The following is a 55717-nucleotide window of genomic DNA, read 5'->3' as shown; positions in this document are numbered from 1 at the left end:
GGTGGCCTCAAGCAGCAGGGTGTCGCCGATCCGCCAGCGTTCACCGACCCGTACGTCGTTCACGTCCAGGCCCGAGGTGGTCAGGTTCTCGCCGAAGACGCCATTGGTGAGCGGGCGGTCCAGCTCGGCGGCCCACTGGTCCAGGTCCTCCCTGGCATAGGCGTACACCGCCTGGTCGTCACCGCCGTGGTGCCGGAGATCGCCGATCGCGTCACCGTCGAGGCCACTGCCCCCGATGCCCTTCGGGCCCGGGGCACGCACCGCGACGGGTCCTTCGGTGGGCCGCTTGTCGATGCCGGTGAGGCCCCCCGGCGCGTCCGTCTTGGCGGCGGCCGCGGCCCGGCCCAGGTTGACGCTCAGCAGTATCCGTGACATATCGGCACCCTAGCCGGGCGCTTCGACCTCCGGCACACGGAATTCCCCGGGCCGCCGCCCCGCTCGGCCAACGCCGCCGCGCCTTCGGGGAGTTCGGCCCCGTCGCCGCCCCAGCCGCTGCCGAAGCCGGTGCCGATGTCAACGCCGGTGCCGATGCCGGTGCCCGAGGCGGGCCCGGCGGGGTGGCCGGAAGCCGTGCCCCGCCGGAGGTGCCCGCCGGGTGTTATTCCTCGACCATCAGCCCGCGCCGCAGCTTCCGTAGCGTTCTGGCCAGCAGCCGGGAGACATGCATCTGGGAGATGCCCAGTTCCTCACCGATCTCGGACTGCGTCATGTTCGCGACGAAACGGAGCGAGAGAATCTTGCGATCGCGCGGTGTGAGTTCCGCGATCAGCGGCTTGAGGGACTCGATGTACTCGATGCCCTCCAGGCCGTGGTCCTCGTAGCCGATCCGGTCGGCCAGCGCGCCCTCCGCGTCGTCCTCTTCCGGCTGGGCGTCCAGGGAGCTGGCGGTGTAGGCGTTGGACGCCGCCATGCCTTCCACGATCTCGTCCTCGGAGAGGCCGAGTCGGGTGGCCAGCTCGGCCACGGTCGGTGAGCGGTCCAGCTTCTGCGCCAACTCGTCGCCGGCCTTGGCCAGGTCGAGGCGCAGTTCCTGGAGGCGGCGGGGCACCCGGACCGACCAGGAGGTGTCCCGGAAGAAACGCTTGATCTCGCCGACGATGGTCGGCATCGCGAAGGTGGGAAACTCCACGCCTCGGTCGGCCTCGAAGCGGTCGATCGCCTTGATCAGACCAATGGTGCCGACCTGGATGATGTCTTCCATGGGTTCGCTGCGGGAGCGGAACCGGGCGGCGGCGAACTTCACCAGCGCCAGGTTGAGTTCCACCAGCGTGTTGCGCACATACGCGTACTCGTGGGTGCCCTCTTCGAGGTCTTCCATCCGGGCGAAGAGGCTCTTGGACAGCTCACGCGCGTCCCTGGGGGCCACCTCGTCGAAGGGCGGGATCTCGGGCAGGGACGCGAGTACGTCCTCGGGGGCCGGAGAGGCGGCGGCCGAGGGGGCGGCGTCCTTCGCGGGAGCGCCGGTATGCGGTTCGTGGGTACGAGGGGCCGGTGACATGGTGTGTCCTCCGTAGTCTCTCGGCATATGGCTGCCGAAGCCATGACGTGCACTGCGAGTGCGGCGCCTCCAAAGCCGTCTTGAAAATGCTGTGTCCTTATACCCCTATCGGTCGTCCGGCGACCATGGCAAGTCTGCTCCGCCCGAATTGCGAGCATTGTCGAGCCTGTTGGGGTGCCGCGCCGGCCTTCCAGAGGCTAAGGTTTCGAACTTAGCCAGCTACGCGCTCCAATGAGAAGGGGGCTGCATGGACCGTGGTCTGCCGGGCGAGACATACCGGCGTCAGTTGACGGTCGATGTTCGGCAAGTGGGCGCAGGGGCCGTTGTCGCCCCCGCTGGTGAGTTGGATCACCATTCCGCGGAGCGGCTTCAGTCGGCGTTGCGTGAGTGTGTCACGGCTGGTCGTGCCCGGATTGTCATTGATTGTTCCGGTCTGGAGTTCTGTGATTCCACCGGGCTCAATGTGCTTCTCACCACACGTATCGAGGCGGAGGCGGAGGGCGGCTCGGTTCACCTGGCCGAAATGCCGCCGATTGTCGCCCGAGTTCTGGAGATAACGGGCGCCGGCGCGGTCTTCACCGTGCACGAGACGCTCGCCGAGGCGGTGGCCGCCCTCCCGGCCGACTGAGCCCCGGGAAACGGCCGCTGTACGGCGTTCCGTTCGCGGGTCACACTACTGCTGGAATCTCTGCTTGGTGGATTGCCACGAAGGGGCGGGTGTGCGTACCGCCCGGCCGGGCAGGAGACCACTCAATGCCGGACCGAACGGACCCGGCGCTCGGCTGGTTCGAGGAAACGGCTGCCCAGGGACGGGGCGCGGAGTAGGCCTAAGGGAGGGCGTGCATGGGGACGACTCGACCGCGCCCGGCGGGTGATCATGGCGCGGAGCCCCAGGTCACCGCCGAGGAGCCAGTCCGACAGGTGCGCAGGCTGCGGCTGATCGGCACGACTGGAGTGGTCTCCCGGGCCCGTGAGTTCACCCGCCAGGCGCTGCACGACTGGGGCTGGCTGCCGGCGGCCGACGACGATCAGTACGCCGCCGCCGAGGATGTGCTGCTGGTCGTCTCCGAACTGGTCACTAACGCCTGTCTGCACGCCGGCGGCCCCGAGGAGCTGCGGATCGGGCGGGGCGTCAAGCTGATCCGGGTCGAGGTCCTCGACCGGGGCGCCGGCACGCCCGCGCTGCGCACCACCCGCCGGCCCGGCCGGCCGGGCGGCCATGGGATGTTCATCGTGCAACGGCTCTGCCTGGACTGGGGCGTGGTCCGCGAGCCCAACGCGGCGGGCAAGACGGTCTGGGCCGAGCTGGGCACGCCCGACCCGAGCTGAGCCCCACGCCACAAGGACGCCGGGACGCCGCAAGGCCGGGAGGCCCCAGGTCCGGGACGCGGCAGGTCCGGGACGCCCGGACGCCCCAGGGCCGGGACGTTTCCGGGCCGATCGGCCGGTTCCGGCCCCTTCCCACGGGAGTTCCTATGGGAGCTGCCGGTGGCGCGGGCGCCCGGGCGTCTACCATCAGCGCATGACCCGTGTGCTGCTCGCCGAGGACGACGCATCCATCTCGGAGCCACTGGCCCGTGCCCTGCGTCGCGAGGGATACGAGGTGGAGGTGCGCGAGGACGGCCCCGAGGCGCTGCGGGCCGGCCTGCGCGGCGATGTCGATCTGGTGGTCCTGGATCTGGGCCTGCCGGGCATGGACGGACTTGAGGTCTGTCGCCGGCTGCGGAACGAGGGTCTCGGCCTCCCCGTGCTGGTGCTGACCGCGCGCGCCGACGAGGTGGACACCGTGGTGGGCCTGGACGCCGGCGCGGACGACTATGTCACCAAGCCCTTCCGGCTGGCCGAGCTGCTGGCCCGGGTGCGGGCGTTGCTGCGCCGGGGCAACACCGAGTCGGGCCCGGCGCCCGCGGTGCACGGCATCAGGATCGACGTGGAGTCCCACCGCGCCTGGATGGGCGACGACGAGCTGCATCTGACGGCGAAGGAGTTCGACCTGCTGCGGGTGCTGGTGCGGGACGCGGGTCGGGTGGTCACCAGGGAGCAGCTGATGCGCGAGGTCTGGGACACCACCTGGTGGTCCTCCACCAAGACGCTGGACATGCACATCTCCTGGCTCCGTAAGAAACTCGGCGACGACGCGGGTAACCCGCGCTATATCGCGACCGTCCGGGGAGTGGGATTCCGCTTCGAGAAGAGCTGACGAGGGCCTGTCCGTGCGCCGTCGTCTGATCAACTCCACGCTGTCGGTGGTCCTGGTGGTGATCGCCGTCTTCGGTGTCTCCCTGTTCTTCGTGGAGACCAGGACCATCGAGTCGAGCGCCCGGGATCGGCTGGAGGCAGAGGCGGCGCGGCTGCTCGCCGATGTGGAGAGCCGGCTGGCCTCGGGGCAGCCGGTCACGGCGGAGGACATGCGCGCCTCGGCACCGGCGGACCGGCATGTGGTGATCGAGCTGGTGGGGCGGCCCGCCATCCGGCTCGGGGAGCCGGCCGGCGAGGCGCCGATGGAGACGTCACAGACCGGGACACACGGCGAGACGGTGACCGTGCAGCAGCCCAGGAGCGTGGTCAGCGACGAGATCGCCCGGATGCTGATGATCATCCTGGTGGTCTCGCTGTTGGCGGTCGCGGCGGCCGCGCTGTTGGCGGTGCGCCAGGCGCGGCGGGTCTCGGCGCCGTTGACCGATCTGGCGGAGACCGCCGAACGTCTCGGCTCCGGCGACCCCCGCCCGCGCCATCGGAGATACGGCGTCACGGAGCTGGACCGGGTGGCCGATGTGCTGGACACCAGCGCGGAGCGCATCGCCCGGATGCTGACGGCCGAGCGTCGGCTGGCGGCCGATGCCTCGCATCAGCTGCGCACGCCGCTGACCGCGCTCTCCATGCGGCTTGAGGAGATCGTCGCCACCGAGGACCGGGAGATCGTCAAGGAGGAGGCGACCGTCGCCCTGGCCCAGGTGGAACGGCTCACCGATGTCGTGCAGCGGCTGCTGACCAACTCAAGGGACGCGCTGCTCGGCTCGGCGATCGGGTTCGATCTGGACGAGGTGGTGGCCCAGCAGATGGAGGAGTGGCGGCCGGCCTACCGCAGCGCCGGCCGCGCCCTGGTGCGCTCGGGCAAGCAGGGCCAACGCGCGGTCGGCACGCCGGGCGCGGTCGCCCAGGTGTTGGCGACGCTGGTGGAGAACTCGTTGATGCACGGGGCGGGAACGGTCGCGCTGCGCGTCCGGGTCACGGGCAACCAGGTGGTGGTCGAGGTGACGGACGAGGGTCCTGGGGTGCCGTCGGAGTTGGGCGCGCGGGTCTTCGAGCGCACGGTGAGCGGCCGGAACTCCACCGGGCTCGGGCTGGCCGTGGCGCGGGATCTGGCCGAGGCGGACGGCGGCCGTCTTGAGCTGTTGGGGCAACATCCGCCGGTCTTCGCGCTGTTCCTCAGCCGCGAGTTCGAACGCGAGGACGGGAACCGGTCCTGAGCCGTCTGGCCGAGGGCCCCTTCAGCGGAGCGGCGAGCCGACGGGCACCGGATCGGGCGGCGGGGTCGGGGCCGGCTCGTGCCGTCGGAAGACCCAGGTGCGGTAGGACCAGAAGCGGAACAGCGAGCCGATGCCGAGGCCGATCACGTTCTTCGCCAGATTGTCGGCCAGCGGCGAGGTGAGGCCGAGGCCGTAGTGGGAGAGCGCCAGCACGCCGTTCTCGATGACCATGCCGACGGCGGAGAAGAGCAGGAACAGCGCGATCTCCCGGCGGCGCCCGGACTTGTCCCGATGACGGTAGGTCCAGTAGCGGTTGCCCAGGTAGTTGGTGCAGATGGCCGCCGAGGTGGCGATCACCCCGGAGCGCACCGGCGCCAGTCCGGCGGCCTGTCCGCAGAGGTTGAACACGACCACGTTGACCAGGAACCCGAAGGCGCCGACCGTGCCGAACTTCGCCGCCTCTCTGGCGAGCCCCCGCAGCCGGGCCCGGAAGCGAAGCTCCTCGCGCATACGCGCCATGCTAGCCACGGCCGTCGTGGGCGGCCCCTGGCCATGGTCGGCGTGCTTCATCCGGCCGCAGCACCCACCGTGACCTCGAAGGCCAGCGCGTCGCCGATGGCGTCGTCGCCTCGGGAACGTTGGAGGACGATCTCGGTCTCCCCGTCGCCCACCGCGTCGAAGTGCAGATAGCGCGTGCCGCCGGCGCCGTCCAGCTCGGGGGCGTCGGGCTCGAACCGGTCGCCCGCCGGGGCCGCCACGGCCGGGTCCGGCGCCGGCTCCAGGATCTCCCAGACGTAACCGGTGGACGGGTTCTCCTCCAGGACGAGGGTGAACGTTTCGCCTTCCGTCACCTCGACCGGCTGGTCCGGATCGGTGAACTCCGTTCCGGCGGGCTCGGAGCCGCCGTTCGGGCCGCTCGGCTCCTGGCAGGCGGTCAGCCCGCCGAGCGCCAGCACGGCCACCGCGCCCCACCGGGCCAACCCGGTGCGGCGGCAGCTCCCGGCCCGGGCGGCTCTCCGTTCCTTCTCCACGGCTCTCTTCCCATGTCTCGCTGTCGGGAGGAATGACGTGCCGGTGGCGGCGCTTGGTTCCTGGCCGGCGGATCGGCTGTCAGTGCGGACGGATACGCTGGAGGCGTGACATTTCCCGTGGTCGGCATGGTCGGAGGCGGTCAGCTCGCCCGTATGACCCATGAGGCGGGCATCCCGCTCGGCATCAGGTTCAAGCTGCTCAGTGACACTCCGCAGGACTCCGCCGCGCAGGTGGTGAACGATGTGGTGGTGGGCGACTACCACGATCTGACCACCCTGCGAGCCTTTGCGAAGGGCTGCGATGTGATCACTTTTGATCACGAGCATGTGCCCACCGAACACCTCCGGGCACTGGAGGCGGACGGTATTCCGGTGCGTCCCGGCCCGGCGGCCCTGGTCCACGCGCAGGACAAGGGCGTGATGCGCGCCCGGCTCTCCGAGCTGGGGGTGCCCTGCCCACGCCATCGGATCGTGGCCGATCCGGCGGATGTGGCGCGGTTCGCGGCCGAGGGCGACGGCTTCCCCGTGGTGCTCAAGACGGTGCGCGGCGGCTATGACGGCAAGGGCGTCTGGCTGGTGCGCTCCCCGGCCGAGGCGGAGGACGCCTTCCGCGCCGGCGTTCCGGTGCTGGCCGAGGAGCGGGTGGCGTTCACCCGCGAGCTGGCCGCCAACGTGGTGCGCTCGCCGCACGGCCAGGCGGTCGCCTATCCGGTGGTCGAGTCCGTGCAGGTGGACGGCGTCTGCGACACGGTGATCGCCCCGGCGCCCGCGCTCGACGACGAACTGGGCCTGGAGGCTCAGCGGATGGCGCTGCGGATCGCCAAGGAGCTGGACGTGGTGGGCCATCTCGCCGTGGAGCTGTTCGAGACGGCGGACGGTCGGGTGCTGGTCAACGAGCTGGCGATGCGCCCGCACAACTCGGGGCACTGGACGCAGGACGGCGCGGTCACCTCGCAGTTCGCCAACCATCTGCGGGCGGTGCTCGATCTGCCGCTGGGGGACCCCCGTCCCCGCGCGCCCTGGACGGTGATGGCCAACGTCCTCGGCGGCGACTACCCGGACATGTATCCCGCCTATCTGCACTGCATGGCGCGGGATCCGGGCCTGAAGATCCATATGTACGGCAAGGACGTCAAGCCGGGGCGCAAGGTCGGGCATGTCACCACCTGTGGCGCGGATCTGGCCGAGGTGCGGGAGCGTGCCCGGCATGCCGCCGACTATCTGCGCGGGGTCATCGACGAGTGACCACCGGCTCCGGCCCGCCCGCCCCGGGCGCGGAAGTGACAGCAGCGACAGCAGCGACAGACAAAGGTGACGCATGAGCAGCACCCCGCCCCCGCCCCCGGTGCCGCTGGTCGGCATCGTGATGGGCTCCGACTCCGACTGGCCGGTGATGCGGGCCGCCGCCGAGGCGCTCGACGAGTTCGATGTGCCCTACGAGGCGAACGTGGTCTCCGCCCATCGGATGCCGCACGAGATGCTGCGCTACGGGGAGGAGGCGGCCGGCCGTGGTCTGGCCGCGATCATCGCCGGCGCCGGTGGCGCCGCCCATCTGCCCGGCATGCTCGCGTCGTTGACGCCGCTGCCGGTCATCGGGGTGCCGGTGCCGCTCAAGCATCTGGACGGGATGGATTCGCTGCTCTCCATCGTCCAGATGCCCGCCGGGGTGCCGGTGGCCACGGTCTCGGTCGCCGGCGCCAGGAACGCGGGGCTGCTCGCGGTCCGGGTGCTGGCCGCGGCGGATCCGGTGGTGCGGGAGCGGATGAGCGCCTTCCAGGTCCGGCTGCGGGAGCAGGCGGAGGAGAAGGGCCGCCGGCTCCGCGAGTCGTTGGCCGGACGCCCGGTGCTCCCCGAGGAGCCGGTCCGGCAGCGAGCCCTGCGGGATATCCAGGACAACACTCCGGAGAACGGGACGAATCGATGACGGAGGCCGCTGTGACGGACGGGACGGGCGCGGCGCGGCTGGCCGAGGCGAGGTCGCTGTTGGCCACGCATCCCCTGGTCGACGGACACAACGACCTGCCGTGGGCGCTGCGCGAGACCGTGGGCTACGACCTGGACCGGGCGGACATCGGCGGCGATCTGACCGGCCGGCTCCACACCGATCTGCGGCGGCTGCGGTCCGGCGGGGTGGGCGCGCAGTTCTGGTCGGTCTATGTGCCGGCTGAGCTGGCGGGGGACGCGGCGGTCAGCGCCTGCCTCGAACAGATCGATGTGGTGGGGCAGTTGCTGGACCGCTATCCGGCGGATCTGGCCAGGGCGCTCACCGCCGACGATATGGTCGCGGCCCGGGCGCAGGGGCGCATCGCCTCGCTGATGGGGGCCGAGGGCGGCCATTCCATCAACAACTCGCTGGCCACGCTGCGCGCTTTCCACCGCCTGGGCGTGCGCTATATGACGCTGACCCACAACTCCACGATCGACTGGGCCGATTCCGCCACCGACGAGGCCAGGCACGGTGGTTTGACGGCCTTTGGCGAGGAGGTCGTGCGGGAGATGAATCGCATCGGCATGCTCGTCGATCTTTCGCATGTGTCGGCGGATGTGATGCGGGACGCGCTTCGGGTTTCCGAGGCTCCGGTGCTTTTCTCGCATTCCTCCGCGCGGGCGATCTGTGATCACCCGAGGAACATTCCCGACGATGTGTTGGCCGCGTTGCCGGCGAACGGTGGGGTCGCGATGGCGACCTTTGTGCCGAAGTTCGTGTTGCCGGCGGCCATCGAGTGGACGCGCCGGGCCGACGAGAACATGCGGGCCAACGGCTTCCATCCGTTGGATACCACGGAGCCGGCGATGCGGGTGCAGCACGCGTTCACCGAGGCCGATCCGCGCCCGGTGGCCACGCCCGCCACCGTGGCCGACCATCTGGACCATATGCGCGAGGTGGCCGGCATCGACCATCTGGGCATCGGCGGCGACTACGACGGCACGGCGTTCCTGCCGCAGGGTCTCGAAGACGTCTCCGGCTACCCGCTGCTGGTCGCCGAACTGCTCGACCGCCGCTGGTCCCATGCGGATCTGGCCAAGCTGACCTGGGAGAACGCGGTGCGGGTGGTGCGGGACGCGGAGACCGTGGCCGCCGATCTCTCGGCTCGACGCGGGCCCTCCATCGCCACCCTGGAGCGGCTGGACGGCTGAGCCCACCCCCGTTGAATCGGGCATTTCGGCCTTAGGGGTTGATACCTCCGCCCGGCTCTCGCCCCGTGACCGAGTTCACTCGCGGTCGCGGGGCAGGAGCGGCGCCCGTGTCGTCGTCCTCCCGGCGCGCTCGATAAGTCGCGCGCTTTCCCGGAGAGTTGACCGACCGCCCGGAAACAGCATCGATAACGGTATGGATAACGATCAGCGCGCGGCGTGATATCCCGGGCGCTTCCGGCGCGTTGATCATGGTGCGCGGAATGCCGTTTTCTTGTCCTGCGGAATTCGCGGGTTTAACGTTCGATTCGCGTCGCATTCGCGGCGAACCGCTCCGGGCGCCGAATCCTGTCACCGGCAGCGGAAACGCAGCAATTCCGTCTGACAGGAGCGGGGGACCCACTTTCCGCCGGACGGTGTTCCGTTCCGGCTCGGGGTGAAGCCATGGCCCGGGCGGGCGTTCGCGCCCAGCACCGAGGCGATGGCCGGGCGACCTCGGCCCGAACCCGACAGCTCACCTCGCAGGCGCCCGAGAGGAGAACGCCCATGTCCGCACGCGGACGTCATCGCCGTCAGGGTTCCCGTCAGCTGTCCCGGCGCGCCCGGATATCCCTGCTGATCACCGCCGGCGCCGCCGGCCTCGCCCTGCCGCTCGCCGCGGCCGGCCCCGCCAGCGCCGCCCCCGCCAGCTACACCGTCGAGAGCGGCGACACGCTCTACCGGATCGCCGTCGAGCATGATGTCGAGGGCGGCTGGCAGCAGCTCTTCGACGCCAACCGCGACGTGATCGGCGACGACCCCTCGCGCATCACCCCCGGCATCCAGCTCGTGCTCGACGCGGAGGCGCCGGCCGCCGAGGCCCCGGCGGACGCCCCGGCCGCCGACGTCCAGGAGTCCGGCTATGTCGCCCCGGTCGCCGGCGTCAGCGGTGGCGGCTACGGCAACGCCGGCGCGCTGTGGTCCTCCGGCTACCACACCGGCGCCGACTTCCCGGTCGGCACCGGCACCCCGGTGGTGGCCATCACCGCCGGCGAGGTCGTGACCGCCGGCAGCGGTGGGTCCTACGGCAACGAGGTGGTCGTCCGGCACGCCGACGGTCACTACAGCCAGTACGCCCACCTCTCGTCGATCTCGGTCGCCGTCGGCCAGTCGGTCGGCGCGGGCGAGCAGCTGGGCCTCTCCGGCGCCACGGGCAATGTGACCGGCCCGCATCTGCACTTCGAGGTGCGCACCGGACCGTCCTACGGATCCGACATCGACCCGATGGCCTATCTGCGCGCGCACGGCGTCAGCATCTGACAGCCGCGCCCGGCGCCAGCCGGCCCCGCCGACGGACCCCCCTCCGTCGGCGGGGCCGGCTCCTTCTCAGTCGGTCAGCCGCTGGTAGCGCCGCACCGCCAGCGGGGCGAACACCGCGATCAGCACCACGGGCCAGAGCACCGCGAGCAGCAGGGCGTTGTCCGTCGGCCAGGAACCGCCGCTGAGCCCGGGGTTGCCGAACAGCTCCCTGATCGCCGCCACGGTGGCGGACAGCGGGTTCCACTCCGCGACCGCCCCCAGCCAGCCGGGCATCAGATCCGGTTCGACGAAGATGCTGGAGAGCGCCGTCAGCGGGAAGGCCAGCGGGAAGATCACCGTCCCGACCGAGTCCGGATTGGGCAGCAGCAGGCCGATATAGATGCCGATCCAGGACATCGCCACCCGCAACAGCAACACCAGGGCCACCGCCAGCAGCGCGAGCCCCACCCCCCGGTGCCACTGCCAGCCCACCAGCAGTCCGCAGACCACCAGCACCGTCATCTCCAGCAGCGCGCGCAGCAGATCGGCCAGGCACCTGCCGACCAGCAGCGCCGACCTGGCCATCGGCATGGACCGGAAACGGTCCACCACGCCACGGCTCACATCGAAGGCCAGCGCGGTGCCGGTGGCGCCCATGCCGTAGAGCATGGTCATGGCGAAGACGCCCGGCAGCAGGAACTCGCGGTAGCCGCCCCCGTCGGGCACCTGCATCCCGCTGCCGAAGACATAGCCGAAGACCAGCACGAAGAGGATCGGCAGACTGAAGTAGAGCGAGATCTCCTCGGGGCTGCGCACCAGTTGGGCCATGTTGCGCTGGGTCATCACCAGGCCGTCGGCGACCGCCACCCCCGGCCCCCTGGCCACCCGGCTTCGGGCCGTCGACACCTCGGCGCCGGTCGTGCCGATCCCGCTCATGCGGCCGCACCTTCCTGGGAGGCCGCCGGGGCCCCGCCCCGGCCGGTCAGATGGAGGAACACCTCGTCGAGGGTGGGCCGTCGGGTGCCGAGGTCCGCCACGTCGAGCCCGGCGTCGCGCAGCTCCCTGGCCACCTCGGTGAGCGCCAGGACCCGGTCGGCGACCCGCACGACCAACCGGCGTTCGTCCTCGTCGATCTCGGCCGGTACCCCGCACACCCGGTGCATGATGGCGGCCGCCCGCGCCAGCTCGGCGCCGTGCCGTACCACCACCTCGACCCGATCCCCGCCGAGCCGTGACTTCAGCTGGTCGGCGGTGCCCCCGGCGACCACCCGGCCGGCGTCCACCACGGAGATCAGATCGGCCAACTGGTCGGCCTCCTCCAGATACTGCGTGGTCAACAGCACGGTGGTGCCCCCGGCCACCAGCGAACGGACCGCATCCCACACCTGGTTGCGGCTGCGCGGGTCGAGCCCCGTGGTGGGCTCGTCCAGAAACAGCACCTCGGGCACGACCACCATGCTCGCCGCCAGGTCGAGCCGGCGCCGCATGCCTCCCGAGTAGCCGTTGACGCTGCGTCCGGCCGCCTCGCTGAGGCCGAACTGGGCCAGCAGCTCATCCGCCCTGCGCCGCGCCATCGGGGCCCGCAGCCGGAACAACCGGCCGAACATCACCAGGTTCTGACGGCCGCTCAACTGCTCGTCCACGGCGGCGTACTGGCCGGTGAGCCCGATTCTGGCGCGCACCTCGTCCGGCTGGCGTGCCACGTCGAAGCCGCTCACCCACGCCCGCCCGGCGTCGATGCGCGCCAGCGTGGTGAGGGAGCGCACCGCCGTGGTCTTGCCGGCGCCGTTGGGACCGAGCACGGCGTGCACGGTGCCCCTGGCGACGGTCAGATGGAAGTCGTCCAGGGCCTGGGTGTCCCCGTACCGCTTGCGTATCCCCTCGGCGACGATCGCCTCTCCTGCCATCAGCCCCACCCCTTCGGTGCCAGGACCGCAAAACTGTATGCGGCGTATACTTACTGTCGACACTGTACATAGTTTTACGATGTCGGCAACACTGATCCGGAGCCTGATCGAATCGAGGAGCGGCGATATGGCGGCTGCGGAGGGCAACCGCGGGCGGGATCCGGAGTATCTGCTCGACCTGCTCTGGCGCACGCACACGCCGGGCACGCGTGGGCCACGGGGCAGCCTCAGCGTGGACGAGGTCGTCCGGGTCGCGGTCGAGATCGCGGACGCGGAGGGGATCGCGGGAGTCTCCCTGCGCCGGATCGCACAGGAACTCGGCGTCACCAGCATGACGCTCTACCGCTATGTGCCCAGCAAGGACGATCTGCTGGACCTGATGTTCGAGATGGCCAGCGGCCAACCGGACACCAGCGGTTGGCCGACGGACTGGCGCGGCGGGGCGAGGGCGTGGTGTCACGCCATGCGCGAGGTGCTGCTGGGCAGCCCCTGGCTGTTCGACATCCCGATCGGCGCGCCCCCGATGGGGCCCAACAACCTCGCCTGGATGGAGGCCGCCCTCAGCGCCCTGGACGGGGTGTCGCTCACCGACGACGACATGGTGGGCGTGTTGATGATCCTCACCGGCTTCGTCTACGGCGAGGCCCGGCAGGAGGTGACGATGACCTCGGCCACGGCCCGCACCAGCGTCAGCTACCAGGACTGGGGGCACGTCTACGCCAAGATGCTCGGCCGCGTCCTCACCGGCGACCGCTACCCGACCGTCGCGCGGGTGGTCCAGGCGGGAGTCTTCGACAGCGGGGCCAGCGCCGAGGAGGACTTCGACTACGGCCTCGACTTCCTCCTCGACAGCGTGGCCGCGCTGATCCGCCGCCGGGAGGACGAGGAGGCCCGGGGCTGAACCGCCGGCCCGGCACGGCGCCCGGCCGCCCCGGGCCGGACGGCCTCACATGCGCTCGACGAAGCGCTCCCGCCAGGCCGGCACCGGATCGGAGCCGTACTCCGTCCAGTACTCCCGGCCGGCGGTGATCAGCCCGTCCCGCACCGTCCAGAACGAGGCCACCCGATGTATTCCGGACTCCACATGCGGCACCTCGACCTCGGAGACCACCACATCGCCCTCCTCGACCAGCCGCAGCACCCTGATCGACCAGCCCTCGGGATACTCCGCGTTCAGACCGACGTAGTTCTCCCGGCCGACGATCCGCTCCCCGCTGGCCGGCCACTCCACCACCACATCGGACGCCAGCACCTCCCGCACGCCGGCCCAGTCCCGCGCCTGCATGCGGTCCCACAGGGCCCGCACCACGCTCCGCGCCCCGCTCTCCCGACCTGCCTGACTCTCCGTCTGCTCCATGGCCACAGCCTCACACGTGGCACTGACAATCCGGCGTGCGAGGCTGTGACCAGCGGTCGGCTCAGGGCAGGTTGCGCGCCATCACGATGCGCTGCACCTGGTTGGTGCCCTCGTAGATCTGTGTGATCTTGGCGTCCCGCATCATCCGCTCCACCGGATAGTCCCGGGTGAAGCCGTAGCCGCCGAGCAGCTGCACGGCGTCCGTGGTGATCTCCATCGCCGCGTCCGAGGCGTAGCACTTGGCCGCCGCACCATAGAAGGTGAGGTCGTCGTCCTCCCGCTCGGACCTGGCCGCGGCCGCATAGGTGAGCTGCCGGGCCGCGGCCAGCTTCATCGCCATGTCGGCCAGCATGAACTGGATGCCCTGGAAGTCACCCACCGGCCTGCCGAACTGCTTGCGTTCGCGCACATACCCCTGGGCGTAGTCCAGCGCGCCCTGGGCAATGCCCAACGCCTGCGCGGCGATGGTGATCCGGGTGTGGTCCAACGTGCGCATCGCGGTCGCGAATCCGGTGCCCTCGGCCCCGATCATCCGGCTCGCCGGGATCCGCACGTTGTCCAGATACACCTCGCGGGTCGGCGACCCCTTGATCCCCAGCTTGCGCTCGGGGGCGCCGAACGAGACGCCCTCGTCGCTCTTCTCGACCACAAAGGCCGAGATCCCGCCCCTGGTCCGCTTCTCCGGATCGGTGACGGCCATGACCGTGTAGTACTCGGAGGTGCCCGCGTTGGTGATCCACCGCTTGACGCCGTTCAGGACGTAGTGGTCGCCGTCGCGCACCGCCCGTGTCTTCATCCCCCCGGCGTCCGAGCCGGCGTCCGGTTCGGAGAGCGCGTAGGAGAACAGCGCGTCGCCCTTGGCCAGCGGCGTCAGATAGCGGGCCTGCAGCTCCTTCGAACCGGCCAGCATCACCGGCAGCGAGCCCAGCTTGTTCACCGCCGGGATCAGCGAGGACGACGCACAGACCCGGGCGACCTCCTCCACCACGATCACCGTGGCCAGCGCGTCGGCGCCGGCGCCACCGAACTCCTCCGGTACGTGCACGGCGTGCAGGTCGTTGGCGACCAGCGCGTCCAAAGCCTCCTGCGGGAAGCGCGCCGACTCATCCACATCCGCCGCATGCGGCGCGATCTTCGCCTCGGCCAGCGCTCGAACCGACGCGCGGAGCATCTCGTGCTCCTCCGCCGGCCGGTAGAGGTCGAAGTCCCCGGCTCCTGCCACCTGTCTCACTCCCTGCGAACGAAGAGGCCGAATCGGCCGAACCGGCGGACGCCCCGGCGCCGACCGCGCTTCCTGCCGGACCGCGCGTCGATGTGAACCGTCCTGCTGGTTCATGACCGTTAAGTAACTTGATCCTAGGGTTACCCGGGGCCTGTGGATAGGTGAGCTTGCCGACAGGGGCATCCGTCTATGCTCGGGTCCATGCCTCAGAAGATCTCGGTGATCGGTACCGGCTATCTCGGCGCCACACACGCCGCGGCCATGGCGGAGTTGGGGTTCGAGGTGATCGGCCTCGATGTCGTCCCCGCCAAGGTCGAGCTGCTGTCCCAGGGCGTCGCGCCGATGTACGAGCCCGGCCTGGAGGAGATCCTGCGCCGGCATGTGGTGGGCCTCCCCGGCTCATCGGGCCGCCTCTCCTTCACCACCTCCTTCGCCGAGGTCGCCGCCTTCGGCGATGTGCACTTCATCTGCGTCAACACCCCCCAGCGCGCCGGCGAGTACGGCTGTGACATGACGCACTTCGACAGCGCCGTCGAATCGCTCGCCCCCCATCTGGACCGGCCGACGCTGGTGGTCGGCAAGTCCACGGTCCCGGTCGGCTCCGCCGCGCGGCTGGCCCGCCGGATCGCCGAGCTGGCGCCCGCCGGCGAGGGCGCCGAGCTGGCCTGGAACCCCGAGTTCCTGCAGGAGGGCTTCGCGGTCCGGGACACCCTGCACCCAGACCGGATCGTCGTCGGCACCACCAGCGAACGCGCCGAGACCCTGCTCCGCGAGGTGTACGCGGTGCCGATCGCCGAGGGCACCCCGTTCATCGTCACCGACCTGCCCACCTCCGAGCTGGTCAAGACGGCGGCCAACGCCTTCCTCGCCACCAAGATCTCCTTCATCAACGCGATGGCCGAGATCTGCGAGGTCGCGGACGGAGACGTGGTCAAGCTCGCCGAATCCCTCGGGCACGACGAACGCATCGGGCCCAAGTTCCTCCGCTCCGGCATCGGCTTCGGCGGCGGCTGCCTCCCCAAGGACCTCCGCGCCTTCGTCGCCAGGGCGGGCGAGCTGGGAGCCTCGGAGGCCCTGCAGTTCCTGCGGGAGATCGACTCCCTGAACGTCCGGCGCCGCGCCTCGATGGTCGAGCTGGCCCGCGAGGCGCTGGACGGCTCGCTGCTGGGCAAGCGGATCGCCGTGCTGGGCGCCGCCTTCAAACCGGACACCGACGATGTGCGCGACTCCCCGGCGCTCAACATCGCCGGCCAACTCCACCTCCAGGGCGCCGAGGTGACGGTCTACGACCCCAAGGCCATGGCCAACGCCCGCGCCGTCTTCCCCACCCTGCGGTACGCCGACTCCGCGATAGAGGCCGCGCGGGGCGCGCATGTGCTGCTGCATCTCACGGAGTGGCGGGAGTTCCAGGAGCTTGACCCGGAGACCCTGGGCGAGGTCGTCTCCCGCCGCCACATCCTGGACGGCCGCAACACCCTCGACGCCACGCTCTGGCGCAAATCCGACTGGACCCTCCGCGCCCTCGGCCGCCCCCGAGCCTGACCACTGCGCGCTCCGCTGCGCGGCGCCCAGCCACGGGCCGGCGTACGGTGCCCGGTGCCTCGCGCGACGGCCGTCGCGCGAGGCACCGGGCCGAAAGCCCGGGATCTACTTCGCCCTACGACCACACCAACGACAAGGAACCGCCGAACCGGCGAACCGGCGGCCCTAAGCCCAGGTCGGAAAGCGTATGCCCCGCGCGAGCGGGGGTGTTCCGTGCTCCCGGTCCTCGTTGATCGCGGCCCGGAGTATGCCCCGCGCGAGCGGGGGTGTTCCTCCGGTCTCGCGGCGCAGCGCCTCGTCGGAGAGGTCTTCCCCGCGCGAGTGGGGGTGTTCCGGTGCCCGCCGGGCTGCGGGCCCAGGGCGACAACTCTTCCCTGCGCGAGCGGGAGTACGGCCTCGCGCACGGCCGGGCGGCAGGTGACGGCCTCTTCCTCGCGCGAGTGGGGTGTCCCGCCGATGTCCGGGTGGCCGGCTATCAGTTGGCGCTCTTCCCCGCAGGAGCGGGGCACCCGGGTGTATTCGTGATCATGGATCTGGACGAGAACTCCCGTAGCCGCTTGCCCGCGCGATCGGGGGTGCTGCGGGGGCCCGGTCATAGCGCCGGTCCCGTCTTCGTTCTCCTCCCCGCAGGAGTGGGGTATCCCGCAGGCGCGAGTCCCGCCTCGGAGGTATGGATCCCTCTTCCGTTGGCGGTGCGGGCAGGCGGGGGCCTGACGGAAGAACCCGCCGGGTGGTGGGTGCCACGTGGCGCCCGCGCGCCTACGCCCGGCGCCCGTCCGCCTGCGGCGTGGGCCGTCCCGGGCCCAACCGGGCAACTCGCCGGGCTGCGGTCGCAGCCGCAGGCGCGGTGCGGCCCCCGCGCGCAAAGCCGGCGTGCCGCGCGCCGTCGCCGCACCCCGCGCGGAGCGCGGCCGCGCTCCCCCCGCATGGGCCAGCCGGGGCGCCGGCCTTGTTCGACAGTATTCGACGCGACCTCTTGCCAGTGGAAGAAGATGCGCATAGTGTCCGCCGGGCATATTTGGGAGCGCTCCCATGGACAAACCCCCCACGTTTCCCCACGGAGGAGCACCATGGCATCTCGAAAGCGCCTGCTCGCGACCGCGATTCCCGCCGCCATCGGCATGGCTGCGGCGATGCTGACCCTGTCGCCCGGTACCGCGCAGGCGGACGAGCTGATCTGTGACCAGTACGGCACCACCGTCATCCAGGGGCGCTATATCGCGCAGAACAACCGTTGGGGCACCAACGAGCAGCAGTGCATCAACGTCACCGACAGCGGGTTCCAGCTGGTCCAGGCGGACGGCAGCGTGCCGACCAACGGGGCGCCCAAGTCGTACCCGTCCGTCTTCGACGGCTGCCACTACGGCACCTGTGCGCCCGGCACCCGGTTGCCGTTGCGGGTGGGTGAGATCAACAGCGCGCCCAGCAGCGTCTCCTACACCTATGTGGACAACGCGTCCTACAACGCCTCCTACGACATCTGGCTGGACCCGGAGCCGCAGACCACCGGGGTGAGCGAGACCGAGATCATGATCTGGCTCAACCGCGTGGGACCGATCCAGCCCATCGGCAGCCAGACCGGGACCGCGCAGGTGGCCGGTCAGCAGTGGGAGGTCTGGACGGGGCACAACGGCGGCAACGACGTGATCTCGTTTGTCGCCCCGTCGGCGCTGAACAGCCTCCAGTTCGACGTGCTGGACTTCGTCGACGTGACGGTCGCCCATGGGCTGGCCGATCCGTCCTGGTACATCACCAGCGTCCAGGCCGGTTTCGAGCCGTGGGAGAACGGCGCCGGGCTGGCGTTGAACTCCTTCTCGTCCTCGTTCAACTGAGCGGACGCCGACGCCGAGGCCGACGCTGACGCTGACGCCGAGGCCCCGGCCGCCCGCACCGGTGGAAATGCCGGTGCGGGCGGTCCTTCGCCCCGCACAGAATGGGGCATGTTGCTGGATCACTGGCCCCTGGCGGGCCTACGACTGCGTACTCCCAGGTTGGAGCTGCGGCTGCCGGACCCGGAGGAGTTGGCCGGGTTGGCCGAGCTGGCGGCGGACGGTGTGCACGATCCGTCCGTGATGCCGTTCAACGTGCCGTGGACGGACACCCCCGTGGCGGAGCAGCCGCGGTCCGTCATCCAGTACAACTGGTCGCGGTGGGCCGCCTTCTCCCCGGAGAGCTGGGAGTTGGGGTTCTCGGTCTTCGAGGACGGCCGGCAGGTGGGGCAACAGGCGTTGGGGGGCGAGCGGTTCCCGGTGTTGCGGCAGGCGAGCAGCGGCTCCTGGCTGGGCCTGGCGCACCAGGGGCGCGGGCTCGGCACCGAGATGCGGGCGGCCGTGCTGGAGTTGGCCTTTGTCGGCCTGAACGCCAGCGAAGCGGTCACCAGCGCCATGGAGGACAACGTCGCCTCGTTGGCCGTCTCCGCCAAGCTCGGCTACGAGGAGGACGGGATCGCGCGTCTGGTGGTGCGTGGCGGGCCGGTGACGCAACGCCGGTTGCGGCTGTCCAGGGAGCGGTGGGCGGCGCATCGCCGCGTCCCCGTGGAGATCGTCGGGCTGGCACCCTGTCTGCCGCTCTTCGGCCTCGCGCCGGCGGACGGCGCCGGCTCAGAGGCCGGGTAGCGGGTCCTGGTCCACGGGCCGTTCCGGGGGCGGTGGCGCGGTGCGCAGCGCCAGCTTGGCGCGGCATTCGGGCCCGAGGCCCCAGGTCCTGGCCTCCCGGTCGCGCAGTGGCCGTCCGCAGAGGCGGCAGTGCACCGGCGGCCGGCGCCGCTCCTCCGGGTCGGGGAGCAGCGCCGGCTGGTCGTCCTCGGTGTTCGGTGCCACCGTTCAGGTGTACCACCACCGGGGCCGGGCGCCGGTCACTGGCCGACGCGCCCCGGGCTCAGCGTCTTGCTGAACAGCACGCCGCCGCCGACCTCGCGCAGTCGCACGGTCAGTTCGCCGCCGTCGCCGTCGATGGCGACCTCGCCGAAGAACTGGTAGCCCTCGGCGGGGGAGACGTTGGCCGTCTCGGGGGCCTTGACGAAGACGCGGTCGGGGCCGAACGTGCCGTCCAGCGCGTTGGCCGGGAAGGAACCGGCGTTCAGGGGGCCGGTGACGAACTCCCAGAACGGCGCGAAGTCGCCGAAGGCGGCCAGTTCGGGGCGGTAGTGCTGGGCCGAGGTGTAGTGCACGTCGGCGGTCAGCCAGACGGTGCCGGTGATCCGCTGCCGTTTCACGAAGCGCAGCAGCTCGGCGATCTGCAGTTCGCGGCCGAGCGGGGCGCCCGGGTCGCCGTTGGCGATGGCCTCGAAGTCGGTGTCGCCGTCCGGGACCACGAGTCCGATGGGCATGTCGGCGGCTATCACCTTCCAGACGGCACGGGACCTGGCCAACTCCCGTTTGAGCCAGGTGAGCTGTTCGCGCCCCAGGATGCCCTGGACGTTCTCCGGCTGCCGGTTCGGCGAGTTGGCGTCGCGGTGGGTGCGCATGTCGAGGACGAAGACGTCCAGCAGCGGCCCGTGGTGGACCACCCGGTGCACCCGCTGTTCGCGCTCGCCGGGGCGCAGGGTGCCGATGGGGAAGTACTCGCCGAACGCCCGGCGGGCGCGGGCGGCGAGCCGGTCGACGGACTTCTCGGTGTAGCGGTCGTCCGCCAGCAGCTCGCCCGGGTACCAGTTGTTGGTGACCTCGTGGTCGTCCCACTGGACGATCGACGGTACCTGGGCGTTGAACCGGCGAAGGTTCTCGTCCTGGAGGTTGTAGCGGAAGTTGCCCCGGTACTCGGCCAGGGTCTCGGCGACCTTGGCCTTCTCCGGGGTGGTGATATTGCGCCAGGTCCGGCCGTCGGGCAGGGCGACCCGCGCGGTGAGCGGTCCGTCGGCGTAGACGGTGTCGCCGCTGAAGAGGAAGAAGTCCGGGTCGAGCGCGCGCATCTCGGCGAAGGCGAGGTAGCCGCCGATGTCCGGGTTGATGCCCCAGCCCTGGCCGGCCAGATCGCCGGACCAGACGAAACGGACCCCGTCCCGGCGTCGTTCCGACGCGGTGCGGAAGGTGCCGCTGACCGGGCGGCCGGTGCGGCGGTGGTCGTCCGGGTCGGCGAGCAGCACCCGGTAGTGGATCTGCTGGCCGGATTCGAGGCCGCGCAGCCGGGTGGTGCCGGTGAAGTCGGTGTCGGGGCCGATCAGCGGCCCGGCGAAGCGGCGCGGGTCGCGGAAGGACTCGGTGGCCGAGGTCTCGACGATCATGCGGGCCGGTCGGTCGGAGCGGACCCAGACCAGCCCGGACGAGGTGCCCACGTCGCCCACCTGGACTCCCCAGTTCGCGGCCGGCCGGCCGCCGAGCGCCTGGGCGGGGGCCGCGCCGAACAGCGTCGCCCCCGTCGGCAGCGCCAGCGCCGCCGACGCGGTGGCCGCGCCGCGCAGCAGGGCGCGTCGGCCCATCGCTACACCGTTGTCCCTGTCGCCTGCTCGCGTCATCCTCGGGCACCTCCCATGGCCGGAAATCGACTCGACGGGCGGCAGTATCGTTCGCGGGCCTGGCGGTGCGGACGCCGTGTGTCCCAACTCTGGTTGAACAGTTGGTCGCCGCGACGGCGGCGCCAGGGCCCGTTCAGCGCGGGCGGTGCACGGAGAGCTGGAAGGAGGCGGTGACGGTCCCGGCGGCCGGGGGAGCCGTCGTGGTGTGGTGCGCGTTGGGGCCCATGGCCACCAGGGCGGACGCCTCTTCCGTCGTGAGCCGCAGGGGGAACTCCAGGGATGCGACGTGCCGTTGCTCGAAGTGCTCCGCCAGGGTGCGGCGGAGCCGTTCGTCCTTGTCCTGGTCGATGGACAACAGGCCCTGTGCCGCGCGGAGTTCGGCCAGGTGGCGGGGCCCGGGTGTGACCACCAGCAGGGCGCCGCCCGGGGCGAGGACCCGCCGGAACTCGGGGCCGTTGCGCGGCGCGAACACATTGAGCAGCAGATCGACCGCGCCGTCGCGCACCGGCAGCCCGCGCCAGATGTCGCCGGTCGCCGCGCCCATCCTGGGGTGCGCCCTGGCGGCCCGGCGCAGCGCGTGCTTGGAGAGGTCGAGGGTGATCCCGAGCGCGTCGGGCAGCGCGTCGAGCGACCGCGCGAGATGGTGGCCGGTGCCACCGCCCGCGTCCAGCAACGTGGCCCCGGGCGGGGCGAGTTCGCCGGCCAGCCGGGCCAGCGCCGAGGACAGCGGCGCGTAGTGGCCGGCCTCCAGGAAGGCGGCGCGGGCGGCCACCATCGGCGCGCTGTCCGCGTTGGCGCCGGGCGCGGCGCCGGTGGTGAGGCTGAGATAGCCCTGCCGGGCCACGTCGAAGCTGTGCCCCGAGGGACAGCACACCGAGCGTTCGCCCGGCGCCAACGCCGCCTGGCAGAGCGGGCAGCGCAGCACCCCCAGCAGCCGCGCCAGCCGGGCGCCCCGCCCCTCCGTGCCCTCCATACGGGCGGATGCTACCCGAGGGGTCCGACAGCGCCTCCCGTCACTACGCCATCGACGCCAGGGCACGCTCCAGGATCGACATCAGCTCGTCCTCCGACATCGGTTCGCTCACACCGCCGACATCGACGTAACCCGTGATGCCGATGCCGACGAACGTGCCGTCGAGCAGATAGCCGGCGTCCAGTTCGGCGGGACCCTCGGTGGGCGCCGCGTACTGCGCGTAGCCGGAGACACCGGCCGGCACCTCGTAGAGCGGTCCGGCGGCCCAGTCGGTCTTCGAGCCGTAAGCGAGTTCCAACACCGTGGTCCTGAGGGCCAGGGTCAGTGCCTCGTGGGGCGTGCTCGGGGAGGCGTGCTCGGGGTTCTCCGGCTCCACCACCACCTGGACCCGCAGGGAGTACCGCTCGCGCTGGCCGGAGCCATAGGTGTAGTCACACCTCGGCATGTCGCCATTGGCGGCGGTGCTGTCCCGCCGCATGCCCAGCTCGGCGGCGAGTGAGTCGAGACCCGCGCAACGCTCCGCGACGCCGCCCTCCGTAGGGAGCGTCGGCTCGCCCACGTCCGACAGCGCGGGGTGGGTCTCCAGGCTCGCCGGAACGATCCCCGGCTCGTTGGCCGTCTCGTCCCCGCCCAGCGCCTTCGCGATGCCGACGACCTCCGCCTTCGCCACCTCGACCGGCAGCGCGAGCTCCAGCTCGACGTGGTCGAACACCGAGCCCTCGACGTTGATGGTGAACGTGTCGTCGCCCGATCGGAAGGCCGCCGCCGCCGAGTTGCGCAGGCTCATGGTGGTGACGGCGAGGAAGCCGTCCTCACCGAGTGGGAAGTCGTGCAGGGCGCCGACGGTCGTCCAGTCGTCGGAGTACGTCTCCCAGAAGTTCCGAATGCCGTCATGGAACTCGTCGTAGGCCGCCGGCGCCTCCGCGCCGCGCGTCAACGAGACGGTGGAGGTCAGATCGTTGCTGCCGTTCTCGATCGCCGAGGTGCCGGGGGTGCGGAACTCGCAGCTGACGCCGCGGCCCTCGGCCGAGCTGCTGGAGAGGAAATAGCCGCGGGTGGCCATCACCTCGCCGATCGCCGCGCAGCTCGCCTCCGCGCCCTGCTCGTAGGCGAACGCCCCGGCGTCGGGGAAGTGGCCCTCCCCGGTGAACTCCGCGTCCAGCTCCGGGTCGGCCGTGAGACCGCCCCCGCCGCTCGCGTCGTCCCCGCCGCCGAGGAGCAGGAACCCGCCCACGCCGGCCACGAGCACCGCCAGCCCGATCCCGATGGCCAGCGGCGTTCTGGAGCGCGGCTCGGCCGGCGGCAGTAAGCCCCCGGCGGGCGCCGGCCCCCCGGGCGGTGGCCCGTACGGCTGCCCATACGGCGGAGGGTACGGCTGCTGGTAGGGCTGTTGCACAGGCGGGTACGGCTGCGGGGGCGGGTACTGCGGACCCGACCCGGAATATGGGTTCTCGGACATGCCCGGACGCTAGGCAGCCCTTGTTTCACCCAACTTTCCCCGCCGCCCGGCCCGGTGGGCTCACGGCCGCCTGGGCTCGTCGACCGCGCAGAGGCAGAACGGATGCCCCGCCGGATCGGCGTAGACGCGCCAGTCGCGGGTTCCGTGGTCGCTCTCCAGCAGTGTGGCGCCCAGCTCCAGCGCCCGCCGCTCGGCCGCGTCCCACTCGGCCCTGGGCACATCGAGGTCGAGATGGAACTGCTGGGGGTGCTCGGTGCCCGGCCAACTCGGCGGCTGGTAGCCCTCGGAGCGCTGGAAGGCCAGCACATGGCTGCCGGCGCCGACGATCTCGACCCAGTCGCCCGCGCCGTCGTCGTCCAACTCCCCGCCCAGCAGGGTGGCGTAGAACGCGGCCAACTCCCTGGGCTCGGGACAGTCCAGCACGGTGGTTGCCAACTTGGCGATGGCCATGGGGCCCACTCTCCTTCGACCTGAACACGAACACGCGCGTTGCCGCGTTACCGGAAAACGTGCTTATCCGGTAACGCGTGACTACATCATGCCCGGCATCCGGTAACGTCGCAACCATGGCGGAGCGACCGATCCCCGAGGGCATGGCGTTGATCGTGCGGCTGGTCAACACCCTGGACGTGGAACGGGATCGGGACACGCTGGCCACCGAGGAGGGGCTTGCCGCGTTCGAGAGCGAGTTCGAGGGCGGTCCGGCGCTGGGCCCCGGCGAGCTGCCCGGGCTGCGTCGGCTGCGCGAGGCGCTGCGCGCCGCCGCACTGGTGCACCATGTCGAATCGGCCCCGCCGCCCGCCGAGTTGACCGCGCTGTTCGCGGCCGCGCCGCTGGTCGCCCGGGTCGACGAACGGGGCACGGCGACGCTGGTGCCCGCGCCCGGGCTCGCGGGGCTGGCCGAGTTCACCGCCCGGATCGCGGCCGTCGTGGCGGTCGCCGAGGCCACGGGGGAGTGGCGGCGGCTCAAGGCATGCGAGGCGAGCGACTGCCTCTGGGCCTACTACGACCACAGCCCGGCCGGGCGCCGCCGCTGGTGCTCGATGCGCTCCTGCGGCTCACGCGCCAAGATGCGCGCCTACCGCGCGAAACAGCGCGCGGGCGCGTCCGAGGACGCGCCCGCGCGGAAGAAGTGAGGACGTCACTCCACGCCGACGGTGACCTTCTCGTCGTTGCGCAGCTGCTCCATCAGCAGCTCCGTCTGCTCCATGTCCCAGAGCACCGCCGAGCCCTTGTCCGTCGCGAAGCCCGGGTCGGAGACCGGGATGTTCATCCGGTGGGCACCGCGCATCGCCCAGAACATGGACCGCAGGTCCCACAGGCTCATGTCCTCGTCCACGATCAGCGCGTCCAGGACGGCGCCCATCGTCGGATAGAGCTTGAAGGGGTTGACCAGGGTGGACGGCGAGGCCGCCTGGTCGGCCAGGGTGCCGAGGAACTCCTGCTGGTTCCTGGTGCGGCCCAGATCGCCCTCGGCCTCCTGGTAGCGCTGCCGGTTGAAGGCCAGCGACTCGGCGCCGTTCAGCCGGTGACAGCCCTCCTCGAAGTCCGCGCCCGAGTTCTCGTCCTGGACCGGCTCGTCGAAACACATCTCGACGCCGCCCAGCGCGTCCACCACGTTGGCGAAACCGCCGAAGCCGATCTCCACATAGTGGTCGATCCGGATGTCCAGGTTGTACTCGATGGTCCTGGCCAGCAGCCAGGGGCCCTCGATGGCGAAGGCCGCGTTCAGCTTCTGCTGCTGCTCCGGGATGCGGTTGCCCGACTCGGAGCCGGTGAACTCGGGGATGGTCACCCAGGAGTCCCGCGGCAGGCTGACCATGGTGTTCCCGTTGGAGCCCACGTGCAGGATCATGATCGTGTCGGTGCGGCTGCCGGAGGCGTTGCCCGTGCTCAGCTCGCGCCGCTGCTCCTCGCTGAGCCCCTCCCTGCTGTCGGAGCCGACGATCAGGTAGTTGGTGCCGTCCCCCTTCTCCGGGCGGTCCTCAAGCGCGGCCAGATCCACCTCGCGCTTGAGCTTGCCGTCCGCCCAGAAGTAGGTGGCCGTCGCCACGATCACCAGCACCAGCAGCAGCGACAGCGCCCCGATGCCTATTCGCTTTCCCCAGCGCGGCCGCGGCTTGGGCTGGCCCTGCGGGGGCGGGTCCGCCGGCCCGGCGGGCGGGGGCGGGCCCTGCCGGCCGGTGCCCCGGTAGACCTGGCCCTCGTTGTAGCCGGAGTCGTAGGGCGCGGGCTGCTGCTGCCCCGCGCCGTAGGCGTCGTGCCCGGGGGAACGCTGCCTGGGCGGTCTCGGTACGTGCGGCATGACCCGGGCGCTCTCCGGGGTCGCGCTGCCGCGCCCCTGGCCGTAACGGCTCCGGTCCTGGTCGTCGTCGGTCCACCCGTCGGGCCAGTCGCTCATAACGTGCCAGTGTGCCGTGGGATGGCCGCCGGGGGAAACGAGGGTCACCAACTGTGGCAGAGCTGATGCAGAAACGACCGGGCAACGCCCCGGGAACGCGGTTCCGATGAGATGTCTACGCTGGTCTTATGACCGATCTGCCCGCTCCCCCATCGACCGACGAACCGACCGACGAACCGACCGAGGGACCCGGCGAGGGACCGACCGCCGTCCCCGGCGGCACCGCCGACCCCGTCGGCAAGCCCACCGCGGCCTCCCGCACCACGCTCTCCAAGATCATGAGCCAGAACGACGTCAACCTGCTGGGCACCGTGCACGGCGGCGTGATCATGAAGCTGGTGGACGACGCGGCCGGCGCGGTCGCCGGGCGCCATTCCGGCGGCCCGGCCGTCACCGCCTCCATGGACGAGATGGTCTTTCTGGAGCCGGTCAAGATCGGCGATCTGGTGCATGTGCACGCCCAGGTCAACTGGACGGGCCGCAGCTCGATGGAGATCGGCGTCAAGGTGCTGGCCGAGCGGTGGAACGAGTCGACGCCGGCGACCCGGGTCGGCACCGCCTATCTCGTCTTCGCCGCCGTCGACGAGAACGGCAAACCGCGCCCCGTGCCGCCGGTGCTGCCGGAGACCGAGCTCGACCTGCGCCGCTACGAGGAGGCCCAGATCCGACGCACCCACCGGCTGGCCAGGCGCCGCGAGATCCTGGAGCTGCGCGCCAGGGGCGGCGGCGCCTGAACCACGCGGGACGCGCCCGTCACAGATGGGCGATGCGCGCGTGCCGCTGCCGGGGCGCCCGACGGGCCGGCGCGACCCCGGTGAGCAGCACATAACGGGCCGCCCGGTGGCGCTGGCCCGGGTAGTCGGCCAGCAGCTCCAACATCCGGGCGTCGTCCGCGTCCCGCTCGCCGGCCAGCGCGTGGCCGATGATCCCCGGCAGATGCAGATCGCCGACCGTGATCGCGTCCGGTGCCCCGTTGCTGCGCTGCAGCGTCTCGGCCGCCGTCCACGGGCCGACGCCCGGCACCGCCTGGAGGCGGGCCAGCGCCCGGGGCAGCTCCATCCCGGCGGCCTCCTCCATCCGCCGCGCCACCCGCAGCACCCGCATGATGGTCGCCGAACGGGAGCCGTCCACATTGGCCCGGTGCCAGTCCCAGGACGGCACGCGGGCCAGCGCGCGCGGCTCGGGCAGCACCCACAGGTCCACCTCCGGGCCCGGCCCGGGGGCCGGCTCGCCGAACCAGCGCAGCAGCCGGCGCCAGGAGCGGTAGGCGTCCTCCGTGGTGACCCGCTGCTCCAGGATGGAGGGGATCAGCGACTCCAACACCAGTCCGCTGCGGATCAGTCGGAGCCCGCCGTGCCGCCGCCTGGACTCGGCGATCAGCCGGTGGCGCGGGGTGAACTCCTCCGGCCGGTCGTCGGCGCCCAGCAGCGCGGGAAGTCGGTCGAGCACCCACTCGGCGCCGGGCCCCCACGCGGTGGCCGCGATCCGCGCGCCGGGCCGCAGCCGCAGCGTCGCCGGGCCGAGCGGGGTGCGGGTGCCCCGCCAGACGGTGCCGTCCGGCTCCTCGCGGAACGCCGGATCGTAGGGGCCGCGCCGCAGCACACGGAGGCTGCGGCGCAGGTCGTAGGGCTCGGGCGGGGTCCACTCACGGTCGGGCATGGCCCCGCAAGGCTAACGGCGCCCCCGGCCGGTGCTGCCGGCCGGGGGCGCCGGACGGTCAACGGCCCTGCAGTCTGGTCGCGGTGGAGCGGACCGTCCCCAGCGCCTTGTACAGCTCCTCGCCAGGGCATTCGGTGGCGAAGCCGTCCCGGTGCCCCGAGATGTTGTTCATCCGCACGGTCGTGCCCTTGGCGTACTTGCCGCCGCCCTGCGAGGTGCGGTTCGCCGAGCCGCCCGCGTTGACGTCGAAGAGGCCCAGCTTCCAGGCGGTCAGCAGCGACAGCGCGTCGGTGATGTCCCGGTTGGGCTTGGTGCCGGTGTAGGTGCCGATCACCGCGACGCCCATGCTGTTGTGGTTGAAGCCCGCCGTGTGCGCACCCTGCACGGGCTCGATCACCCCGCCGGCCCGGCCCTCGTAGATGGTGCCGCAGCGGTCCACGAAGAAGTTGTAGCCGACGTCCCGCCAGCCCTGACTCACCACGTGGTAGCGGTAGATGGCGCGGATCATCGCCGGCGCCTCGGAGCAGCTGTAGTTGTTGGTGTCGGCGGTGTGGTGGACGAAGGCCGTCTTCACGGTGTCGGTGTAGACGAAGCCGCTCTCCCGCAGGCTCTCGTCGGCGCCCCAGCCGGAGCGGATGACGATGCCGGGACGGGGGCCCACATGGTCGCCGGCGGCCGGCACCTCCTGTGGCCGGGGCGCCGGGGCGTCGGCCGCCAGCTCGCCCGGGTTGATCAGCTCAAGGCTGAGCCCGTCGGGCAGGGACTCGGCCGCGGCGTCGGCGGCCGGGGCGACCCGTGCCTCCACCGCGTCCGCCGCGCCGACCCAACGGGGCGCGGTGCCGCCGCGCAGCTCGCGTCCCTCCGCCTTGGCGGAGGCGGGGTCCGGGGCGTGTTCTGGGTGCGCGTCCAGTTCGAGCCAGTCGGACCAGTCACCGGTCCCGCTGTCCCTGATGCGGACCTCGACCTGTCCTTCGATGTGTTCGGTGGGGTCCTCCCAGACGACGCCCAGCAGTGAGAACGGCTCGGTGTCGGTGGGCGGGAGGCCCTGCCCGGCGAGCGAGAGGGTGGGGCCCGACGTGTCGTCGGTGCCCTCCTCGTCGCTGCTGCCGGCGAGCGGGGTGAGCGGGCTGAGGGGAAGGGACTGGGTGGCCGCCGCCATCCGCGGCGCGGCACCCCTCGCACTGTCCACCGCCTGCGCCGCCCCACCCAGGGGCAGGGCCAGCGGGACGAGCAGGGCGGCGGTGCACGAACCGATCAGGGGGAGGGAACGGAGGGAGAGAGTTCGGAATGCACGCATGGTTCTGATGTTGGTCATATGCCACCAAACCTGTCCATTCCTGAGGGTTCGTGACCTGACGTCCCGTGAGAATGCGCCGGCCGCCGGGGTCGCGCGGACGGCCCAGCGTCCCGGCGTAACCTGGCGACGATGAACACCGCCGATCGCACCCCCGCCGACCTGCTGCGTTCCGCGCTCGCCGGAGACGCCAGCCGTCCGCTGATCACCTTCTACGACGACGCCACCGGCGAGCGGGTGGAACTCTCCACGGCCACCCTCGCCAATTGGGTGGCCAAGACCGCCAATCTGCTCCAGGACGAGCTGGCCGCGGCCAGGGGCGAACGGCTCGCCCTGCTGCTGCCCGCCCACTGGCAGACCGCCGTCTGGCTGCTCGCCGCCTCCGCGACCGGGGTGGTCGCGGAGGTGGAGGGGGATCCGGCGGACACCGATCTGGTGGTGGCCGGGCCCGACCGGCTGGAGGCGGCGCTGGCCTGCTCCGGCGAACGCGTCGCGCTGGCCCTGCGCCCGCTGGGCGGCCGGTTCCCCACGACGCCGGACGGATTCCTCGACTACGCGGTGGCGGCGCCAGGACAGGGCGATGTGTTCGCCGCCCTCGACCCGCCGGGCCCCGACGATCTCGCGCTGGTCGTCGAGGGGCGCGAGCTGACAGGCAGCCAACTCCTCGATCTGGCCCGCGCGGACGCCGCCGAACGGGGCCTCGCGCCCGGCTCCCGGATCATGTCCACGCTGGGCTACGACCGGCTGCCCGGGCTGCTGGCCGGCCTCTTCGCGCCGCTGGTCGCCGGCGGCTCGGTGGTGCTGTGCCGCAACGCCGACCGGCTGGACGGCGCGGCGCGGGCCGCACGCCAGGAGAGTGAGCGCGTCACCCACTTCGCCGACTGACGGTGGCCGGCCCCCCGCGGCCCGCGCAGGATCGGCGGTATGAGGGTGCCGCGACAGCCCGCCTACTACCGGCTCACCGAGCCGGCGGACGAGCCCGAGGACCTGGCGGACCGGCCGCCGGTCCGCAGGGGGTGGCCGCGCTGGGTCGCCCTGGTGGTGGCGGCCGCCGTGCTGGTCACCGCCGCGCTGGGCTGGACCACCCGCCGGACCGCCCCACCGCCGCCGCCCCCCACCCCGACCGCCGAGGTCGACGAGGGGCCCCAGGGGGGCGAGGGGCCGGACAGGGGAGCGGTTTCACCCGTCGGGCCGCCCCCTTCCGTCCGCCCGCCGAGTAACGGATCGCGGAACGCAAGACCATGAATGAGTAAAGAGCAACGCGATAAAAGCGAAAAAAGGGGCACCAACCCGGATAATCCGCTCGCCGCTCGCGGGTGGAATAGGTCACCGACCTCGTTCGGCGCGGAACCCTGGGGCTAGTGTGTGCCGTCTGATCCTCTAGGGCAGGCAGACGGAGGGCACACGAACACGTGGACGCGCAGGGACGTGGGGGCGCGGACGGCGTCGATCCCGCTGATCAGTGGGTGTTCAACCCGGACACCGGCAACTACGAACTGCGGCTGACCGGCGGCCAACGCACCAGAGACGCCGGGCAGCCGGGGCGGCCGCGGGCCGCCTCCGAGGGTGGGCCCGCCTCCCGTAACACTCCGCCACGCCAGCGTCGCGCCCCGTCCACCGAGGAGGAGGACACGGCCTCGCCCGCCGCGGGCGACCGTCCGCTGCCCGGGCAACGCGACCGCCGCGCGCAGCGGGGCAGCCGCCGCAGGGGCAAGGAGCCCAAGGGCCGCGCCAAGAAGAAGCGGGGCCGCGGCAAGCGGGTCCTGATGTGGACCGGCGGCACGCTCGCCTTCCTCCTGGTGGTCGGCGCCGCCGGAGCCTGGTGGGTGATCAACCGGCTCAACAACAACATCACCAAGTACGACGTCGGCATCGAGAACGACTTCAGCTCCGACGAGCCGGTGAACCTGCTCTTCATCGGCACCGACACCAGGACGGGCGCCGGCAACGAGTCCTACGGCGGCGACGCCAGCGAGGGCGCCGACACCACCATCCTCATGCACTTCTCCGAGGACCGCAGCCATGCCACCGGGCTCAGCATCCCGCGCGACCTGATCGTCGACATCCCGGAGTGCGAGGTGCGGAACGAGAACGGTGGCACCGACGTCATCCCGCCGTCCGAGAACGTCAGGTTCAACACCAGCATGGGCACCAACGGCCGCGATCCCGGCTGCGTCTGGCGCACGGTCGAGGAGCTGACCGGAGTGTCCATCAACCACTTCATGATGGCCGACTTCAACGCGGTCAAGGACCTCTCCAGCGCGGTCGGCGGCGTGCCGGTCTGCATCAACGAGCCCATCGACGACCCCAAGTCGGGTCTGCGGCTCGACGCCGGCGACCACACCCTGGAGGGTGAGGACGCGCTGGCCTTCGTGCGGACCCGCTACTCCGTCGGCACCGGCAGCGACCTCAGCCGGATCGAGCTGCAGCAGCAGTTCGTGGCGTCCATGGCCCGGCAGATCACCGAGGGCGGGATGCTCACCGACCCCGGCAAGCTGTGGGACCTCGCGGACACGGCCACCAAGTCGCTCTCCGTCGACACCGGGATAGGCAGCATCCAGAAGCTCCGCGATCTGGCCTCGACGCTGGGGCGGGTCCCCATGTCGGATCTGAACTTCGTGACGCTTCCGGTGGTGGACAACCCGGACGAGCCGGAGGACGCCAGGGCGACCGTGGTGCTGGACGAGGCCAGGGCCGCCCCGCTGCTGGAGATGATCAGGCAGGACATCTCGCCGCAGGAACGGGAGCGCGCCGAGGAGGAGGACGAGGGGGCCGACGCCGTCGAGCCGGTGCCGGCCGCGGAGGTCAGGGTCGACGTCTACAACGGCGGCGGGGTGATCGGGGCCGCCCAGGAGACGTTGGACTGGCTGCAGAACGTGCAGGGCGTGCCGCTGTCGACCAACGTCGGCAACGCCCCGTCGCCGCAGGAGACCACGACCCTGGAGTACGGTCCCGACCAGGCGGGCCAGGCCGCCACCCTGGCGGAAATGATGGGCCTGCCGGCCGACGCGCTCCAGGAACAGCCGGCCGAGGCGGGGGACCAGCCGATGGTGCTGATCCTCGGTGACGACTTCAGGGGCGCCGGCCAACCCATCGAGATCACGCCGGAGATGCCGGACGACGTGAACAGCATTACGGCGGACGACGAGACCGTCTGCGCCGCCTGACGGTTCGACACCGCGCGGCGTGGCGCGGGCGTAGCTTACGGAAGACACGAGCGGGGGGCCCCGTGCGGAGGACCGGTATACCCGGTGAGGACGACAAGGGTGCGTCCGGCGCCGGTGACAACGCGTCGGACCTGGGATGGGACGACTCGCTCTACGAGGGACGGCCCGGCGTCCCCGGCCCACGGAAGGCCGAGGACGCCCCCGGGCCCCGGGGCGCGGGGGAGCCGCCCAGGCGCGGCCACCGCGCCGCGCGCCGTAAGCGCAAGCCCATGTGGCGCCGGGTGCTGTTCTGGACGTCCGCCTCGCTCGCCGTGGTGGTGGCGGGCGTGGCGGTGGCCGGCTTCCTCTATATCCGGCACCTCAACGACAACATCACCAAGAAGCCGCGCACCCTGGGCAGCGAGGAGCTGGAGAAGCCCCCGCCCAACGCCGACGGCCAGAGCCCGCTGAACATCCTGCTGCTGGGCTCCGACTCCCGGGAGGGAGAGGAGAACCAACGCCTGGGCGGCGCCCGCGATCTGGCCGGCGGCCCGGTCCGCGCCGATGTGCAGATGCTGCTGCACGCCTCGGCCGACCGCAGCAACATGACGCTGATCAGCATCCCGCGCGACACCCAGGTCGCCATCCCCGAGTGCACCGACCCGGACACCGGCGAGGTCTACTCGGGCTCCGAGTCGGCGTCCATCAACACCGCGCTCAGCAACGGCGGCCCCGGCTGTGTGCTGGCCACCTGGGAGGAGCTGACCGGCCTCTATATCGACCACTTCATGATGGTGGACTTCGAAGGCGTGGTCGAGATGGCGGACGCGGTCGGCGGGGTGCCGGTCTGTGTCGAGGAGAACGTCGCCGACGACAAGTCCGGGCTGCGGCTTGAGGCGGGGGAGAGCGTGCTGGAGGGCGAGGGGGCGCTCCAGTGGCTGCGCACCCGCAAGGCGTTCGGCGACGGCAGCGACATCGGCCGCACCAGGGCGCAGCAGATGTATCTCTCCAACATGGTGGACGAGCTGCAGTCCAGCGCCTCGCTGACCAACACCGGCGAGCTGATGGACCTCGCGGAGGCGGCGACCAGCGCGCTGACCGTGGACCACGAACTGGGCTCCGTGCAGGCCCTCTACGATCTGGGCGAGGATCTGCGCCGGGTGCCCAACGACCGTTTCAACATGGTCACCCTGCCCTGGCTCCCCGACCCCGCCGACCCCGAGGTGACCATCATCCCGGACCCGCAGCGGGCCGAGGAGCTGTTCGCGCTGGTGCGCGGCGACATACCGCTGGACGACCAGGACGCGGTCCCCGCCGAGCCGTCGCCCGAGGAGACGAGCGAGAACCCGGGCGGCGACGCGAACGATCCCGACCCGGTCGAGTCGGTGCGGGTGGCCGTCCGCAACGCGACGGGCTCCGATATGACGGCGCCGGTGAACGGCCGCGCCGGGGTGATCACCGACGAGCTGGTCGGCCTCGGCTACGCCCTCGCCGGCACCGACACCTCGATCACCGAACTCGCCGCGAAGAGCGAGGTGCGCTACGCGGAACCGGAGGACCGGGCGAACGCCGAGGCGCTGGCCGAGGCGCTGGGGATGCCGGCGGACCGGGTGATGGTCTCTCCGAGCGCGACCGATGTCACGCTCGTCATCGGCGAGGACTGGCGGGAGGGCACCACCTTCCCCGAGCCGGTCGAGGAGCCCGAGGAGACCAGGAGCGACGATCCGGCCGTCACCGAGGACGAGATCATCTCCGGATCCGGCGGAGTGGACTGCATGCCGGTGAACCCCCTCTACACCTGGTAGTCGGGGGGGCTCACCCGGATCGGCCCCCGGCCGGGTCAGCGGGATCGTTCGGCCGTCGGGGGCCGGGCCGCGACAACCTTCTTGGCCAGGCTCGGCGGGCTGGTCAGAAAGCCCCAGCCCCACGACATGTGCATGGTGGCCAGCGCCAGCGGGATCCTGATCCGCGCGCCGAGGGGAAGCCCCCGCCCGGCCGGCACCGAGCCCAGCGTGATCGCGGCCAGATAGCCGCCGGGCACCAGCAGCGCCCACGGCGTGATCGTCACGCCCGCCAGCAGCGCGAGGATGATCGCCACCACCGCGGTCGGCGGCGCCAGATAGCGCGGGTTGATCGAGCCGGCGTGGTAGCGCGCAACCACATGCCGCCAACGCCCGTAGTTGCGGTACTGCTTGGCCAGCGCGCGCACCGAGGGCCTGGGCCGGTAGGACACCAGCAGCTCGGGCGAGAACCAGATCAGCCCGCCGCCCTGCCGGATGCGGTAGTTCAGCTCCCAGTCCTGGGCCCGGATGAACTCCACGTTGTAGCCGCCGAGTCGTTCCAGCACCTCGCGGCGGAAGACCCCCAGATAGACCGTCTCCGCCTCGCCGGCCTGACCGCCGGTGTGGAAGGCGGCGTTGCCCACGCCGATCCGCGCGGTCATGGCGGCGGCGACCGCCCGTTCCCAGTTGTTCTCGCCCTCGGCGTGCATGATGCCGCCCACGTTGGCGGCGCCCGTCTCGTCGAGCAGCCGCACGGCGGTGGCGATGTAGTCGGGCGAGAGCATCCCGTGCCCGTCGACCCGCACCACCACGGGGTGCCGGGAGGCGCCGATGGCCGCGTTGAGGCCGGCCGGGGTGCGGCCCGTCGGGTTGGGCACCGTGCGCACCCGGGCGTCCTCGGCCACCAGCTCGGCGGCGATCTCGTCGGTGCGGTCCGTGGAGGGGCCCAGGGCGATCACCACCTCAAGCTCGCCCGGATAGTCCTGTTCGAGGATATGCCGCACGGAGTTCCGTAGATGCCGCTCCTCGTTGAGCACCGGCATGATCACGGACACGGCTGGAGTCGGCTCGCTGGTCACCGGCTCACGTTACCGCGAACGGGGGACACCGGCGCGCGCCGCCTCAAAGCCCAAGATCGTATCTGCGTACTGTTGCCGGGCCGTCTCCGACAGAGCGGGAGTGCCCAGCCCATGCCAGCCAGACGCCGCCGTTGGGGTATCCGCCTCGCCAGCACCCTCTCCGCGCTGGTCCTGACCGCGAGCGGCGTCGGCCACTCCGTGGTCGCCTCGGTCACCGACGGGGTGGGCAGGGTAGACGCCTTCGGCGGACTCCGCGACCGCCCCGACGCCGGCTCGGGGCTCAACATCCTGCTGATCGGCACCGACAGCAGGGACGGACTGAGCGCCGAGGAACGCGCCCGCTACCACGTGGGCGACGCCTCCTGCCACTGCGCCGACGCCATCCTCCTGCTGCACATCTCCCAGGACCGCGAACGGGTCAGCATGGTCAGCCTGCCCCGCGACTCCCTCGCCACCCTGCCCGAACACACCATCCCCGGCACCGGCGAGCGGCACGACACCCACGACGACAAGCTCAACTCGGCCCTCTCGCACGGCGGCCCCCAACTGATGGTCAGCGCCGTCGAGGACCTCACCTCGGTCCGGATCGACCACTATCTGGAGGTGAGCTTCGTCAGCTTCATGCGGGCCGTCGACGAACTCGGCGGCGTCGAGGTCTGCACCACCGAGCCGCTGCGGGACGCCTACGCCGGGCTCGACCTCCCCGCCGGCACCAGCACCCTGGACGGCCCCGGCGCGCTGGCCTATGTCCGCGCCCGACACCTGGACGGCGCCTCCGACTTCGGCCGGATGCAGCGGCAACAGCGTTTCCTCGCCGCCTTCGTGGACCGCGCGGTCAGCGGCGGGGTGCTCCTCAACCCCGGCAAGGTGGCCTCCCTCGCCGGGACCCTGCTGGAGTCGGTCCGCGCCGACGAGGGCTTCGGCTCCGAACAGATCCTCGAACTGGCCGGGCTGATGCGGTACTTCACCACCTCGTCCGCCGAGTTCGCCTCGGTGCCCGTGGCCGACAGGGAACGGGACGTGCCGGGCCTCGGCTCCACCGTGATCTGGGACGAGGACGAGGCGGACCGGCTCTTCGCCGCGCTCCGCGACGACCAACCGCTGCCCAGCCCCAGCCAGGAACAGGCCGAACAGCCACACGCCACCCCGGCGGGCGGCGAGGAACACGGCACCACCACGGCCGACCAGATCGTCTGCTGAACCCGCCCGCCCGAACGACGCCCCGTCAGCGCACCGTGAGGAACCCCGCCGGATCGCGCTCGGGCCGCTGGCGCGGCGGCGCGGCGGCCTGCCCCACGGCGACCGCGCCCATCGGATCCCAGTCGGCCGGCAACCCCAGCGTCGCGCGCACCACATCGCGGCAGAACATGGTGGACGAGACCCAGGCCGAGCCCAACCCCTCGCCGGCCAGCGCCACCAGGAGGTTCTGCACCCCGGCGCCCATCGCCACCACGAACATCTCGCGCTCGGCACCCGCCCGGCGCTCGTCCGGATAGGCGTGCGCCCCCTCGGTCACCAGACAGGGCACCACCAGATAGGGCGCCCGGCGCAGCACCTCGCCACGGCGCAGCCGCCTGGCCACACTCTCCTCCGACTTCCCGTCGGCCCGCAGATCGGCCGCCCACGCATCGCGCATCGCGTCCAGCAGCGCCGTCCTGGCCTCGGCCGACTCCACCAGCACAAACCGCCAGGGCGTGGTGTGATGCGGGGCCGGCGCCGTCAGCGCGACGGCCACGGCACGCCGCACCGACTCCGGATCGACCGGCGCGTCGGTGAACTCGCGCACCGTCCGACGCAGCGTCATGGCCTCCCTGACGGCCTCCGACGTGCCGAGCCGGAACATGTCCAGCGCCGAGTCGCGCACCAGCTCCCTGGCCGTCGCTTCGCCGCCCGTGCGGTGCGGCAGACCCCGGAGCACCGCCACCGGCAGCCCGTCGGCCTTGCCCTTCACCAGCTCGCCGGCCGCCGCCAACTCGTCGGCCACGGCGGTGACCGTGACCCCCAGCGGGTTGCCATGGCTGTCGCTGCCACCGCGCAGATCGTCCAGCACCGTGACGCCGGCCGCGCCGATCGCCACATCCGTCTGCCCCTCGCGCCACGGCCGCCCGAAGGTGTCCGTGATCACCACGCCGACGTCGACGCCCAGCAGCTCCCGCAGGCCGCGCCGGATGCCGGCCGCCGAGGCGTCCGGATCCTCCGGCAGCAACAGCACCGTGCCGGGCGGGGTGTTGGACGCGTCGACCCCGGCCGCCGCCATCACAAAGCCGTGCCGGGACTCCACGATCCTGGCCGGCCCCCGGGTGGCCACCACCCGGACCGTCTCCTCCTCGATGGCGTCCCGCCGGTCGTCGGCCTGCCGCACCCGGCCCTCGGCCTTGCTGACGATCTTCGAGGTGACGATGACGATATCGCCGTCCGCGAGCCCCGGCAGCCCCTCGGCGGCGGCCGCCTCGGCGACCAGCTTGGCCACCTCGTCCCCCGGCCGCACCTCGGGAATGCCGGGCAGGGCCCAGACCTGGAACGCGGGCGTGGTCATACGGCGGTGACCTCCTCGGCGAGGCTGAGCGCAGCCCTGGCCATCTCGGCGGTGGCATCGGTGTCGGTCATCAGCAACGGCACCGCGCGGCAGCGAATTCCCGCCTCCTCGACGGCCGTTACCGCGCCCGCGTCCACCGTGTCGACCAACCAGGCGTCCAGCAGGCCCGATCCGTAGTGCGAGGCGACGGCGGCGGCCGTGGCCTCCACCCCGACGGCGGCCAGCACCTTGTCGGCCATCCCGCGCACCGGGGCGTCGCCCACGATGGGGGAGAGCCCGACCACCGGCACCCCTGCCTCGGCGATGCCCTCCCTGATCCCCGGCACCGCCAGGATGGTGCCCACACTGACCACCGGGTTGGACGGCGGAAAGACGATCACATCGGCCTCGGCGAGCGCCTCCAGCACACCGGGCGCCGGCTTGGCCTGGTCGGCGCCGACCGGCACCACGGCCCGCGCCGGCACCGAGGCGCGCAGCCGCACCCAGTACTCCTGGAAGTGCACCGCCCGCCGCTCGCCGCTCTCCTCGTCGTCGATCAGCACATGCGTCTCGACCCGGTCGTCCGTCATCGGCAGCAGCCGGACGCCCGGCTGCCACCGCTGACACAGCGCCTCGGTGACGGCGCTCAACGGATAGCCGGCGGCCATCATCTGGGTGCGGACGATATGGGTGGCGAAGTCCCGGTCGCCCAGGCCGAACCACTCGGGACCCACCCCGTACGCCGCCAACTCCTCCTTGACGGCGAACGTCTCGTCCGTCCGCCCCCAGCCCTGCTCCTCGTGGATGCCGCCGCCGAGGGTGTACATCACGGTATCGAGGTCGGGACAGACCTTGAGGCCGAAGAGATGGATGTCGTCACCGGTGTTGCCGATGACCGTGACCTCGGCCTCCGGGGCCGCTTGGAGCAGGCCGCGCAGGAACCTGGCCCCACCGATACCGCCGGACAAAACCACGATGCGTCGCATGACGCCCAGTCTGTCAGCAGGCGCTGACACCCCGGGGTCGGGGTGTGAGCTTCCCCGCCACGGCGGTCCTGGGCCGCATCGGCATCTCGGTCAGCCCCGGGAAGTAGACATGCAGGCTGACGGCCGGCGTCAGCGCCGCGTTGACCACCTCGTGCACATAGCCCGGCGCGAAGACCCGCAGCGAACCCGGCGTCAGCACCCGGCTCCCGCGCCCGTCGGCCGCCTCGGTGAGCGCGCCCTCCAGCACCGTGTACACCCCGCTCGACGGGCCGTGGTCATGCCGACCGCTGCCCTGGCCCGGCACCCAGCTCAACAGCCAGACCTCGTACCCGGGGCCGACCCGCAGCCGGTGGTACCAACGGCTGGCCGCGTCGTACCGCACCAGGGGAGCCCAACACTCCCGATCGCCCGCCAGCGCGAGGGCCAGGCCGGCGAATCCCGCGACGGTGTGCGGGTGCGCGGGCACGGGGGGCAGCAGATGCGGGATCGCCAGCGGGTCGCCGGCGATCGCGTTGTCGTTGTCCATGGAGTGCGGTATGCCTCGAATGGGTTGGGATCGTCCGGTCGAATCCCTCAGCCGAAGGAGTGTCAACCGGACGGGCGGTCCCCGGCATTGTTTCACCAGATCCGGGCCTGTGGCGCCGCTGAAAGGTTTATGCGCCCCGTTTCAGGGACAGGCGCGTCATCATCCACGGGACGCCCGTGGGCGTTGCGCTTCCGTGATCCCGCTGTGATCTGTGTCGCTGCCTTCGAGGGCTTGCAACATTTCCGCGCTCTCGTTCGTCTCTCGGAAGAGAGAGCGGAATCCGGTGGGGATCGGCGTCGGGTTGGCCGGCGATCCGCCGGGGATCCACCGGATTGCGTGACGGATGACCAAGGGAACGAGCAGTGTTTGTACCGATTTGAACACTTTCTGTGCGAGTGTGGTGCCACAGGGTGAATCATCGGGTGAATGGCAGATCGTGGCTTGACTGCCGCCGAGCGCCCCACTTGTAATTTCACTCATGTCGTTCGACCGGTACGGATAACGACGGCATCACGGGGACGCAAAGAAGACGAGGGGCGCGCATATGACCGAGCTGTTCGAACAACTGCTGGTCGAGGAAGCCGACGAAGAGCTTGGCTGGCAGGAGCGCGCGCTCTGCGCGCAGACCGACCCCGAGTCCTTCTTCCCCGAGAAGGGCGGATCCACTCGCGAGGCCAAGAAGGTCTGCCTGGCCTGCGAGGTTCGGTCCGAATGTCTTGAATACGCCCTCGCCAACGACGAACGATTCGGAATCTGGGGTGGATTGTCCGAACGTGAACGTCGCCGACTGAAGAAGGCGGCCGTCTGACGCCGGCCCGCCGCCGGGTCGCCCCCGGGCTGGTCCCGCTCATGTCCCGGTCCCGTCCCGGCCGGTGGGTCTTCCTCCCTCGTCATGGCCCGGCCGCGTTTCCCGGCCGCCCCCCGCACTCCGAGCGCGGGGCGCTGACGGTCCCAGCCGCTAGTGTGGTGCGCTGTCCGAGACGTACCGCCGCTCCCTCGGGGCAGCGCCGTCCACCGCCGTCCAGCGAACCGGGGCCCGCACCTCGATGTCCGTGCACAGCCAGCAGGCCGCGCAGCCGGCCGCTCATCCCGAATTCCCGAGGCACGTGGTCACCGCCGTGCTCGTCTCGCACGACGGCGAACGCTGGCTCCCGGAGGTGCTGAGCGGACTGCTGGGCCAGGAGCGGCCCGTCCAGGACGTGATCGCCGCCGACACCGGCAGCGCCGACGCCTCGGCCACCCTGATCACCGAAGCCTTCGGCGCCGAGCGGGTGTTGCACCTCGCCCGCCGCACCGGCTTCGGCTCGGCCGTGGCCGAGGCCGCACGCACCGCCCCCGTGCTGACGCCCGAGGAGCTGCCCTATCTCAAGCGGCCCGCCGCCTGGGATCCGGTCAACCGCACCTGGGACACCAGCACCTACGACCTGCCCGAGCACCCGCACGGCGAACCGGTGCACTGGCTCTGGCTGTTGCACGACGACTCGGCCCCCGAGCCCGACGCGCTCGACCGACTGCTGCGCCAGGCCGACGCCAGCCCGTCAGCCGCCATCGTCGGCGCCAAGCTGCGCGGTTGGTACGACCGCAGACAGCTGCTCGAAGTCGGCGTCTCCCTCGCCTACAGCGGCCGTCGTTGGACCGGCCTCGACCGGCGGGAGCAGGACCAGGGCCAGCACGACCGCGTCCGCCCGGTGCTCTCCGTCTCCACGGCCGGCATGCTCATCCGGCGCGATGTCTTCGAACAGCTCGGCGGCTTCGATCGCCGACTCCCGCTGACCCGTGACGACGTCGACCTCTGCTGGCGGGCCCAGCAGGCCGGGCACGGCGTGCTGATCGCCCCCGACGCCGTGCTCCGGCACGCCGAGGCGGCCACCAGGGAACGCCGCTCGATCGACTGCGCCGGCCGGCTCGGCGGCAGCCCGCACCGGGTGGACAAGGCCGCGGCCGCCTACGCGCTGCTGGCCAACTCCCGTGCCCAGGTGCTGCCCTGGGTGTTGTTCCGGCTGGTCCTCGGCACCCTGCTGCGCGTCCTCGCCTATCTGGTCGGCAAACAGCCGGGCCGCGCGCTCGACGAGGCCGCGGGACTGCTCGCCACGCTGCTGCGCCCCGGCCGGCTGATCGGCGCCCGGCGCGCCCGCGCCAGGGCCGCGGCCGCCGACCACGACCCCAAGGAGCTGCGGCCCCTCTTCCCACCCCCAGGCGCCACCATCCGCACCACCGTCGAGCAGGTGGCGAGCAACTTCGGCGGACGTTCCGAGCCCGCCTCCGCCTCCGGCGGTCGCCATGGCGCCGTCGAGTCGGGGCCGAGCGACGACGACGCCGACTCGTTGCAGGTCGAACAGTTCGCCCGGGTCAAGCGCCTGGCCAAACGGCCGGGCCCGATGCTCTTCCTGGTGCTGCTGGTCGTCTCCCTGCTGGCCGCCCGCAACCTGATCGGCGGGGGCGCGCTCGCCGGCGGCGCGCTGCTGCCGGCCCCGGCCGAGGCCGGCGCCCTCTGGGACCGCTATCTCGCCACCTGGCAGCCCGTCGGCACCGGCGGCACCGAGTCGGCGCCCCCGTATCTGGGGCTGCTCGCGCTGCTCTCCAGCGCCCTGCTGGGCAACCCCGGCCCGGCCATGACCCTGTTGCTGGTGGCCTCCGTCCCGCTGGCGGGCCTGAGCGCCTACTTCGCCTCCCGCCCGCTGGTGATGTCCCGACTGCTGCGCGCCTGGGGCAGCGTCGCCTATGCCTTCCTCCCGGCCATCACCGGCGCCCTGGCCGGCGGCCGGATCGGCACCGCCGTGCTGGCGGTGCTGCTGCCCGCCCTGGTCAGATCGGCGGTCGCCGCCGCCGGCCACACCAGGGACGGCATCGGGCCCTGGCGCGCCGTCTGGGCCTGCGCCCTGCTGCTCACCGTGGGCGCCGCGTTCACCCCGGTGATCTGGCCGATGGCGCTGGTGCTCGCCTGCTGCGCGCTGCTGCTGCCCTGGCAGACGCCGTCCCCGGTGCGGCGGGCCAAGGCGCTCAGGTTCGGGATCGCGCTGGCGACCCCGCTGCTGGTGCTCGCGCCCTGGTCGCTGACGACGCTGCTGAGCCCGTCCGCCTTCCTGCGCGAGGCCGGGCTCCCCTACGAGACCGGCTCGACCAGCGCGCTCCAGCTGATGGGGCTGAGCCCCGGCGGCCCCGGCACGCCGAGCGGCTGGCTGCTGGCCGGCGTGCTGCTGGCCGCGCTCGGCGCGCTGCTGCGCACGGAGCGCCGGCTGGCCATCCACACCGCCTGGGCCGCCGCGCTGACCGCGCTGCTCTTCGCCGTCTGGTCGGATGTGGACGGCTGGGCCGGCCCGGCCAGCCTGCTCTACGGTCTGGCGCTGCTCTGCGCCGCCGTGCTGGGCGCCGACGGCGCGCGCTACCGCGTGGCGGCGCGCAGCTTCGGCTGGCGCCAGCCGCTGGCGGTCGCGGTGGCCGGCGCGGCCGCCGCCGGCCCGCTGCTGGTCGCCGCCGGCTGGGTGCTCGGCGGGGCGGACGGCCCGCTGAAGCGCACCGACCCGGTCCAGGTCCCGGCGTTTGTGGCCGCCGAGAGCACCACCCGGGACCAGGCCCGCACCCTGGTGCTGGACGCCAGGGGCGTCGATGTCGAGGACGGCGAGGTGCGGGAGGTCTCCTACACGCTGGTGCGCGGCTCCGGCGCCCGCCTCGGCGACGCCGACCTGGCCGAACTGCTCGGCGAGGACACCTCGTTGAGCAAGGCCGTGGGCGATCTGACCGCCGGCACCGGCGCCGACCAGACGCGGGTCCTCGCCGACTACGCGGTCCGCTACGTGCTGGTGCGCGACGGCAGCCCCGAGGCCCTGCACCGGGTCCTGGACACCACCCCGGGACTCCAGCGGCTCAGCCAGGAGGACGGCAGCGCGCTCTGGCGGGTGAACCGCGAATCGGCCCGCGCCATGGTGCTCCCAGCCGAGGACGAGGGCCCAGGCGCCGAGCCCGTTCCGCTGCCCGCCGAATCGGTCGAGATCCACACCGAGCTGCCCGAAGGACCGGCCGGCCGGGTGCTGCGTCTGGCCGACAGCGCCGACGAGGGCTGGACGGCCACGCTCGACGGCGCCTCGCTCACCCCCGTCACGGTGGGCGGTTGGGCCCAGGGCTTCGAACTCCCGGCGGGCGGCGGGCGTCTCGACGTCGTCCACGAGACCTCCGGGGTCCACACCCTGTGGGTCTGGGCCCAGGGGCTCGGCCTGTTGGTGCTCTGCGTGCTCTCCCTGCCCGACCGGCGCCGCGAGTTGGACGACGACATGCCGGAGCCGGAGGCCGAGGCGGCGCCGGTGGGCCGTCGGGCCCGCCGGATGGCGTCCGTGCCGGCCCAGGGCGGCCCGGCCGCCGAGCCCGAGCCGGCCGAGGCCCCGCAGCCGGAGCCCCGCCAGCCCGAGTGGGCGCCGACGGCCGCCTACCAGGACGGCGGTGGCTACGACGGCGGTGCCCAGCCCTACCAGGACGGCTCCGGCTATCCGTCGGACCAGTACGGCGGGCAGCCGACGCCCGGCTATCCGCCGGGTCAGCCCGTGCCCGAGCAGCAGCCCTATGGCGACTGGGCGGGGCAGCCCTATCAGCAGGGCTACGACCAGGGCCAACAGCAGAGTTACGACCAGAGCTATGTCGCGCCATACGACTACCCGACCGACTATGGCGACGGGAGTGATCACCGGTGAACCGCGCGCCCCTTCCGCTGCTCGGGATCGTCGCGGCGCTGCTCGCCGTGGCCGGCGTCGCGGCGCTGCGCCCGGACGCCCAGGAGACGGCCGAGCTGCCCCAGGCGGCCCGGCTCCCCGTCGAGCGCACCGCGCTCACCTGCCCGCGTCCGACCGGAGCCGAGTCCGCCTCCACCTGGTACAGCGCCTTCACCCCGCCGACGCAGAGCGCGCGGGGCGCGCAGGAGCAGGAGGGCGCCGCCTTCCTGCTGCCCGCGCCGGAGTACACCCCCGACCCGGACGCCGGTGCGGCGCCCGACCCGGACGACGCCGAGGACGCCGAGGACGCCGAGGACTCAGAAGGCACAGAGGACGCCGAGGACGCCGAGGACGCGGATGAGTCCGAGGATTCGGCAGCGGCGGACGAGCCCGAGGTCGAGCCGGTGATCGAGCTGGCCGAGCCCGGGCTCCCCGTCACCACCCGGGTGAACGAGACGGACGCGCCGGCCCTCGCCGGCATCGCCGAGCAGTGGCTCGCCCCCGGGTGGACGGTCCAGCAGACCACCGTCGTCAGCTCGGGCGAGGGCGTCGGCACCCTCGGTACCGCCTGCCAGACCCCGGACACCGAGTTCTGGTTCACCGGCGCCAGCACCGAGGACGACCGGCACGACTACGTCCATGTCGTCAACCCGGACGAGGCCGCCACCGTGGTGGACATCGAGATCTACGGCGCCGACGGCAGGCTGGAGGCCGAGCACGGCCAGGCCATCACGGTGCCGGGCGGGTCGAATGTCGCGGTCCGGCTCTCCACCCTGCTGAGGGATCCGGAGCCAGGGCTCGCCGTCCATGTCGCCGCCCGCAGCGGCCGGGTCGGCGCGCAGATCGAGGTGGTGGACGAGAAGCTCGGCACCGACTGGCTGCCCCCCGTCACCGCGCCCGTCGCCGACACCCTGGTGCTGCCCGGCATCCCCGCCGGGGTGAACGCCTCCCGGCTCTCCGTCTTCGCCCCCGGCGAGGAGGACATCGCGCTGGACATCGGCCTCGCCGGCCCCACCGGCACCATCACGCCGGCGGGCCACGAGTCGATCTCCGCCCACGCCGGCACCGTCACCACCGTCGACCTCGGCGACATCACCCAGGGCGAGGCGTCCTCGCTGGTGCTCACCAGAACGTCGGGCTCCGGCGGCGGCCCGGTGATCGCCAGCCTCCATGTGGTCGCCGGCGAGGACGACGAGCGGGAGTCCGCGTTCATCCCGGCCGCCGCGCCGGTGGGAGAGCGGGCCACCGCCGCCGGCAACACCGGCTCGGGCACCAGGCTCTCGCTCTTCGCGCTCGACGAGACGGTCGAGGTCGAGGTCACCTACTCGGCCGGCGCCGACGGCGGCGAGCCCGTCCAGGAGACCTACACGGTCGATCCCGGCACCACCATGACCATCAGGCCCGAACTCGACGACACCGAGGGGAACTTCGCGCTCACCCTGACGCCGTCGAGCCGGGGCGGCTCGCTCTGGGCCGCGCGCACCCTGATCGTGGACAACGACGGCGCGACCACGTTCACCACCCAGACGCTGCCCGACGACCACTCCCGGGTCTCCGTCCCGGAGAGCGGCCCCGATCTGTCGATGCTCGTCGAGTGACGCCGGGGCGGCCGCGCCGGCTGTCGGCTCAGTCCTGCCCGTACTGCGGATCGACCGTCTCGGGCGCCAGCCCCAGCAGCTCGGCCGCCTGTTCCACGACCACCTCGTGGACCAGCTGGGCGCACTCCTCCCGGCTCCGGCTGCGCAGCTCCACCGGGCGGCGGTACACCACGATGCGGTCCCGCCGCCCGCGCTCCGCGCGCAGCACCCCGCCCAGCGGCACCACGCCGTCCAGCGGATCGGCGCCGCCGACGCTCTCGGCGCGCAGCACCGGCACCTCCTGCACCCCGAACTCCACCCCGTCGAGCTGCGGCAGCCGGCGCCGCAGCCGCTCGGCCGAGTCGTTGACGAGGGAGTCGAACGTGTCCGCGCGGCTCAGCGCCAGCGGCACCTGCGGCGGAGCCACGGGCCCGCGCATGCCGCGGCCGTGCCGGTCGCGGCGCCGATGGCGCTCGGGCGGGCCGGACGCGGGTGGGGGGACTCCGCTGGACTTGTCCATCGGAACGACGATAGATCAGATGCGGCCCCGAGGTCAGGGCGCCTTCACCCGCCCCACCCCCACGGCCACCCGCGGGAACCACCCGCGACCCACCCACGACCCATCCGGAACCCACCCCCGACCCACCCGGAGGCGGCCACCCGTGGGAGGGACAACACCGAGTCCCCGGGGGCGAATCCGGGCACTGCGGGCCGGACCGGGACGACACGGCAGGGTGACGCCGCCCCGAGTCGTCGCGGCCCGCTCAGGAGTGCGGTACGGTCCAACATCGTGAGCCCCGTACGTCGCTGTTCGCGCACCGCCTGCGGCCGTCCCGCCGTCGCGACGCTGACGTATGTCTACGCGGACTCAACCGCCGTCCTCGGCCCGCTCGCCACCTACGCCGAGCCGCACTGCTACGACCTGTGCGCCGAGCACTCCGAGCGGCTGACCGCGCCCCGCGGCTGGGAGGTCGTCCGGCTCGCCATGGACCCGACCACCACCCGCCCCAGCGGTGACGACCTCGAAGCCCTCGCCGACGCCGTCCGCGAGGCCGCCCGCGCCCCGGCCCGCCCCGAGCCGAGGCCGGGCGCGCCGCTGCCCCGCCGAGGCACCGCCGACCCGGTCGAGGTCGCCCGCCGAGGCCACCTCAGGATCCTCAGGTCCCCCGAGCCCTGACCCCGCCCGTAACGTCCGGCCGGTACATTGAAGGGCGTTTTGATCACAGCACCGCCCATTCACCAGCCTCAAGACAAGGGGTCAGCTGTGCCGGACCTGTCACAGATCGTGAAGGCGTATGACGTTCGGGGTGAGGTCCCCGACCAGTGGGACGAATCCCTGGCGGAGCTGTTCGGCGCCGCCTTCGTGGCCGTCGTCGACGCCCCCGCCGTGGTCATCGGGCACGACATGCGCCCGTCCTCCCCCGGCCTCGCCCGCGCCTTCGCCAGAGGCGCCGCAGGGCGCGGCGCCGATGTCACCGAGATCGGCCTGTGCTCCACCGATCAGCTGTACTACGCGAGCGGCGCGCTCGACCTGCCGGGCGCCATGTTCACCGCCAGCCACAACCCGGCGCAGTACAACGGCATCAAGATGTGCCGCGCCGGCGCCGCGCCCGTCGGCCAGGACACCGGCCTCGCCGACATCAGGGCGCTGGTGGAACGCTGGCTCGACGAGGGCGCCCCGCCGCCCGTCGACCGCCCGGGCACCATCGACCAGCGCGACCTGCTGCGTGACTACGCCGCCCATCTGCGGTCGCTCGTCGACCTGGCCACCATCCGGCCGCTGTCCGTCGTGGTGGACGCCGGCAACGGGATGGGCGGGCACACCGTGCCGACCGTCTTCGACGGGCTGCCGCTGCGCCTGGACGCCCTCTACTTCGAACTCGACGGCACCTTCCCCAACCACGAGGCCAACCCGCTGGACCCGGCCAACATCGTCGACCTCCAGGCCAGGGTCCGCGAGACCGGCGCCGACATCGGCCTCGCCTTCGACGGCGACGCCGACCGCTGCTTCGTCGTCGACGAACGCGGCGAGCCCGTCCCGCCGTCCGCGATCACCGCGCTGGTCGCCGCCCGCGAGCTGGCCAAGGACCCGGGCGCCACGGTGATCCACAACCTGATCACCTCCTGGACCGTCCCCGAGGTGGTCAGGGAGAACGGCGGCAAGCCCGTGCGGACCCGCGTCGGCCACTCGTTCATCAAGGCCGAGATGGCCCGCACCGGCGCCATCTTCGGCGGCGAGCACTCCGCGCACTACTACTTCAGGGACTTCTGGAACGCGGACACCGGGATGTTGGCCGCGCTCCATGTGCTGGCCGCCCTCGGCCACCAGGAGCGTCCGCTCTCAGCGCTGGTCGCCGAGTACGACCGGTACGCGTCCTCCGGCGAGATCAACAGCCGGGTCGCCGACCAGGCCGGGCGCGCCGCCGCCGTCCGCGCCGCCTACGCCGACCGGTCGGGCGTCACCCTCGACGAACTCGACGGGCTCACCGTGACCGGCGACGACTGGTGGTTCAACCTCCGCGCCTCCAACACCGAGCCGCTGCTGCGCCTCAACATCGAGGCCAGGGACAGCGCCACCGTCGACAAGGTCCGCGACGAGGTGCTGGCCATCGTCCGCGCCTGACCCCGCGTCCGCCGCCGACGGCCGGGCACGGACGTGCCCGGCCGTCGACGCTGCGGGTAGGGTGATCGTCGCCGTCCACACCCCACCCAACGCTGGAGGTAGCCATGCCGCTCGTCGAAGACGCCCTGCTGGACATCCTCGCCTGCCCCGTCTGCCACGCCCCGCTGCGCGCCGACGAGCAGGAGCGCGAGCTGATCTGCACCGGCGACGCCTGCGCCCTGGCCTACCCGGTCCGCGACGGCATCCCGGTGCTGCTGGTGGACGAGGCCCGCAGGACCGGCTGAACCGCCGGAGCCACGCACCCGCCATGATCGACGAAGCGCTGCTCGACGCACCCGACCGGCTCGTCCGCGCCGACCCGCGCGGGCTGCTGCGGGCCGTCGCCGGCGCCGGCGCCCAGGTCAGGGGCGCCGCGCGCGGCGCAGCCGAGTCGCCGCTCGCCCAGCTCAGCCCCGAAGGCCGCCCCGGCACCGTGCTGCACGCCGGGACCGGCCCCCAGGTGCCGCTGCTGGCCGACCTGTTCGAAGCACTCGCCGGCGACTCCGTACGGGTCACCCGGCTGCGGCCCGGCGGCCGGAACACCGACGCGGGCGCGCTCGGTTGGGGCCTGCCCCGCTGGGTCGGCTCCCTCGATCTGCTGCTGATCACCAGCGCCACCGGAGTCGAACCCGGCCTCGCGATGCTGACCGACGCCGCGCACCGGCGCGGCTGCTCCGTCGTCGCCGTCGCCCCCGAGGACTCCCCGCTCGCCGAGGCCGTCCGCTATCGCCGTGGCCTGCTGCTGCCGTTGACCGCCGCGCCCTTCCAGGAGCCGACGGGCCATCCGGTCGCGCCCGGCATCGGCTGGGCGCTGCTCACCCCGCTGCTGCTGCTCGGCGACCGCCTCGGCCTGTTCACCGCGCCCGACGCCACCCTCCAGGCGGTGGCCGACCGGCTCGACGGTGTCGCCGAACGCTGCGGCCCGTCCGTCGGCACCCGGGACAACCCGGCCAAGTCCCTGGCCGCCGAGTTCAGCGCCGCCCTGCCGCTGCTCTGGAGCGAGGGGCCGCTGGCCACGGCCGCCGCCCGACACGCCGCCCGCACCCTGACCGGCCTCCCCGGACGCCCGGCGCTCGCCGCCCGGCTGCCCGAGGCGCTCACCCTCCACGGACCGCTGCTCGCCGGCGACCTGTCGGCCGCGACCGACCCCGACGACTTCTTCCGCGACCGGGTCGACGAACCGGCGCCGCTCCGCCCCTCCGTGCTGCTGCTCCGCGATCCGCCGGCCGGGGGCGCGCCCGGCGGCCCGCCGGCCGCCGTGGACACCGCCCGCGCAGCGGCCGAGGAACGAGGCGTCGCGGTCGGCGAGCTGGCGGGCGGCGACGGCGGGGATCCGCTGGTCGCCTTCGCGGAGACGGTCGACCGACTCGACTTCGCCGCCGTCTATCTGACGCTGGCCACCGGCGCCGGCGCCGACGGCTGAGCACCGGCCCCGCCACCCAGCTCCCGACCACGCCTCGTTGCGCAAAGGAAGACCCGCGATGGACCGCCTGCACAACACCATCAGGCCCTACGCCTGGGGTTCCACCACCGCCCTGCCCGAACTCCTCGGCGTCGAACCGACCGGCCAACCCCAGGCCGAGCTGTGGATGGGAGCCCACCCGGGCGCGCCCTCGCATATCGACCGGGGCAGCGGGCCCCGTTCCCTGGCCGCGGTGATCGACGACGACCCCGCCGCCGAGCTGGGCACCCGAACCGTCGCCGGGTTCGGGCCCCGACTCCCCTTCCTGCTCAAGCTGTTGGCCGCCGGCTCCCCCCTCTCGCTGCAGGTCCATCCCGACCGCGACCAGGCGGCCGCCGGCTACGCCGAGGAGGAGGCCAACGGCGTCCCGCTGGACGCCCCCCACCGCAACTACAAGGACACCAACCACAAGCCCGAACTGATCTGTGCCCTCACCCCCTTCGACGGGCTCTGCGGATTCCGCGACGCCGCCGAGACCGCCGACCTCCTCGACGGCCTGGACGTCGACCAGCTCAAGCCCTACGCCGACCTGCTGCGCGCCCGCCCCGCGGCCGACGCGCTGCGCGAGGTGCTGACCGCCGTGCTGACCGCGGACCCCGAGGCCATGGCCGACACGGTCGCCCGCGCCGAACGCGCCGCCGCCACCCCGCCCACCGAGGGGCCGGCGGCCCGGTTCGCCGACGCCTACGCCGCCTATGCCGCGATCGCCCGCCACTACCCGGGCGACCCGGGCGTGATCGCGGCCATGCTGCTCAACCATGTGCGGCTGGCCCCCGGCGAGGCGCTTTTCCTCGGCGCCGGCGTGCCCCACGCCTACCTCGACGGCCTCGGCGTCGAGATCATGGCCAACTCGGACAACGTGCTGCGCTGCGGGCTCACCCCCAAGCACGTCGACGTGCCCGAACTCCTGCGCATCGTCCGCTTCGAGGCCACCGGGCCCGGGGTGCTGCGGCCCGAGACGGGCGCCGACGGGTTCGAGGTGTACGCCACCCCCATCGACGAGTTCGAGCTGTCCCGACTGCTCCTCGCCGAGGGCGCCGCGCCGCACCCGCTGACCGGCGACCGGCCGGCGATCCTGCTCGCCGTCGAGGGACCGATTGCCGTCACTGACGCCGCCGGCGACCGGATCGAGCTGGCGCCCGGCGAGTCCGCCTATGTCAGGGCCGGTGAACGGGTCGAGCTGACCGGCGTCGGCACCGTCTTCCGCGCAACCGTCGCCGGTTGACCGCCGCACCGGACGGCGGGGGCGCGCGGCTGGCCGAGATCCACCCCGCGCCATAGTGCCCCTCGGGGCGGGCGGTGTAGATTCGTCGCGTTACCAGACGTCGTTGCTGATGGCAGTCGGGCGGCAGGGCCGAACACGGCACAGCCCTTCCCGGCCGAGGGGAAAGAAGGCCCTCCGACGGACCGTGGCACAACGGACGCGCCGCGTACCCCGCGCACCACCCCGTGCGGGCTCGCCACGTGCCCGTCAGTGCTTTCTGTCCGCCCACACTCACGCGTGAGGAGCCGTCATGACAACGACCGCAACCACCGCTCAGGACTTCAAGGTCGCCGACCTGTCGCTGGCCGAGTTCGGCCGCAAGGAAATCACCCTGGCCGAGCACGAGATGCCGGGTCTGATGTCGATCCGCGCCGAGTACGCCGAGGCGCAGCCGCTGGCCGGCGCCCGGATCACCGGCTCGCTGCATATGACGGTGCAGACCGCCGTGCTGATCGAGACCCTGGTCGCGCTCGGCGCCCAGGTCCGCTGGGCCTCCTGCAACATCTTCTCCACCCAGGACCACGCCGCCGCCGCGATCGCCGCGGCCGGCATCCCGGTCTTCGCCTGGAAGGGCGAGAGCCTGGAGGAGTACTGGTGGTGCACGGAGCAGGCGCTGACCTGGGTCGACAGCCCGACCGGCGGCCCCAACATGATCCTGGACGACGGCGGCGACGCCACCCTGCTGGTGCACAAGGGCGTCGAGTACGAGAAGTCGGGACAGGTGCCGGACGTCTCCACCGCCGAGAGCGACGAGCACCGGGTCATCCTCGAACTGCTGACCCGCACCGTCGCCGAGTCCCCGCAGAAGTGGACCCAGGCCGCCTCCGAGATCAGGGGCGTCACCGAGGAGACCACCACCGGTGTGCACCGGCTCTACGAGATGTTCCGCGACGGGAACCTGCTGTTCCCCGCGATCAACGTCAACGACTCGGTCACCAAGTCCAAGTTCGACAACAAGTACGGCTGTCGCCACTCGCTGATCGACGGCATCAACCGCGCGACCGACGTGCTGATCGGCGGCAAGGTCGCCGTGGTCTGCGGCTACGGCGACGTCGGCAAGGGCTGCGCCGAATCGCTCCGTGGGCAGGGCGCCCGGGTGATCGTCACCGAGATCGACCCGATCTGCGCGCTCCAGGCCGCCATGGACGGCTACCAGGTGGCCCGCCTGGACGACGTGGTGGAGACGGCGGACATCTTCGTCACCACCACCGGCAACCGCGATGTCATCCTCGCCTCGCACATGGCGCGGATGAAGCACCAGGCGATCGTCGGCAACATCGGCCACTTCGACAACGAGATCGACATGGCCGGACTGGCCGCGCTGCCCGGCGTGGTCCGCGACGAGGTCAAGCCCCAGGTGCACACCTGGACGTTCCCCGACGGGCACAACATCATCGTGCTCTCCGAGGGCCGCCTGCTGAACCTGGGCAACGCCACCGGCCACCCCTCGTTCGTCATGTCCAACAGCTTCGCGAACCAGACGATCGCCCAGATCGAGCTGTTCACCAAGCAGAGCGAGTACCCGACCGGCGTCTATGTGCTGCCCAAGCACCTGGACGAGAAGGTGGCCCGCCTCCACCTCGCCGCCCTCGGCGTCCAGCTGACCGAGCTGACCCAGGAGCAGGCCAGCTACCTCGGCATCCCGGTCGAGGGCCCGTACAAGTCGGACCACTACCGCTACTGAGCGACAGCGCCGCTTCGGGCCCCCGCCCGCACCACCCCGGTGCGGGCGGGGCCGCCCGGACGGCGCCGCGCGACACCATGCCCCAAGGCCGCTACAGCATCCGCGACCCCGAGGACGGCACGCTCCTCGGCGAGGAGCGCTTCCACTGCGCGCCGGGCCCTGCGGGCTGGCGCTATGTGGGCGAGCTGACCTCGCCGGACGGCGCCCCTCTCGGCTCGACCGATCTGACCCTGGACGCCCTGGGCCGACCGCTGCGCGTGCAACTGCGCTCCGGCGGCTGGCAGTTGCGCGGCGGCACGCTGGACGGACTGACCTGGGTGCGGATGGACGCCGCCGGCCGCCGGGCCGACGAGGGCAACGCCGCCGCCCACACCTTCAGCGGCCACTCGCCCGGCTTTCTGATCGCCGTCAGCCGCGCCCTGCCCCCACGCCCCGACACCACGGACGCTCCGCCACCGGACCGGGGCACCCGGATCAGACTCGTCACCATCACCCCGCCCACCCTGGCGACCCGCACCCGCGACGAGAGCTGGAACCACCTCGGCCGGGAGACCCACCCCACGGACGGCCCGCCGCTGGCCGTGGACGCCTACCAGGTGACGGACCTGGAGACGGGGGACCGGCACACCGTCCATCTCGCCGGCGACGTGGTGCTCGCCGCGCCCGGCGTCGAACTGGAGGAGCTGGACTCCCCGCCCTCCACCTTCGCCGCCCCGCCCCCCGGCGACGCCGGATAGCTCCCGCGCCCCCCGGGGCCGCCCGCCTCAGAACGGCGGCGCGAACCCCTTCCGCCGCTCGGGCGGCGCCCCCTCCGCCGGCGGCACCGGCGCCGTGTGCCCCCCGCCGGCCGCGCCCCCGGGACCCGGCGGGAGATCGGAAACGATCGGCGCGAATCCGGAACCGACCGGGGGCGGCGGAGGCGTCGGACATACGGTGGGTATCCACGCGGGGGATATCCCGTCGGCCGGCGCGGCCTCGGGCAGCGCCCGCTCCGCCTCCCGCCGCTGCCGCTCGGCAACCGCGGCCGCCAGATATCCCACCGGATGCGCCCCCTCGGGCGCCGGCGCCCCCACCCGCCCGGCGACATCCGAGGCCAGCCGAACCCCCATCGACCAGGCCACCGCCTGATCCAGCTGCTCCACCCGGGTGAGGAAGCGGCGCACCGTCAGCCACAGCTCGTCGGGCACCTGGGAGAGATCGAGCTGGGCGAAATGGCCGGCCAGCTCGGGCGGCGCCGCCGGCACCGCGCCCCGCCGCCCGGCGGGTATCCGCTCGCGCACCACCAGCGTCCCGGCGAACACATCCCCCAGCCGCCGCCCACGGGCGGAGACCAGCGAGGCAATACAGGCCACCGACCCCGCCGTCAGCAGCAGCTCGACAAAGCCGATGGCGCCGCGCACCAGCGCGTGCCGAAAACGGATCGGACCGCCGTCCTCCCGGACCACCCGCAGCCCGAGGACCAGCTTCCCGAGGGAGCGGCCATGGCTGAGCGTCTCCACCAGCATCGGCCCGCCGACCACCACCAACACCAGCAGCGCCACCTGCACCGCCGCCGCCGTGGCCGTGCCGAGCGGCAGCACCGCGCTCAACAACACGACGGAGAGCAGCAGATAGAGGCCGACCACCACCGTCAGATCCATCGCGACGGCCAACGCCCGACTCGGCAGACGCGCCGGCCGCAGGCCGAGGACCACCGCATCCCCCGTGACCAGCTGGCTGCTCATCGGCCGCCCCCTTTCCGCCGGGATCGACTTCCGCTGGACAGTCTGACAGCAGGGTCTGACAAGCTGCCTCCCATGGACATCGACGTGTTCGTCGCCGCACACCAGGCGGAGTGGGAACGGCTCGAAGCCCTGTCGCGCCGCCGCCGCGGCCGGCTCACCGGCGCCGAGGTGGACGAGCTCGTCCTGCTCTACCAGCGCGTCTCCACCCAGCTCTCCCAGCTCCAGTCGGGTGCGCCCGATCCGGTGGTGGTCAACCGGCTCACCACGCTGGTCGCGCGGGCCCGCAGCGCCGTGGTCGGCACCCGTAGGGCCACCTGGCGCGACGCGGCCTGGTTCTTCACCGTCCGTTTCCCTGCGGCCTGCTACCGCACCCGGCACTGGTGGATCCCGACGGCGCTGGTGTTCACCGCTCTGGTGGCCGCCCTCGGCTGGTGGATCGCGGACAGCCCGGAGGTACGGTCGAGCCTCGCGGCCCCGGAGGAGCTGCGGGAGATGACCAGGCCCGGCGGCGCCTACGAGTCCTACTACTCCAGCAGTCCGGCGGCGGCCTTCTCCGCCCAGGTGTGGACCAACAACGCCCAGGTGGCGGGGATGTCCCTCGCCTTCGGCGCGCTTCTCGGGCTGCCGGTGATCTGGGTGCTCCTCCAGAACGCCGTCAATGTGGCGACCGGTGTGGGCCTCATGGCCTCGGCCGATCGGCTCGATGTCTTCCTGGGGCTGATCCTCCCGCACGGACTGCTGGAGCTGACCGCCGTCTTCGTGGCCGCCGGCGTCGGCCTCCGCCTCGGCTGGACGGTGATCGACCCGGGCCCCCGCACCCGGGCCTCGGCACTCGCCCAGGAGGGGAGAGCCGCGCTCGGCATGGCCATCGGGTTGGCCGTGGTGCTCCTGGTCTCCGGCGCGATCGAGGGCTTTGTGACCCCGTCCAGGCTGCCCACCTGGGCTCGGATCACCATCGGGGTCGTCGCCGAAGTGGCCTTCCTCATCTATGTCTTCACCCTGGGGCGCCGCGCCGTCCTGGCGGGGGAGACGGGCGATATGGCGGCTTCCGACCGCCCGGCCGACACCCCGGTGGCGGCCTGACCGGCTCGGCTTGACTCGCCACCGGGCGGGGCGTAACGTTCTCCGAGCTGCCACGGAGCCGCCCGGATAACGGACAGCGAAGAGGGAGCAGTCTGCCACCATGTGTGGCGCCTACTTTGTGAAAGCCTGAACCCGTGAGGGTCTGTTTCGGCGTGCCTGGAATAGATGCTTCGGGGCCGGATTTGGAATTCGGCGGGGGTTGGATCTAAAGTAGTGGACACACCGAAGGGAAAGCCCGGAGGGCCTTGGAAGAGGTTCGAAGGAAGCGTCCGTTCCTTGAGAACTCAACAGCGTGCCAAAAGTCAATGCCAGATTTTTGTTGTATTTTTGCGAGGATGTTCGAACATCCTTCGTGAGATGCCTTTTGTAGACATTCACGGAGAGTTTGATCCTGGCTCAGGACGAACGCTGGCGGCGTGCTTAACACATGCAAGTCGAACGATGAACCGGTTTCGGCCGGGGATTAGTGGCGAACGGGTGAGTAACACGTGGGCAATCTGCCCTGCACTTTGGGATAAGCCCGGGAAACTGGGTCTAATACCGGATATGACCAACTGTCGCATGGTGGTTGGTGGAAAGCTTTTGCGGTGCAGGATGGGCCCGCGGCCTATCAGCTTGTTGGTGGGGTGATGGCCTACCAAGGCGACGACGGGTAGCCGGCCTGAGAGGGTGACCGGCCACACTGGGACTGAGACACGGCCCAGACTCCTACGGGAGGCAGCAGTGGGGAATATTGCACAATGGGCGCAAGCCTGATGCAGCGACGCCGCGTGAGGGATGACGGCCTTCGGGTTGTAAACCTCTTTCAGCAGGGAAGAAGCCTTGCCTTTTTGGGTGGGTGACGGTACT

At 72.1% G+C, this 55717-nt stretch carries 50 protein-coding genes, 1 rRNA gene, 2 pseudogenes and 1 riboswitch (1 of these 54 cut by a window edge); of the genes and pseudogenes, 31 read left to right on the top strand and 22 right to left on the bottom strand.

The features are described 5' to 3' along the window. Both AOM46_RS27650 and AOM46_RS27645 read right to left on the bottom strand, forming a co-directional pair. Positions 1 to 375: the 5' portion of an MOSC domain-containing protein gene (locus AOM46_RS27650; RefSeq protein WP_062216394.1), read on the bottom strand. The gene continues 315 nt to the left of window position 1, outside the view; only the first 375 of its 690 coding nucleotides appear in the window; it begins with the start codon at positions 373 to 375; its stop codon lies beyond the left edge, outside the window. A gap of 223 nt (positions 376 to 598) precedes the next feature. Continuing rightward, a complete protein-coding gene (locus AOM46_RS27645) occupies positions 599 to 1498 on the bottom strand; it encodes an RNA polymerase sigma factor SigF (RefSeq protein WP_062216392.1) in 900 nt (299 codons plus the stop codon). Positions 1499 to 1745: 247 nt separating this feature from the next. Here AOM46_RS27645 and AOM46_RS27640 point away from each other — a divergent pair, with 247 nt between their 5' ends. The 4 genes from AOM46_RS27640 (at position 1746) to AOM46_RS27625 (ending at position 4968) form a co-directional block, all read left to right on the top strand. Continuing rightward, positions 1746 to 2126, top strand: coding sequence for an STAS domain-containing protein (locus AOM46_RS27640; RefSeq protein WP_062216391.1), 381 nt, complete (start codon positions 1746 to 1748; stop codon positions 2124 to 2126). A gap of 215 nt (positions 2127 to 2341) precedes the next feature. Continuing rightward, the gene (locus tag AOM46_RS27635; protein ID WP_062216389.1) at positions 2342 to 2827 is read left to right on the top strand and encodes an ATP-binding protein; all 486 of its coding nucleotides are present in this window, start codon (positions 2342 to 2344) and stop codon (positions 2825 to 2827) included. A gap of 193 nt (positions 2828 to 3020) precedes the next feature. Further along, positions 3021 to 3698 carry a response regulator transcription factor gene (locus AOM46_RS27630; protein ID WP_062216387.1) on the top strand — a complete coding sequence of 226 codons (678 nt, stop codon included), beginning with the start codon at positions 3021 to 3023 and terminating at the stop codon, positions 3696 to 3698. Between the two features lie 13 nt (positions 3699 to 3711). After that, on the top strand, positions 3712 to 4968 hold the full coding sequence (locus tag AOM46_RS27625) for an ATP-binding protein (protein ID WP_062216385.1): 1257 nt from the start codon (positions 3712 to 3714) through the stop codon (positions 4966 to 4968). Positions 4969 to 4989: 21 nt separating this feature from the next. Here the strand turns inward: AOM46_RS27625 and AOM46_RS27620 are convergent, their stop codons facing one another. Together AOM46_RS27620 and AOM46_RS27615 are read right to left on the bottom strand one after the other, a co-directional pair. Further along, complete coding sequence (locus AOM46_RS27620) at positions 4990 to 5478, bottom strand: GtrA family protein (RefSeq protein ID WP_062216383.1); 489 nt, start codon at positions 5476 to 5478, stop codon at positions 4990 to 4992. A gap of 56 nt (positions 5479 to 5534) precedes the next feature. Then, the gene (locus AOM46_RS27615) at positions 5535 to 5999 is read right to left on the bottom strand and encodes a protease inhibitor I42 family protein (RefSeq protein WP_062216381.1); all 465 of its coding nucleotides are present in this window, start codon (positions 5997 to 5999) and stop codon (positions 5535 to 5537) included. A gap of 60 nt (positions 6000 to 6059) precedes the next feature. On the opposite strand from AOM46_RS27615, the gene AOM46_RS27610 reads away from it, so the two are divergent. From AOM46_RS27610 to AOM46_RS27595, 4 genes and pseudogenes are all read left to right on the top strand, one after another. Continuing rightward, complete coding sequence (locus AOM46_RS27610) at positions 6060 to 7244, top strand: 5-(carboxyamino)imidazole ribonucleotide synthase (RefSeq protein WP_062216379.1); 1185 nt, start codon at positions 6060 to 6062, stop codon at positions 7242 to 7244. Positions 7245 to 7317: 73 nt separating this feature from the next. Next, a pseudogene (gene purE, locus AOM46_RS27605) lies at positions 7318 to 7836 on the top strand (5-(carboxyamino)imidazole ribonucleotide mutase); the annotation flags it as partial. 83 nt (positions 7837 to 7919) lie between these two features. Beyond that, complete coding sequence (locus AOM46_RS27600; RefSeq protein ID WP_107080201.1) at positions 7920 to 9137, top strand: dipeptidase; 1218 nt, start codon at positions 7920 to 7922, stop codon at positions 9135 to 9137. A 356-nt stretch (positions 9138 to 9493) separates the two neighbouring features. Further along, positions 9494 to 9677, top strand: a riboswitch (cyclic di-AMP (ydaO/yuaA leader). Positions 9678 to 9680: 3 nt separating this feature from the next. Then, entirely contained in the window at positions 9681 to 10433 is a 753-nt protein-coding gene (locus AOM46_RS27595; RefSeq protein WP_062216377.1) for a peptidoglycan DD-metalloendopeptidase family protein, read from the top strand. A 66-nt stretch (positions 10434 to 10499) separates the two neighbouring features. Here AOM46_RS27595 and AOM46_RS27590 read toward each other — a convergent pair whose 3' ends face one another. After that, positions 10500 to 11348 (bottom strand): ABC transporter permease, encoded by an 849-nt coding sequence (locus tag AOM46_RS27590; RefSeq protein WP_078857244.1) that lies wholly within the window; start codon positions 11346 to 11348, stop codon positions 10500 to 10502. Next, positions 11345 to 12319 carry an ATP-binding cassette domain-containing protein gene (locus AOM46_RS27585; RefSeq protein WP_062216747.1) on the bottom strand — a complete coding sequence of 325 codons (975 nt, stop codon included), beginning with the start codon at positions 12317 to 12319 and terminating at the stop codon, positions 11345 to 11347. Before AOM46_RS27585 ends, AOM46_RS27590 begins: the two co-directional genes overlap by 4 nt. 79 nt (positions 12320 to 12398) lie before the next feature. On the opposite strand from AOM46_RS27585, the gene AOM46_RS27580 reads away from it, so the two are divergent. Beyond that, positions 12399 to 13220: a TetR/AcrR family transcriptional regulator gene (locus AOM46_RS27580; protein WP_158920716.1), complete on the top strand. Its 822-nt coding sequence runs from the start codon at positions 12399 to 12401 to the stop codon at positions 13218 to 13220. A 45-nt stretch (positions 13221 to 13265) separates the two neighbouring features. Here AOM46_RS27580 and AOM46_RS27575 read toward each other — a convergent pair whose 3' ends face one another. After that, positions 13266 to 13676: a nuclear transport factor 2 family protein gene (locus AOM46_RS27575; RefSeq protein WP_062216374.1), complete on the bottom strand. Its 411-nt coding sequence runs from the start codon at positions 13674 to 13676 to the stop codon at positions 13266 to 13268. A gap of 61 nt (positions 13677 to 13737) precedes the next feature. Beyond that, entirely contained in the window at positions 13738 to 14898 is a 1161-nt protein-coding gene (locus AOM46_RS27570; RefSeq protein WP_062216372.1) for an acyl-CoA dehydrogenase family protein, read from the bottom strand. A 201-nt stretch (positions 14899 to 15099) separates the two neighbouring features. On the opposite strand from AOM46_RS27570, the gene AOM46_RS27565 reads away from it, so the two are divergent. From AOM46_RS27565 to AOM46_RS27555, 3 genes and pseudogenes are all read left to right on the top strand, one after another. Beyond that, entirely contained in the window at positions 15100 to 16440 is a 1341-nt protein-coding gene (locus AOM46_RS27565; protein ID WP_062216743.1) for a UDP-glucose/GDP-mannose dehydrogenase family protein, read from the top strand. A 1070-nt stretch (positions 16441 to 17510) separates the two neighbouring features. Then, positions 17511 to 18269: pseudogene (locus tag AOM46_RS27560) on the top strand (glycosyl hydrolase family 5); the annotation flags it as partial. A gap of 111 nt (positions 18270 to 18380) precedes the next feature. Beyond that, complete coding sequence (locus tag AOM46_RS27555; protein WP_062216368.1) at positions 18381 to 19055, top strand: GNAT family N-acetyltransferase; 675 nt, start codon at positions 18381 to 18383, stop codon at positions 19053 to 19055. Here AOM46_RS27555 and AOM46_RS27550 read toward each other — a convergent pair. The 5 genes from AOM46_RS27550 to AOM46_RS27530 form a co-directional block, all read right to left on the bottom strand. Continuing rightward, positions 19041 to 19259 carry a DUF6011 domain-containing protein gene (locus AOM46_RS27550; RefSeq protein ID WP_062216367.1) on the bottom strand — a complete coding sequence of 73 codons (219 nt, stop codon included), beginning with the start codon at positions 19257 to 19259 and terminating at the stop codon, positions 19041 to 19043. The genes AOM46_RS27555 and AOM46_RS27550 overlap by 15 nt on opposite strands. A gap of 35 nt (positions 19260 to 19294) precedes the next feature. After that, positions 19295 to 20893 carry an alkaline phosphatase gene (locus AOM46_RS27545; protein WP_078857242.1) on the bottom strand — a complete coding sequence of 533 codons (1599 nt, stop codon included), beginning with the start codon at positions 20891 to 20893 and terminating at the stop codon, positions 19295 to 19297. A gap of 133 nt (positions 20894 to 21026) precedes the next feature. Next, on the bottom strand, positions 21027 to 21866 hold the full coding sequence (locus tag AOM46_RS27540; protein ID WP_062216365.1) for a putative RNA methyltransferase: 840 nt from the start codon (positions 21864 to 21866) through the stop codon (positions 21027 to 21029). A gap of 43 nt (positions 21867 to 21909) precedes the next feature. Then, positions 21910 to 23325, bottom strand: coding sequence for a hypothetical protein (locus tag AOM46_RS27535; RefSeq protein ID WP_158920713.1), 1416 nt, complete (start codon positions 23323 to 23325; stop codon positions 21910 to 21912). Positions 23326 to 23385: 60 nt separating this feature from the next. Continuing rightward, positions 23386 to 23775, bottom strand: coding sequence for a VOC family protein (locus tag AOM46_RS27530; RefSeq protein WP_062216363.1), 390 nt, complete (start codon positions 23773 to 23775; stop codon positions 23386 to 23388). A gap of 116 nt (positions 23776 to 23891) precedes the next feature. Between AOM46_RS27530 and AOM46_RS27525 the strand changes: the two genes are divergently transcribed. Then, on the top strand, positions 23892 to 24461 hold the full coding sequence (locus AOM46_RS27525; protein WP_062216362.1) for a CGNR zinc finger domain-containing protein: 570 nt from the start codon (positions 23892 to 23894) through the stop codon (positions 24459 to 24461). A gap of 5 nt (positions 24462 to 24466) precedes the next feature. Here AOM46_RS27525 and AOM46_RS27520 read toward each other — a convergent pair whose 3' ends face one another. Next, entirely contained in the window at positions 24467 to 25726 is a 1260-nt protein-coding gene (locus tag AOM46_RS27520) for an LCP family protein (RefSeq protein ID WP_107080200.1), read from the bottom strand. Positions 25727 to 25854: 128 nt separating this feature from the next. Here AOM46_RS27520 and AOM46_RS27515 point away from each other — a divergent pair, with 128 nt between their 5' ends. Further along, positions 25855 to 26460 (top strand): acyl-CoA thioesterase, encoded by a 606-nt coding sequence (locus AOM46_RS27515; RefSeq protein WP_062216357.1) that lies wholly within the window; start codon positions 25855 to 25857, stop codon positions 26458 to 26460. A gap of 19 nt (positions 26461 to 26479) precedes the next feature. On the opposite strand, the gene AOM46_RS27510 is transcribed toward AOM46_RS27515, so the two are convergent. Both AOM46_RS27510 and AOM46_RS27505 read right to left on the bottom strand, forming a co-directional pair. Beyond that, positions 26480 to 27385, bottom strand: a complete 906-nt coding sequence (locus tag AOM46_RS27510) for a DNA-3-methyladenine glycosylase (protein ID WP_062216356.1) — start codon at positions 27383 to 27385, stop codon at positions 26480 to 26482. 58 nt (positions 27386 to 27443) lie between these two features. Next, positions 27444 to 28682, bottom strand: coding sequence for a peptidoglycan recognition protein (locus AOM46_RS27505; RefSeq protein WP_062216737.1), 1239 nt, complete (start codon positions 28680 to 28682; stop codon positions 27444 to 27446). Positions 28683 to 28811: 129 nt separating this feature from the next. Between AOM46_RS27505 and AOM46_RS27500 the strand changes: the two genes are divergently transcribed. The 4 genes from AOM46_RS27500 to AOM46_RS27485 all read left to right on the top strand — a co-directional run bounded on the left by AOM46_RS27500 (position 28812) and on the right by AOM46_RS27485 (position 33630). After that, positions 28812 to 29564 (top strand): TIGR03089 family protein, encoded by a 753-nt coding sequence (locus tag AOM46_RS27500; RefSeq protein WP_062216355.1) that lies wholly within the window; start codon positions 28812 to 28814, stop codon positions 29562 to 29564. Positions 29565 to 29603: 39 nt separating this feature from the next. Then, positions 29604 to 29924: a hypothetical protein gene (locus AOM46_RS27495; protein WP_062216354.1), complete on the top strand. Its 321-nt coding sequence runs from the start codon at positions 29604 to 29606 to the stop codon at positions 29922 to 29924. 167 nt (positions 29925 to 30091) lie between these two features. Continuing rightward, on the top strand, positions 30092 to 31846 hold the full coding sequence (locus AOM46_RS27490) for an LCP family protein (RefSeq protein ID WP_062216353.1): 1755 nt from the start codon (positions 30092 to 30094) through the stop codon (positions 31844 to 31846). A gap of 62 nt (positions 31847 to 31908) precedes the next feature. After that, complete coding sequence (locus AOM46_RS27485; RefSeq protein WP_078857240.1) at positions 31909 to 33630, top strand: LCP family protein; 1722 nt, start codon at positions 31909 to 31911, stop codon at positions 33628 to 33630. 35 nt (positions 33631 to 33665) lie between these two features. Here the strand turns inward: AOM46_RS27485 and AOM46_RS27480 are convergent, their stop codons facing one another. Beyond that, positions 33666 to 34685, bottom strand: a complete 1020-nt coding sequence (locus AOM46_RS27480) for a glycosyltransferase family 2 protein (RefSeq protein WP_062216352.1) — start codon at positions 34683 to 34685, stop codon at positions 33666 to 33668. Positions 34686 to 34796: 111 nt separating this feature from the next. On the opposite strand from AOM46_RS27480, the gene AOM46_RS27475 reads away from it, so the two are divergent. Further along, positions 34797 to 35885 carry an LCP family protein gene (locus tag AOM46_RS27475; RefSeq protein ID WP_062216351.1) on the top strand — a complete coding sequence of 363 codons (1089 nt, stop codon included), beginning with the start codon at positions 34797 to 34799 and terminating at the stop codon, positions 35883 to 35885. A gap of 25 nt (positions 35886 to 35910) precedes the next feature. On the opposite strand, the gene AOM46_RS27470 is transcribed toward AOM46_RS27475, so the two are convergent. The 3 genes from AOM46_RS27470 to AOM46_RS27460 are packed head-to-tail and all read right to left on the bottom strand — an operon-like array spanning position 35911 to position 38712. Next, positions 35911 to 37221, bottom strand: coding sequence for a coenzyme F420-0:L-glutamate ligase (locus tag AOM46_RS27470; RefSeq protein ID WP_062216350.1), 1311 nt, complete (start codon positions 37219 to 37221; stop codon positions 35911 to 35913). After that, the gene (cofD, locus tag AOM46_RS27465) at positions 37218 to 38186 is read right to left on the bottom strand and encodes a 2-phospho-L-lactate transferase (protein WP_062216348.1); all 969 of its coding nucleotides are present in this window, start codon (positions 38184 to 38186) and stop codon (positions 37218 to 37220) included. Before cofD ends, AOM46_RS27470 begins: the two co-directional genes overlap by 4 nt. Positions 38187 to 38199: 13 nt before the next feature. Continuing rightward, positions 38200 to 38712: a cysteine dioxygenase family protein gene (locus AOM46_RS27460; RefSeq protein WP_062216346.1), complete on the bottom strand. Its 513-nt coding sequence runs from the start codon at positions 38710 to 38712 to the stop codon at positions 38200 to 38202. Between the two features lie 544 nt (positions 38713 to 39256). On the opposite strand from AOM46_RS27460, the gene AOM46_RS27455 reads away from it, so the two are divergent. The 3 genes from AOM46_RS27455 to AOM46_RS27445 all read left to right on the top strand — a co-directional run bounded on the left by AOM46_RS27455 (position 39257) and on the right by AOM46_RS27445 (position 45010). Then, positions 39257 to 39520: a WhiB family transcriptional regulator gene (locus AOM46_RS27455; RefSeq protein ID WP_003950432.1), complete on the top strand. Its 264-nt coding sequence runs from the start codon at positions 39257 to 39259 to the stop codon at positions 39518 to 39520. A gap of 238 nt (positions 39521 to 39758) precedes the next feature. Next, positions 39759 to 43394, top strand: a complete 3636-nt coding sequence (locus AOM46_RS27450) for a glycosyltransferase family 2 protein (RefSeq protein WP_062216344.1) — start codon at positions 39759 to 39761, stop codon at positions 43392 to 43394. Further along, positions 43391 to 45010 (top strand): DUF5719 family protein, encoded by a 1620-nt coding sequence (locus tag AOM46_RS27445; RefSeq protein ID WP_062216342.1) that lies wholly within the window; start codon positions 43391 to 43393, stop codon positions 45008 to 45010. The genes AOM46_RS27450 and AOM46_RS27445 overlap by 4 nt, the downstream gene beginning before the upstream one ends. Before the next feature lie 28 nt (positions 45011 to 45038). On the opposite strand, the gene AOM46_RS27440 is transcribed toward AOM46_RS27445, so the two are convergent. Then, positions 45039 to 45509, bottom strand: coding sequence for a metallopeptidase family protein (locus AOM46_RS27440; protein WP_234314060.1), 471 nt, complete (start codon positions 45507 to 45509; stop codon positions 45039 to 45041). Positions 45510 to 45779: 270 nt separating this feature from the next. On the opposite strand from AOM46_RS27440, the gene AOM46_RS27435 reads away from it, so the two are divergent. From AOM46_RS27435 to AOM46_RS27405, 7 genes are all read left to right on the top strand, one after another. After that, positions 45780 to 46166 (top strand): DUF3499 domain-containing protein, encoded by a 387-nt coding sequence (locus AOM46_RS27435; RefSeq protein ID WP_062216338.1) that lies wholly within the window; start codon positions 45780 to 45782, stop codon positions 46164 to 46166. A gap of 87 nt (positions 46167 to 46253) precedes the next feature. Then, positions 46254 to 47612, top strand: a complete 1359-nt coding sequence (locus AOM46_RS27430; RefSeq protein ID WP_062216336.1) for a phosphomannomutase/phosphoglucomutase — start codon at positions 46254 to 46256, stop codon at positions 47610 to 47612. Positions 47613 to 47716: 104 nt separating this feature from the next. Then, positions 47717 to 47896: a Trm112 family protein gene (locus AOM46_RS27425; RefSeq protein WP_062216334.1), complete on the top strand. Its 180-nt coding sequence runs from the start codon at positions 47717 to 47719 to the stop codon at positions 47894 to 47896. Between the two features lie 23 nt (positions 47897 to 47919). Beyond that, on the top strand, positions 47920 to 49074 hold the full coding sequence (locus AOM46_RS27420; protein WP_062216332.1) for an SIS domain-containing protein: 1155 nt from the start codon (positions 47920 to 47922) through the stop codon (positions 49072 to 49074). A 58-nt stretch (positions 49075 to 49132) separates the two neighbouring features. Beyond that, positions 49133 to 50338, top strand: coding sequence for a mannose-6-phosphate isomerase, class I (gene manA / locus AOM46_RS27415; RefSeq protein ID WP_062216330.1), 1206 nt, complete (start codon positions 49133 to 49135; stop codon positions 50336 to 50338). Between the two features lie 289 nt (positions 50339 to 50627). Further along, the gene (gene ahcY, locus AOM46_RS27410) at positions 50628 to 52061 is read left to right on the top strand and encodes an adenosylhomocysteinase (protein WP_062216329.1); all 1434 of its coding nucleotides are present in this window, start codon (positions 50628 to 50630) and stop codon (positions 52059 to 52061) included. 77 nt (positions 52062 to 52138) lie between these two features. Next, positions 52139 to 52798, top strand: a complete 660-nt coding sequence (locus tag AOM46_RS27405) for a hypothetical protein (RefSeq protein WP_062216327.1) — start codon at positions 52139 to 52141, stop codon at positions 52796 to 52798. 27 nt (positions 52799 to 52825) lie between these two features. Here AOM46_RS27405 and AOM46_RS27400 read toward each other — a convergent pair whose 3' ends face one another. Continuing rightward, on the bottom strand, positions 52826 to 53785 hold the full coding sequence (locus AOM46_RS27400) for an RDD family protein (RefSeq protein ID WP_062216325.1): 960 nt from the start codon (positions 53783 to 53785) through the stop codon (positions 52826 to 52828). Positions 53786 to 53857: 72 nt separating this feature from the next. On the opposite strand from AOM46_RS27400, the gene AOM46_RS27395 reads away from it, so the two are divergent. Then, positions 53858 to 54868: a stage II sporulation protein M gene (locus AOM46_RS27395; RefSeq protein ID WP_062216323.1), complete on the top strand. Its 1011-nt coding sequence runs from the start codon at positions 53858 to 53860 to the stop codon at positions 54866 to 54868. 373 nt (positions 54869 to 55241) lie between these two features. Beyond that, positions 55242 to 55717: ribosomal RNA gene (locus tag AOM46_RS27390) — 16S ribosomal RNA — on the top strand; the annotation flags it as partial.

This window comes from Streptomyces sp. NBRC 109706 (assembly GCF_000974485.1).
Classification (GTDB): domain Bacteria; phylum Actinomycetota; class Actinomycetes; order Streptomycetales; family Streptomycetaceae; genus Streptomyces.
This window is presented reverse-complemented; position numbering and strand designations above follow the sequence as displayed.

What these genes read in the sequence shown, in the direction of transcription:
- AOM46_RS27645 (WP_062216392.1), bottom strand. Translation starts at nt 1,498, where the DNA reads ATGTCACCGGCCCCTCGTACCCACGAACCGCATACCGGCGCTCCCGCG.
- AOM46_RS27640 (WP_062216391.1), top strand. Translation starts at nt 1,746, where the DNA reads ATGGACCGTGGTCTGCCGGGCGAGACATACCGGCGTCAGTTGACGGTC.
- AOM46_RS27635 (WP_062216389.1), top strand. Translation starts at nt 2,342, where the DNA reads ATGGGGACGACTCGACCGCGCCCGGCGGGTGATCATGGCGCGGAGCCC.
- AOM46_RS27630 (WP_062216387.1), top strand. Translation starts at nt 3,021, where the DNA reads ATGACCCGTGTGCTGCTCGCCGAGGACGACGCATCCATCTCGGAGCCA.
- AOM46_RS27620 (WP_062216383.1), bottom strand. Translation starts at nt 5,478, where the DNA reads ATGCGCGAGGAGCTTCGCTTCCGGGCCCGGCTGCGGGGGCTCGCCAGA.
- AOM46_RS27600 (WP_107080201.1), top strand. Translation starts at nt 7,920, where the DNA reads ATGACGGAGGCCGCTGTGACGGACGGGACGGGCGCGGCGCGGCTGGCC.
- AOM46_RS27595 (WP_062216377.1), top strand. Translation starts at nt 9,681, where the DNA reads ATGTCCGCACGCGGACGTCATCGCCGTCAGGGTTCCCGTCAGCTGTCC.
- AOM46_RS27590 (WP_078857244.1), bottom strand. Translation starts at nt 11,348, where the DNA reads ATGAGCGGGATCGGCACGACCGGCGCCGAGGTGTCGACGGCCCGAAGC.
- AOM46_RS27585 (WP_062216747.1), bottom strand. Translation starts at nt 12,319, where the DNA reads ATGGCAGGAGAGGCGATCGTCGCCGAGGGGATACGCAAGCGGTACGGG.
- AOM46_RS27580 (WP_158920716.1), top strand. Translation starts at nt 12,399, where the DNA reads ATGTCGGCAACACTGATCCGGAGCCTGATCGAATCGAGGAGCGGCGAT.
- AOM46_RS27575 (WP_062216374.1), bottom strand. Translation starts at nt 13,676, where the DNA reads ATGGAGCAGACGGAGAGTCAGGCAGGTCGGGAGAGCGGGGCGCGGAGC.
- AOM46_RS27565 (WP_062216743.1), top strand. Translation starts at nt 15,100, where the DNA reads ATGCCTCAGAAGATCTCGGTGATCGGTACCGGCTATCTCGGCGCCACA.
- AOM46_RS27555 (WP_062216368.1), top strand. Translation starts at nt 18,381, where the DNA reads ATGTTGCTGGATCACTGGCCCCTGGCGGGCCTACGACTGCGTACTCCC.
- AOM46_RS27545 (WP_078857242.1), bottom strand. Translation starts at nt 20,893, where the DNA reads ATGACGCGAGCAGGCGACAGGGACAACGGTGTAGCGATGGGCCGACGC.
- AOM46_RS27540 (WP_062216365.1), bottom strand. Translation starts at nt 21,866, where the DNA reads ATGGAGGGCACGGAGGGGCGGGGCGCCCGGCTGGCGCGGCTGCTGGGG.
- AOM46_RS27535 (WP_158920713.1), bottom strand. Translation starts at nt 23,325, where the DNA reads ATGTCCGAGAACCCATATTCCGGGTCGGGTCCGCAGTACCCGCCCCCG.
- AOM46_RS27530 (WP_062216363.1), bottom strand. Translation starts at nt 23,775, where the DNA reads ATGGCCATCGCCAAGTTGGCAACCACCGTGCTGGACTGTCCCGAGCCC.
- AOM46_RS27525 (WP_062216362.1), top strand. Translation starts at nt 23,892, where the DNA reads ATGGCGGAGCGACCGATCCCCGAGGGCATGGCGTTGATCGTGCGGCTG.
- AOM46_RS27520 (WP_107080200.1), bottom strand. Translation starts at nt 25,726, where the DNA reads ATGAGCGACTGGCCCGACGGGTGGACCGACGACGACCAGGACCGGAGC.
- AOM46_RS27515 (WP_062216357.1), top strand. Translation starts at nt 25,855, where the DNA reads ATGACCGATCTGCCCGCTCCCCCATCGACCGACGAACCGACCGACGAA.
- AOM46_RS27510 (WP_062216356.1), bottom strand. Translation starts at nt 27,385, where the DNA reads ATGCCCGACCGTGAGTGGACCCCGCCCGAGCCCTACGACCTGCGCCGC.
- AOM46_RS27505 (WP_062216737.1), bottom strand. Translation starts at nt 28,682, where the DNA reads ATGCGTGCATTCCGAACTCTCTCCCTCCGTTCCCTCCCCCTGATCGGT.
- AOM46_RS27500 (WP_062216355.1), top strand. Translation starts at nt 28,812, where the DNA reads ATGAACACCGCCGATCGCACCCCCGCCGACCTGCTGCGTTCCGCGCTC.
- AOM46_RS27495 (WP_062216354.1), top strand. Translation starts at nt 29,604, where the DNA reads ATGAGGGTGCCGCGACAGCCCGCCTACTACCGGCTCACCGAGCCGGCG.
- AOM46_RS27475 (WP_062216351.1), top strand. Translation starts at nt 34,797, where the DNA reads ATGCCAGCCAGACGCCGCCGTTGGGGTATCCGCCTCGCCAGCACCCTC.
- AOM46_RS27470 (WP_062216350.1), bottom strand. Translation starts at nt 37,221, where the DNA reads ATGACCACGCCCGCGTTCCAGGTCTGGGCCCTGCCCGGCATTCCCGAG.
- cofD (WP_062216348.1), bottom strand. Translation starts at nt 38,186, where the DNA reads ATGCGACGCATCGTGGTTTTGTCCGGCGGTATCGGTGGGGCCAGGTTC.
- AOM46_RS27460 (WP_062216346.1), bottom strand. Translation starts at nt 38,712, where the DNA reads ATGGACAACGACAACGCGATCGCCGGCGACCCGCTGGCGATCCCGCAT.
- AOM46_RS27455 (WP_003950432.1), top strand. Translation starts at nt 39,257, where the DNA reads ATGACCGAGCTGTTCGAACAACTGCTGGTCGAGGAAGCCGACGAAGAG.
- AOM46_RS27450 (WP_062216344.1), top strand. Translation starts at nt 39,759, where the DNA reads ATGTCCGTGCACAGCCAGCAGGCCGCGCAGCCGGCCGCTCATCCCGAA.
- AOM46_RS27440 (WP_234314060.1), bottom strand. Translation starts at nt 45,509, where the DNA reads ATGGACAAGTCCAGCGGAGTCCCCCCACCCGCGTCCGGCCCGCCCGAG.
- AOM46_RS27425 (WP_062216334.1), top strand. Translation starts at nt 47,717, where the DNA reads ATGCCGCTCGTCGAAGACGCCCTGCTGGACATCCTCGCCTGCCCCGTC.
- AOM46_RS27420 (WP_062216332.1), top strand. Translation starts at nt 47,920, where the DNA reads ATGATCGACGAAGCGCTGCTCGACGCACCCGACCGGCTCGTCCGCGCC.
- manA (WP_062216330.1), top strand. Translation starts at nt 49,133, where the DNA reads ATGGACCGCCTGCACAACACCATCAGGCCCTACGCCTGGGGTTCCACC.
- ahcY (WP_062216329.1), top strand. Translation starts at nt 50,628, where the DNA reads ATGACAACGACCGCAACCACCGCTCAGGACTTCAAGGTCGCCGACCTG.
- AOM46_RS27405 (WP_062216327.1), top strand. Translation starts at nt 52,139, where the DNA reads ATGCCCCAAGGCCGCTACAGCATCCGCGACCCCGAGGACGGCACGCTC.
- AOM46_RS27400 (WP_062216325.1), bottom strand. Translation starts at nt 53,785, where the DNA reads ATGAGCAGCCAGCTGGTCACGGGGGATGCGGTGGTCCTCGGCCTGCGG.
- AOM46_RS27395 (WP_062216323.1), top strand. Translation starts at nt 53,858, where the DNA reads ATGGACATCGACGTGTTCGTCGCCGCACACCAGGCGGAGTGGGAACGG.